The sequence below is a fragment of the Betaproteobacteria bacterium genome (assembly GCA_009377585.1).
GTDB lineage: Bacteria > Pseudomonadota > Gammaproteobacteria > Burkholderiales > WYBJ01 > WYBJ01.
The window spans coordinates 1-57,671 of the sequence record WHTS01000025.1; the positions used below are offsets into that span (position 1 = coordinate 1).

At 65.3% G+C, this 57,671-nt stretch carries 50 protein-coding genes and 1 pseudogene; 30 read left to right on the forward strand and 21 right to left on the reverse strand.

Annotated elements, in window-relative coordinates; all coding sequences use genetic code 11:
* The 3 genes from GEV05_10515 to dndB all read right to left on the reverse strand — a co-directional run.
* A partial coding sequence (locus GEV05_10515) for a helicase (GenBank protein MPZ43819.1) occupies window positions 1-851 on the reverse strand: 851 nt, incomplete at its 3' end.
* A gap of 47 nt (window positions 852-898) precedes the next feature.
* Window positions 899-1,177: a hypothetical protein gene (locus GEV05_10520; GenBank protein ID MPZ43820.1), complete on the reverse strand. Its 279-nt coding sequence runs from the start codon at window positions 1,175-1,177 to the stop codon at window positions 899-901.
* An 11-nt stretch (window positions 1,178-1,188) separates the two neighbouring features.
* Window positions 1,189-2,298, reverse strand: a complete 1,110-nt coding sequence (dndB, locus tag GEV05_10525) for a DNA sulfur modification protein DndB (protein MPZ43821.1) — start codon at window positions 2,296-2,298, stop codon at window positions 1,189-1,191.
* 241 nt (window positions 2,299-2,539) lie between these two features.
* Here dndB and GEV05_10530 point away from each other — a divergent pair, with 241 nt between their 5' ends.
* The 4 genes from GEV05_10530 to GEV05_10545 all read left to right on the forward strand — a co-directional run bounded on the left by GEV05_10530 (window position 2,540) and on the right by GEV05_10545 (window position 5,552).
* Window positions 2,540-3,265: a hypothetical protein gene (locus tag GEV05_10530; protein ID MPZ43822.1), complete on the forward strand. Its 726-nt coding sequence runs from the start codon at window positions 2,540-2,542 to the stop codon at window positions 3,263-3,265.
* Window positions 3,262-4,182, forward strand: a complete 921-nt coding sequence (locus GEV05_10535) for a nucleotidyl transferase AbiEii/AbiGii toxin family protein (protein MPZ43823.1) — start codon at window positions 3,262-3,264, stop codon at window positions 4,180-4,182. The genes GEV05_10530 and GEV05_10535 overlap by 4 nt, the downstream gene beginning before the upstream one ends.
* Window positions 4,183-4,952: 770 nt before the next feature.
* Window positions 4,953-5,249, forward strand: coding sequence for a type II toxin-antitoxin system RelE/ParE family toxin (locus tag GEV05_10540; GenBank protein MPZ43824.1), 297 nt, complete (start codon window positions 4,953-4,955; stop codon window positions 5,247-5,249).
* Window positions 5,250-5,252: 3 nt separating this feature from the next.
* Window positions 5,253-5,552 (forward strand): putative addiction module antidote protein, encoded by a 300-nt coding sequence (locus tag GEV05_10545; GenBank protein ID MPZ43825.1) that lies wholly within the window; start codon window positions 5,253-5,255, stop codon window positions 5,550-5,552.
* Between the two features lie 104 nt (window positions 5,553-5,656).
* Here GEV05_10545 and GEV05_10550 read toward each other — a convergent pair whose 3' ends face one another.
* Window positions 5,657-6,031 (reverse strand): hypothetical protein, encoded by a 375-nt coding sequence (locus GEV05_10550; protein MPZ43826.1) that lies wholly within the window; start codon window positions 6,029-6,031, stop codon window positions 5,657-5,659.
* Window positions 6,032-6,419: 388 nt separating this feature from the next.
* Here GEV05_10550 and GEV05_10555 point away from each other — a divergent pair, with 388 nt between their 5' ends.
* The 6 genes from GEV05_10555 to GEV05_10580 all read left to right on the forward strand — a co-directional run bounded on the left by GEV05_10555 (window position 6,420) and on the right by GEV05_10580 (window position 12,278).
* Entirely contained in the window at window positions 6,420-7,370 is a 951-nt protein-coding gene (locus GEV05_10555; protein ID MPZ43827.1) for an alpha/beta fold hydrolase, read from the forward strand.
* A 240-nt stretch (window positions 7,371-7,610) separates the two neighbouring features.
* Window positions 7,611-8,282 (forward strand): arylsulfatase, encoded by a 672-nt coding sequence (locus GEV05_10560; GenBank protein MPZ43828.1) that lies wholly within the window; start codon window positions 7,611-7,613, stop codon window positions 8,280-8,282.
* 37 nt (window positions 8,283-8,319) lie between these two features.
* Window positions 8,320-9,039 (forward strand): CAAX prenyl protease-related protein, encoded by a 720-nt coding sequence (locus tag GEV05_10565; GenBank protein MPZ43829.1) that lies wholly within the window; start codon window positions 8,320-8,322, stop codon window positions 9,037-9,039.
* A 42-nt stretch (window positions 9,040-9,081) separates the two neighbouring features.
* Window positions 9,082-9,984, forward strand: coding sequence for a trypsin-like serine protease (locus GEV05_10570; GenBank protein MPZ43830.1), 903 nt, complete (start codon window positions 9,082-9,084; stop codon window positions 9,982-9,984).
* A 150-nt stretch (window positions 9,985-10,134) separates the two neighbouring features.
* On the forward strand, window positions 10,135-11,211 hold the full coding sequence (locus tag GEV05_10575; protein ID MPZ43831.1) for a PDZ domain-containing protein: 1,077 nt from the start codon (window positions 10,135-10,137) through the stop codon (window positions 11,209-11,211).
* Window positions 11,212-11,345: 134 nt separating this feature from the next.
* Window positions 11,346-12,278 carry a dihydrodipicolinate synthase family protein gene (locus GEV05_10580; protein ID MPZ43832.1) on the forward strand — a complete coding sequence of 311 codons (933 nt, stop codon included), beginning with the start codon at window positions 11,346-11,348 and terminating at the stop codon, window positions 12,276-12,278.
* Window positions 12,279-12,360: 82 nt separating this feature from the next.
* Here the strand turns inward: GEV05_10580 and GEV05_10585 are convergent, their stop codons facing one another.
* On the reverse strand, window positions 12,361-13,164 hold the full coding sequence (locus GEV05_10585) for an enoyl-CoA hydratase (GenBank protein MPZ43833.1): 804 nt from the start codon (window positions 13,162-13,164) through the stop codon (window positions 12,361-12,363).
* A gap of 96 nt (window positions 13,165-13,260) precedes the next feature.
* Between GEV05_10585 and GEV05_10590 the strand changes: the two genes are divergently transcribed.
* Complete coding sequence (locus GEV05_10590; GenBank protein MPZ43834.1) at window positions 13,261-14,961, forward strand: AMP-binding protein; 1,701 nt, start codon at window positions 13,261-13,263, stop codon at window positions 14,959-14,961.
* A gap of 220 nt (window positions 14,962-15,181) precedes the next feature.
* On the opposite strand, the gene GEV05_10595 is transcribed toward GEV05_10590, so the two are convergent.
* The 5 genes from GEV05_10595 to argE all read right to left on the reverse strand — a co-directional run bounded on the left by GEV05_10595 (window position 15,182) and on the right by argE (window position 27,566).
* On the reverse strand, window positions 15,182-22,186 hold the full coding sequence (locus GEV05_10595) for a filamentous hemagglutinin N-terminal domain-containing protein (GenBank protein ID MPZ43835.1): 7,005 nt from the start codon (window positions 22,184-22,186) through the stop codon (window positions 15,182-15,184).
* 407 nt (window positions 22,187-22,593) lie between these two features.
* The gene (locus GEV05_10600; protein MPZ43836.1) at window positions 22,594-23,652 is read right to left on the reverse strand and encodes a tripartite tricarboxylate transporter substrate binding protein; all 1,059 of its coding nucleotides are present in this window, start codon (window positions 23,650-23,652) and stop codon (window positions 22,594-22,596) included.
* A gap of 14 nt (window positions 23,653-23,666) precedes the next feature.
* Window positions 23,667-24,890, reverse strand: a complete 1,224-nt coding sequence (locus GEV05_10605; GenBank protein ID MPZ43837.1) for a CoA transferase — start codon at window positions 24,888-24,890, stop codon at window positions 23,667-23,669.
* A 123-nt stretch (window positions 24,891-25,013) separates the two neighbouring features.
* The gene (locus GEV05_10610; protein MPZ43838.1) at window positions 25,014-26,333 is read right to left on the reverse strand and encodes a hypothetical protein; all 1,320 of its coding nucleotides are present in this window, start codon (window positions 26,331-26,333) and stop codon (window positions 25,014-25,016) included.
* A 69-nt stretch (window positions 26,334-26,402) separates the two neighbouring features.
* Window positions 26,403-27,566, reverse strand: a complete 1,164-nt coding sequence (gene argE, locus GEV05_10615) for an acetylornithine deacetylase (GenBank protein MPZ43839.1) — start codon at window positions 27,564-27,566, stop codon at window positions 26,403-26,405.
* A 304-nt stretch (window positions 27,567-27,870) separates the two neighbouring features.
* On the opposite strand from argE, the gene GEV05_10620 reads away from it, so the two are divergent.
* From GEV05_10620 to GEV05_10630, 3 genes are all read left to right on the forward strand, one after another.
* The gene (locus GEV05_10620; protein MPZ43840.1) at window positions 27,871-29,436 is read left to right on the forward strand and encodes an ABC transporter substrate-binding protein; all 1,566 of its coding nucleotides are present in this window, start codon (window positions 27,871-27,873) and stop codon (window positions 29,434-29,436) included.
* Between the two features lie 134 nt (window positions 29,437-29,570).
* The gene (locus GEV05_10625; protein MPZ43841.1) at window positions 29,571-30,554 is read left to right on the forward strand and encodes an ABC transporter permease subunit; all 984 of its coding nucleotides are present in this window, start codon (window positions 29,571-29,573) and stop codon (window positions 30,552-30,554) included.
* Entirely contained in the window at window positions 30,535-31,482 is a 948-nt protein-coding gene (locus tag GEV05_10630) for an ABC transporter permease subunit (GenBank protein MPZ43842.1), read from the forward strand. The genes GEV05_10625 and GEV05_10630 overlap by 20 nt, the downstream gene beginning before the upstream one ends.
* A 10-nt stretch (window positions 31,483-31,492) precedes the next feature.
* Here GEV05_10630 and GEV05_10635 read toward each other — a convergent pair whose 3' ends face one another.
* Window positions 31,493-32,497, reverse strand: a complete 1,005-nt coding sequence (locus GEV05_10635; protein ID MPZ43843.1) for a tripartite tricarboxylate transporter substrate binding protein — start codon at window positions 32,495-32,497, stop codon at window positions 31,493-31,495.
* Window positions 32,494-34,179, reverse strand: coding sequence for a thiamine pyrophosphate-binding protein (locus GEV05_10640; protein ID MPZ43844.1), 1,686 nt, complete (start codon window positions 34,177-34,179; stop codon window positions 32,494-32,496). Before GEV05_10640 ends, GEV05_10635 begins: the two co-directional genes overlap by 4 nt.
* A 213-nt stretch (window positions 34,180-34,392) precedes the next feature.
* On the opposite strand from GEV05_10640, the gene GEV05_10645 reads away from it, so the two are divergent.
* The 4 genes from GEV05_10645 to GEV05_10660 are packed head-to-tail and all read left to right on the forward strand — an operon-like array spanning window position 34,393 to window position 37,481.
* Window positions 34,393-35,844 carry an MmgE/PrpD family protein gene (locus tag GEV05_10645; GenBank protein MPZ43845.1) on the forward strand — a complete coding sequence of 484 codons (1,452 nt, stop codon included), beginning with the start codon at window positions 34,393-34,395 and terminating at the stop codon, window positions 35,842-35,844.
* A gap of 23 nt (window positions 35,845-35,867) precedes the next feature.
* Window positions 35,868-36,407: a hypothetical protein gene (locus GEV05_10650; GenBank protein ID MPZ43846.1), complete on the forward strand. Its 540-nt coding sequence runs from the start codon at window positions 35,868-35,870 to the stop codon at window positions 36,405-36,407.
* Window positions 36,408-36,425: 18 nt separating this feature from the next.
* Window positions 36,426-37,037 (forward strand): DUF488 family protein, encoded by a 612-nt coding sequence (locus GEV05_10655; GenBank protein ID MPZ43847.1) that lies wholly within the window; start codon window positions 36,426-36,428, stop codon window positions 37,035-37,037.
* Between the two features lie 60 nt (window positions 37,038-37,097).
* The gene (locus tag GEV05_10660; GenBank protein MPZ43848.1) at window positions 37,098-37,481 is read left to right on the forward strand and encodes a PAS domain S-box protein; all 384 of its coding nucleotides are present in this window, start codon (window positions 37,098-37,100) and stop codon (window positions 37,479-37,481) included.
* Between the two features lie 8 nt (window positions 37,482-37,489).
* Here the strand turns inward: GEV05_10660 and GEV05_10665 are convergent, their stop codons facing one another.
* Both GEV05_10665 and GEV05_10670 read right to left on the reverse strand, forming a co-directional pair.
* Complete coding sequence (locus tag GEV05_10665; protein MPZ43849.1) at window positions 37,490-37,912, reverse strand: nucleoside diphosphate kinase regulator; 423 nt, start codon at window positions 37,910-37,912, stop codon at window positions 37,490-37,492.
* Window positions 37,913-38,407: 495 nt separating this feature from the next.
* A pseudogene (locus GEV05_10670) lies at window positions 38,408-38,859 on the reverse strand (SDR family oxidoreductase).
* Window positions 38,860-39,174: 315 nt separating this feature from the next.
* Here GEV05_10670 and GEV05_10675 point away from each other — a divergent pair.
* The 3 genes from GEV05_10675 to GEV05_10685 are packed head-to-tail and all read left to right on the forward strand — an operon-like array spanning window position 39,175 to window position 41,876.
* Complete coding sequence (locus GEV05_10675) at window positions 39,175-39,528, forward strand: hypothetical protein (protein MPZ43850.1); 354 nt, start codon at window positions 39,175-39,177, stop codon at window positions 39,526-39,528.
* A gap of 18 nt (window positions 39,529-39,546) precedes the next feature.
* Window positions 39,547-40,950: a hypothetical protein gene (locus GEV05_10680; GenBank protein ID MPZ43851.1), complete on the forward strand. Its 1,404-nt coding sequence runs from the start codon at window positions 39,547-39,549 to the stop codon at window positions 40,948-40,950.
* Window positions 40,947-41,876, forward strand: coding sequence for an FAD-dependent oxidoreductase (locus tag GEV05_10685; GenBank protein MPZ43852.1), 930 nt, complete (start codon window positions 40,947-40,949; stop codon window positions 41,874-41,876). Before GEV05_10680 ends, GEV05_10685 begins: the two co-directional genes overlap by 4 nt.
* A gap of 36 nt (window positions 41,877-41,912) precedes the next feature.
* On the opposite strand, the gene GEV05_10690 is transcribed toward GEV05_10685, so the two are convergent.
* Together GEV05_10690 and GEV05_10695 are read right to left on the reverse strand one after the other, a co-directional pair.
* Window positions 41,913-42,710 carry a phosphodiesterase gene (locus GEV05_10690; protein ID MPZ43853.1) on the reverse strand — a complete coding sequence of 266 codons (798 nt, stop codon included), beginning with the start codon at window positions 42,708-42,710 and terminating at the stop codon, window positions 41,913-41,915.
* Window positions 42,711-42,735: 25 nt separating this feature from the next.
* Entirely contained in the window at window positions 42,736-43,353 is a 618-nt protein-coding gene (locus GEV05_10695) for a hypothetical protein (GenBank protein MPZ43854.1), read from the reverse strand.
* Window positions 43,354-43,451: 98 nt separating this feature from the next.
* On the opposite strand from GEV05_10695, the gene GEV05_10700 reads away from it, so the two are divergent.
* The 3 genes from GEV05_10700 to GEV05_10710 all read left to right on the forward strand — a co-directional run bounded on the left by GEV05_10700 (window position 43,452) and on the right by GEV05_10710 (window position 46,660).
* On the forward strand, window positions 43,452-44,654 hold the full coding sequence (locus tag GEV05_10700; protein MPZ43855.1) for a CoA transferase: 1,203 nt from the start codon (window positions 43,452-43,454) through the stop codon (window positions 44,652-44,654).
* A 95-nt stretch (window positions 44,655-44,749) separates the two neighbouring features.
* A complete protein-coding gene (locus GEV05_10705; protein ID MPZ43856.1) occupies window positions 44,750-45,202 on the forward strand; it encodes a CBS domain-containing protein in 453 nt (150 codons plus the stop codon).
* Between the two features lie 186 nt (window positions 45,203-45,388).
* Entirely contained in the window at window positions 45,389-46,660 is a 1,272-nt protein-coding gene (locus GEV05_10710; GenBank protein MPZ43857.1) for an MFS transporter, read from the forward strand.
* Here GEV05_10710 and GEV05_10715 read toward each other — a convergent pair.
* From GEV05_10715 to GEV05_10725, 3 genes are all read right to left on the reverse strand, one after another.
* Complete coding sequence (locus tag GEV05_10715; GenBank protein ID MPZ43858.1) at window positions 46,629-47,294, reverse strand: carboxylesterase; 666 nt, start codon at window positions 47,292-47,294, stop codon at window positions 46,629-46,631. The two genes, GEV05_10710 and GEV05_10715, sit on opposite strands and share 32 nt — an antisense overlap.
* Window positions 47,287-47,895, reverse strand: a complete 609-nt coding sequence (locus tag GEV05_10720) for a molybdopterin adenylyltransferase (protein MPZ43859.1) — start codon at window positions 47,893-47,895, stop codon at window positions 47,287-47,289. The genes GEV05_10715 and GEV05_10720 overlap by 8 nt, the downstream gene beginning before the upstream one ends.
* A gap of 108 nt (window positions 47,896-48,003) precedes the next feature.
* A complete protein-coding gene (locus GEV05_10725; protein MPZ43860.1) occupies window positions 48,004-48,543 on the reverse strand; it encodes a DUF615 domain-containing protein in 540 nt (179 codons plus the stop codon).
* Between the two features lie 64 nt (window positions 48,544-48,607).
* Between GEV05_10725 and pmbA the strand changes: the two genes are divergently transcribed.
* Together pmbA and GEV05_10735 are read left to right on the forward strand one after the other, a co-directional pair.
* Window positions 48,608-49,948, forward strand: a complete 1,341-nt coding sequence (gene pmbA / locus GEV05_10730; GenBank protein MPZ43861.1) for a metalloprotease PmbA — start codon at window positions 48,608-48,610, stop codon at window positions 49,946-49,948.
* A 157-nt stretch (window positions 49,949-50,105) separates the two neighbouring features.
* Window positions 50,106-51,275 (forward strand): ABC transporter substrate-binding protein, encoded by a 1,170-nt coding sequence (locus GEV05_10735; protein MPZ43862.1) that lies wholly within the window; start codon window positions 50,106-50,108, stop codon window positions 51,273-51,275.
* Window positions 51,276-51,558: 283 nt separating this feature from the next.
* Here the strand turns inward: GEV05_10735 and GEV05_10740 are convergent, their stop codons facing one another.
* Window positions 51,559-53,094, reverse strand: a complete 1,536-nt coding sequence (locus tag GEV05_10740) for a TRAP transporter large permease subunit (protein MPZ43863.1) — start codon at window positions 53,092-53,094, stop codon at window positions 51,559-51,561.
* Entirely contained in the window at window positions 53,091-53,630 is a 540-nt protein-coding gene (locus GEV05_10745; protein ID MPZ43864.1) for a TRAP transporter small permease subunit, read from the reverse strand. The genes GEV05_10740 and GEV05_10745 overlap by 4 nt, the downstream gene beginning before the upstream one ends.
* A 176-nt stretch (window positions 53,631-53,806) precedes the next feature.
* Here GEV05_10745 and GEV05_10750 point away from each other — a divergent pair, with 176 nt between their 5' ends.
* The 4 genes from GEV05_10750 (at window position 53,807) to GEV05_10765 (ending at window position 57,425) form a co-directional block, all read left to right on the forward strand.
* On the forward strand, window positions 53,807-55,054 hold the full coding sequence (locus GEV05_10750; GenBank protein MPZ43865.1) for an aminotransferase class I/II-fold pyridoxal phosphate-dependent enzyme: 1,248 nt from the start codon (window positions 53,807-53,809) through the stop codon (window positions 55,052-55,054).
* Between the two features lie 9 nt (window positions 55,055-55,063).
* Window positions 55,064-55,537 (forward strand): transcriptional repressor NrdR, encoded by a 474-nt coding sequence (nrdR, locus tag GEV05_10755; protein MPZ43866.1) that lies wholly within the window; start codon window positions 55,064-55,066, stop codon window positions 55,535-55,537.
* 202 nt (window positions 55,538-55,739) lie between these two features.
* Entirely contained in the window at window positions 55,740-56,807 is a 1,068-nt protein-coding gene (ribD, locus tag GEV05_10760) for a bifunctional diaminohydroxyphosphoribosylaminopyrimidine deaminase/5-amino-6-(5-phosphoribosylamino)uracil reductase RibD (protein MPZ43867.1), read from the forward strand.
* 21 nt (window positions 56,808-56,828) lie between these two features.
* Window positions 56,829-57,425, forward strand: coding sequence for a riboflavin synthase (locus tag GEV05_10765; GenBank protein MPZ43868.1), 597 nt, complete (start codon window positions 56,829-56,831; stop codon window positions 57,423-57,425).
* The last annotated feature ends 246 nt before the right edge of the window (window positions 57,426-57,671 follow it).

Here is a 57,671-nt window from a genome sequence, read left to right on the forward strand (position 1 = left end):
ACCAACCGCTCGATGAGCATCAGCCCGACGAACGTCTTGCCGAGGCCGACGCCGTCGCAGAGGAACGCCCCCCCGTGCTGGCGCGCGATCTTCATGAGCGCCCAGTAGGCTTCCTTTTGATAGCGGTCGATCCGCGGAAACATCTTCGACCGGGTCTCGTCCCACTCGGTCGCCGTGAGCTCGTGGCCACGGAAGAACTCTTGCAGGGCTTTCGCATAGACCTCGAACGGGGTGTAGAGGCGCGTCTGGCGAGCGACGGTGTAAATAATGGCGTCGGTGACATCGATCGCTTCGTTCCAGTGTGCCTCGAACCACTCCTGGAGTTGCGCGACCTCGCGTGCGTTCTGGACCTGGATATTCAGTTCGACATTCTTCGTGAGGCCCGGCTTGGTAAAGTTGCTGGAACCGACCAGGGCCTGGGCACCGACGACCTCAAGCTTTGCGTGCGTGATGTAGGCTTTCGCGTGGAACTTGTCTTTGTCGTACACGCGGCATTCGATCTGTCGGGATCGCAGCGCTTCCAGGACCGCGGGAACGCCCTGCAGGAACGGGTTGGTATCCTTGTCCGCTTCGATACTCGCGTTGAGGACTTCGATCGCTCGGGCCCGGACCGCATCCAACATCGCCCTACGTGTGCGATGGTTCGTTTCCGTGCCCATCAGAATCCGGATCTTGTTGAGCGTCTGCCACTTGCCGTCGAGCGAGAGCAGCGCGCCGATCTCGAAGTACCCGGTTGCGATATCGAATGCCCTGGCGATACCTGCCCATTCTTCGAGGTACCGAAGGCCGGTCCAGCCGGCAACGCTGTTGTCGACGATAAAGAGGTCGCGGGGCTTAGTTTCGAGGGTCATTGGTATTCGCCTTGGCCGAATGCTCGGCGCTCGCGCGTGAGCATTGGTTAGTCCTTGGTGCCCGGGAGCAGCCCATCACCGCGCAGCTTCTCGCCCAACTTGAGAATGGCCTCGGCAAGGTCGCGATATCGGTCCACACCGACCGCGAAGCCTTGCTTGCCCGGCAGCCATTGGCCAGCGTCACCACGATAGTACACGCGGATATTGATGATCTTCCGGCCACGAAAATCATCGACGCTCACGCGTACCTCCTCGCGTGAATTCTTTTCGAACGTTGCGACGACCTCGCCGCGGTCGATTTCAGACACTGCTTGGTCTCCTAAGATTCCAGGTCACGTCAGGCGACATTTTCGACGAGCTTCTGAAGGTCCTTCATGATCGAAGTTGCATCAGTTGCTCCCTTGAGAGAGCGCTCCTCCGAGGGCGTGAGCTTCAATCCGAACTTCAGTTTTAGGAATGATGCGGTATCTGTCCGGCTCTGGCGTCGATTTACTACGTCTGATCCAGACATCGCGATTCCCTGCCATTCCTTGTTGGTGCGCCGCCAGTCGATCGTGCGTAGAGTCTTCAGGCGATCTTTCCAATCCTCGGGATGTGCCGACATCAACGTTTGTCCCATGGCACCGATCGCCCAGAGTACGACCGCGTGCGTATGAATGAACTCCTGGCGCACCTCGACCGGCTTGAGATCATCAGCCTTCACCTTGCGCCATTCAGGAATATTGGCTGCAACCGCTTCCCAAAACTCGATCGCGAGATCCCTCTTCTGATCGAAATCAGGCTCCGAAACCGTGCCGACGATGGCGGACGTGGCGTCGTAGAGGGCGCCTAGGGTGAACAATTTCGGCGACCGCAAGGGAAGTGAGATTCGATCCTTGTCTACCAGCCCTTTGAACTCATCCACTCGCTCGATCAATGCGAGAGTGACCTGACTCATCAGGTCTCGGTGGTTGTACAGAATGTTGAGTGACTTCGAGGTTGTTCTTGCTGTCCGATTGAGGTCGGAGAACATCTGCTGCATCCGGTCGAGGTCTTCCCAGGGAAACAGCACAACCGAGATTGTTTCGTCCCCGAGAGCCGGGTTCGCCTTCAATGCCTCCTCGATCGCAGCTCGTCGGTGCTGTCCGTCGTTGATCACCAAGTCGGCTTCAAAGGGAATCTCCAGAATGCCGAGGTCGCTCAGATCGCCGACGGGCTGGAAATTCGGATCACAGTCAAACGATGCGGTCAGCGAGGAGAAGAGGTAGCCGTCCTCATTCTCCAGAATGTAGTTCGTGATTTCGGGAATGCGGTTTTTCTGGATGACCCGTTGGGCGCGCTGCTCGGGGGGGAGTTCGGCCCAGTCGCGGAACTTGAAGAGCTTTGGCACAAGGTTCAGCTTCACCATCGCTACGAAATAATCGCGCTTGCCCATTCGGCCGCGGGCGGCGGGGAATGAAAGTTTCATGAGCAACTCCTGCAGAAAAGTACGTGCATATATTTCACATTATCGACGTACTATTTGTCAATAGTCATAAACAGTACGCTTGTTTGACTGCAATTGCCTTCGGCCGATCGTCAGGCTGGCGATTAGCGGCGTTTGAAATAGTTGTTTTAATCGTAGCGTGGCTACGGATATTAGAACTTTTCCAATCTTTAGATTCCCTGCGTGTTAGAAAAATGCGTACAATCGTAGTGTGACTACGATAATGGATAACAAACTAAACGCCCTTTACACCCGACTCCCCAGGGGAGCGCCGGTCACCTCTGCGCAACTCGCCAGCATGGGGATCTCCGGCGACTTGGCGGTCCACTACGCCCGGTCAGGCTGGCTCGAACGCCTTGCACGCGGGGTTTACTGCCGGCCGGGCGAAGAACTCTTGCTTCACCCGAGCTTGGTCGTACTCGAAAAGCAAATCGACGGATTGCATGTCGGCGGGAAGACTGCGCTGGAGTGGTATGGCGTCCGCCAGTACGTTGCGCAACAGGCAGTTCTTAGATTGTACGGATGGGCCGCGGCGCGACTTCCGAGTTGGTTCGTTCAGCACTTTCCCGCCGAGTACCACCGCAAGCGGCTGTTCGATGAGAAGCCCGAGCACATGCTCGCGGTGGGGCGTTTCGAAAGCCGTGATAGCGCGCCGCTCGTCTCGATGCCCGAACGAGCGCTGCTAGAACTGCTGGATGAGGTCGGAGTTCGCCAGCCACTGCAAGAGGCAAGAGAAATCGCCGAAGGTACGTACAACCTCCGTGCCGACGTCCTGACGGATCTCCTGAAGCGCTGCACGAGCGTCAAGACCGTGCGACTATCCCTCGCGCTCGGTCGTGAGTTGTCGCTGCCATGGGCCGCCAAGCTCGACGACGTGGAGTTGCCCACAGGCAGCCGCCAGCGGTGGGTATCCAAATCCAAGGATGGATTGTTGGTGCTCAAGCCGTGAACCAGGAATACCTCGATACGGCGCGACTGCTGACGCAGGTGGCGCCCCTCGTATTCGCGGACGACACATTTGCCTTGAAGGGCGGTACCGCGATCAATCTTTTCGTGCGGGATATGCCCAGACTGTCCGTGGACCTCGATCTGGTATTCGTCGATTACCGGTCCGAGAGAGACGCCGCGCTTGCCAGGATCAATGAAGCGATCCGAAGCGCTGCCGATCGGCTCAGGAATCGAGGATTTCAGACGCACGTGGCCAACGTGACCGGCGCCGGAGAGACGAAGCTCTTCGTGCGCCGCGACAAACTCGTAGTGAAGGTCGAGGTGAATTTCGTCCTGCGTGGCACGGTGCATCCGGTTCGCTCGGCGTCGCTCACCGCCAAGGCGACCGACGTTTTGCTTGCGGATCTCGAATTGCCCCTCGTATCCCTGGAAGACCTCTATGGAGGCAAGCTCGTTGCAGCCCTGGATCGCCAACATCCGCGGGACTTGTTCGACGTGTTGCAGCTTTTCCTCCACGAAGGAATCACGGCGGGTATCCGCCGCAGCTTCGTCGTCTACCTCGCGTCGCATAATCGGCCTATCCACGAGGTGCTTGCCCCAACGCCACACGGTATTTCCGCCGAGTTCGACGCCAACTTCCGGGGTATGACCGCGGAACCCGTCGAGTTGGACGCGCTGCTGTCGGTGCGAGAACGTATGATTACCGAATTGCAGTCAGGCCTGGATGCGAACGAGCGAGGCTTCCTACTATCGGTCGCGAGAAACGAGCCGGACTTTTCGTTGCTCGGAATCGAGCAACTCGAACAGTTGCCTGCCATTCGGTGGAAGCTTGCGAATCTCGATCGGCTGGCGAGGACTAATCCGAAGAAGTTCAAGGCACAGGCGGTGGAGCTCGAACGACTTCTCATTCATGGCTAGACTGGCCCCGCCTCTTCCACCAGTCATCGCTCAAGTGTTGGCGCGTTGCGTAGAAAGCGACCTAAGCGCGGAACAGGGCGAGACCCGGTCTGCGTCTGATTGCGGCTTCTCCCTTCCGGGCAGGGCGAAGCGAAACGCTTTACCCAGTGCCGGAATGCAGGACCGGTCACGGGGCAAGACGCTGACAGGGCAGACGGCGGAGCAACAATTCCGGTGTGCCGTATTTGTGCCATGACTTCACGCGCGCGGCGTTGGATTGCCCGCGAATGAGATAGGAAATGAATTGGCAAGCGTTAGCAAGTGACTGAATAACAACGATCAAAAATTGCGTGGTACCATTCGTAATCAGTAGGTCGAGTGTTCGAGTCACTCCAACAGCACCAGAAATCAATGACTGAGGCGCTGTCAGCATGTCGGTAATTTGGGACATTTCCCAAATTCAGCGCTTCGGAAGCCTCCCGGCGCTCGCCTTGATGACGCGCTGATACAACCGCCTGGTGGTCGCTGGGTCGTAGTGCCCGAGCCTGTTGTGCGCCTCCCAATCGGTCGCCAACTTCGGGCGCAGTCACGCATCTGCCAGTTGGCGAGATCATGCGCGGCGCGAGTACCACCGACAGGCTCGTCCAGTCTGCAGCGCCGGCTCGTGTCGTATCTCTGTTTGTTCACCGCGGATCCGTCAGAGTATTTTGTGATGGAAGGGCGTAGCGCGCCCGGCGGGCGAGGTCAATGCGGCGCTTGCTTGTATGTAATCGACCGATTACAATGCGCGCATGTCCTCGATCAAGCGCACCGAGCAGTTTTCCGACTGGCTCGACGGCCTCAAAGATCGGGTGACCAAGCAACGCCTGAACGCGCGACTGCGCAAGGCCACATTGGGCAATCTGGGCGACGTGAAGTCCGTCGGTTCAGGCGTCTCCGAGATGCGCGAGCACTTCGGGCCGGGATGGCGCATGTACTACGTGCAGCGCGGCGCGCTTTTGACCGTGATGCTCGGTGGCGGACCGAAATCCACGCAAGCCGCCGATATCGCAAAGGCCATCGAGTTGGCCGCGACCTTGGAGGATTGAGCGATGAGCCGAAAAATCAAGATTTCTGAGTTGCCCGATTTCGACGCCGCCGAGTACCTCAAGGATGAGAAAGATGTGGCGGCGTACCTGACCGCAATCATCGAGGAGAACGATCCAGCGCTCCTGGCGGCCGCCCTGGGCGACATTGCACGAGCGCGCGGCATGAGCGAGATTGCAAAGGTCTCTGGGCTCACGCGCGAGGCGCTGTACAAGGCACTGCGACCCGATGCGCAACCGCGATTCGAGACCGTTGCCCGCGTGTGCAAGGCGCTTGGCGTGAAGCTCGTCGCGCAGCCGATGTAGTAATACGATGCGCCCCATTTCTGAGCGCCGAACCGGCGCGCCTCGTCCGGTAGAGCTTGCTGCGGTCAATGTCGCGCCCGTCATACAGCGAACGCGGTGTCGACTCAAGCCCCCGCTACCGGAGCGCTGGCATCGCGCCTGCGCTGTTCGACGGCGGCGCGGATGCGCTCCAGTACTTCGTCGTCCGGCAGATGCGATTGGTAGGCCTTGTCGCCGTCCCAGCTCGCTTCCCTGATCGCCACTTCGTCCACCTGGCCGCGTTCCCACTCGGCCCGCACGGCGGCGGCGTACTTACGCCGGTAATCGATGTACTTCCAGACGCCGAACAGAACCGTGATGACCCCGGCGGCGATGAACGCACCGATCAGCTTGGCCCAGAACGGCTCGCAGATCAGTGCGGTCGGGTTATGGTTGAAGCAATAGTCGAAAAAATTCCACCACGACTCGCCGAGGTGTTGAGCGTTCTTGATTCCGTCCACGGTGTTCTCCCTGCAGGAGCCTCCAGACAGAGCAATGTGCGTACCGGCGGCATGGCATGCCCGTGTCGGGCAAGCCATTGTCATCGAGAAGCACGCCTTGTTCAATAGTGCACAGTCCTACCCCGGCTCACCTGTGGCCGGCATTCCGGCCTGTCGAAATTCAGGCAATCGGCCGCCTGCGAACGCAACCCGCCGAGGCTAGCAAGGTCTGGTCTGCGTAGTTACGATCGGGCACCGACGCAGCCGCACTTGCAGTCGCCCTGTAAGTGCGGGTCTGCGAATCGACAGCGCCCGATCTGGTCACACGCAGGCTCACGTCCTTGCCAGCGCACACGAACGAGGAGACACGATGCCAACTGAATCCACAGCCACCGCGGGACTGAACCGAATGGCCGTTGCCACCCCGGCCGACTACACGCGCGACCCGACTCGCTGGGGCAGCGCGGAGATCGCGGCCCACTTTGCGGATTTCGAGCACCTGGACGTTCGCACGCAAGGCGCCATCATCCGCTTGCGCCATGGCGGGTCGGGACCGCCGCTGCTGCTCGTCCACGGCAACCCGCAGAACCATACCTGCTGGTACCGGATCGCCGCGCGCCTCGCACAGCGCTATCACGTGATCCTGCCCGACCTGCGCGGCTACGGCGACAGCTCGCTGCCCGACACCGGCCCGAATCACGTCAATTTCAGCTTCCGGGCGATGGCGCAGGACCTGATCGACATCATGGATCAGTTCGGCTACCGGCAGTTCTACGTGGCCGGCCACGACCGGGGTGCGCGCACGACACACCGCATGTGCCTCGACCATCCCGGGCGCATCCTGAAGGTGTGCCTGATGGACATCGTGCCCAACCACTATGTGTGGACGCATACCAACAAGAACTGGGTGATCGGAACCTGGCACTGGGGATTCATGGCGCAGCCCGAGCCCTTTCCCGAGCGGCTCATCAGCGCGGTACCGGCCGAGTACTTCCTGAAGAGCCGCATGGCCATACGCGGCGGCACGGGTCTGGGCTTCCTGGCCGAATCCGCGCTCGCCGAGTACGTGCGCTGCTACACGCTCAAGACGATAACGGGCTCGTGCCGCGACTATCGGGCGACCGCGACTTGCGACTTCGAGATGGATGCGGTGGACAAGGACACGCAGCTCACTGCGCCTCTGCTATTGCTTTGGGGGGCACGGGGCCATCCGCCGGAGCGGGCGCGCGAGTTCATCGATATCTGGCATCGATACGCCAGCCGCATCGAAGCGTTCGAAGCCATGCCGTGCGGGCATTACATGCAGGAGGAGATGCCTGAGCGGATCTACGAGCACTACGCCAGGTTCTTCGCCAGCTGAGAGGCAACGGGCCGCGGCGCACGACGCGGGCGAAAACAGCGAGAGAATCGGCCGTGCCATGCTCGCCGTCCGGTAATTCGCTTGCTTCATCCAGGCGGTTTTGGCAGAATCGCCCGGCATCACGCGCCGGGCCGCTAGCCCCGAATTCAGTCGGTACCGCGGCCGAACACCCTGTAAATCCCATCGGCAACCCGACGTCCGTTCAAGCCGGGCGTTCGCTGCACGCGCGAGAGACCGACGATGTCAAGCCCCCGCATCGCCCTGATTCACGCCACGGCCGTCGCCATGGCGCCCGTTTGCGAGGCATTCCAGAGCGGCTGGCCGCAAGCCCGCATTACGCATCTGCTCGACGATTCGCTCAGCACCGATCTCGCGGCCGAAGGCTCGCTCGGCCCCCGCATGATCGAGCGGTTCGTCACGCTGGCGCGCTATAGCGCGGGATGCGGGGCCGATGCCATCCTGTTCACCTGCTCGGCTTTCGGCGCGGCGATCGAGGCGGCCCGCGCGGCGGTCGACATTCCGGTGCTGAAGCCCAACGAAGCGATGTTCGACGAGGCCTTGGAGACGGGGCGGCGCATCGGGCTCATCTCCACTTTCGAGCCGAGCATTCCATCCATGGTGCGCGAGCTGGAAGACGCGGCGAAACGCCGCGCGATCGAGCTCGACGTGCGCTCGCGCAGCGTTCCGGATGCGCTGGCGGCATTGCGCCGCGGCGACTCGAATTTGCACGACGAGTTGATTGCGCGGGCTGGTGCTGACTTCAAGGAGTGCGACGTGCTCATGCTCGCGCAGTTTTCGATGGCGCGTGCCGCTTCGCGTTTTGAGCCTTTTCCTGGACGACGCGTTTTGACCAGCCCCGGCTCGGCCGTATCCCGGCTCAAGCGCGATCTGGCCCAGTTCGCCGTCGCCTGAGAACGCGCCAGCAGAAGAAGTCGCCGGCTTGCGCCGCATGCTCCCTGAAGCAACCCAGTCCACGGTGACGGCGTGGCTGGGCTCGGACTCGGCTTCGCGCATCCTGCCCTTCGCACTTTTCATGTTGTTCGTGGCGGCCGGCTCGCTGCTGCCGCCGCCGCTGCCGGTGCCGGTGCCGCCCGGGGAATGGGACTCGCGCTGGATCTATGCGCTGCGTGCCGTCGTTGCCGGCGCCGCCCTGGTGGTGCTGTGGCCGCGCTTCGTCGAGTTGCGCGATTGGCGCCTGCCGTGGTCCGATGGGCTGCTCGCGCTTGGCGCCGGTGTCGGCGTGCTGATCATCTGGATATGGCTCGATGAGGGCTGGTTCGCGTTCGAGCTCGGTGCCGGCTTCGATCCGCGCCGGTACGGCTCCGATGCGTTCGACTGGCCGATCACCTTTTTCCGCCTCCTCGGGCTGGCGGTGGTTGTTCCGCTCGCGGAGGAATTGTTCTGGCGCTCGTTCCTGCTGCGCTGGCTGGAGAAGCAGGATTTTCTGGCCGTGCGGCCCGCAGCCGTGGGCCTGCGCGCGCTGCTGATCACCAGCGTGCTGTTCGCGCTGGAACACAATCAATGGCTGGCTGGGTTCATCGCAGGTCTGGTCTACGGCTGGATCTACATGCACACAGGCCGCCTGTGGGTTCCCGTACTTGCCCACGCAGTGACCAACGGGCTGCTCGGCGCGTATATTCTGATCACGCGCGACTGGCGCTTTTGGTGAAACCGGCGGCGCGCACCCGCATCGTCCATGGGTTGATTAGCCTTGCCGTCTCGACGCCGCATTCTGTTGCTAGCGCTCGGCGCAGCCCTGGCCGAGCCGTGCCGGGCCATCATCGGCGGTAGCGAGGACGGCACACCGCCCGACTCGCCGGCCAACCGTGTCGATCCGAACACGACCCGCTCGCCCTGGGCTGGGGTCGGCAGCCTCAGCGTCGTCATCGGAACGCTGCAGCAGCGAGAAGCTACCTACACGGCCGCGGCGCTCGATGCGCGTCATGTCATCACGGCGGCCCACGTCGTCGCCGGCCGGGATGCGACCGACGTGCGCTTCAATCTGAACTACGGGGCGGACCTCTCGCACCGGATCGACGCGGCGGCCATCATCGTCCATCCCGATTACGCGGGCTACAAGCCCGATGCGAGATCCGGCGTCGTGCACGACGATCTCGCGATCGTGCGCCTTGGCGAGTCGCTGCCGTTCGGCGTGCCTTTCTACACAATTCAGCGCACTCCGGTTCGACCGCGTACGGTGATTACGTTGGTGGGCTACGGCGCCAGCGGCGATGGCGTTCACGGCCGAAGCGTTGCGGCCTCGCCGGCGGTGAAACGCGTCGGCCGCAACGTCATCGATGCGGGGTTCCGGGACAGCGACGGCGGAGATCTGCCGGAAGTGTACCTGTTCGACTTCGACGGGCCGGATGCTTCCGCCAATCGGCTCGGCGGCGGCTCGCTCGGCAATCACATCGAAGCGACCGTCGCGGGCGGCGATTCGGGATCGCCCGCGCTGGTGCCTGCAGCGCGGGGACGTTGGCAGCTGGTCGGCGTCAATACCTTCGTCGCACCTCGGTCAGCGCTCAACCAGCGCTTCGGTGGCTTCGGCGGCGGCGTACTGCTTTACCCGTATGTCGGCTGGGTGAATTCGGTGCTGGCCGGTACGGCTGGCTGAGCTCATTCGTTCGGCATGCGAGACGGATCGCATTGCGGAACATCGGCAAGCAGGCTACAGTCCGCATGCGGACTACACACCAAGCTGAGCGCTGCGCGCATGGCACGTCGATTGCGGCATTGAGGTAATCCCTGCGCCGGGAGGTGTTGGATGTGCGCTTCCGTTTCCTTTCTCTCGCGTGCTCTCTTGACGATGGGCACGGCAATGCGGCGCGCGGGATATGGCGTGCGTCTCATAGTACTCGCCACCTTTGTATCGGTTGCTCCGCCCCCGCTTCATGCCGCAGAAGGCGCGCCGCTGGAAGAAGCCAAGCCGGACCGGCAGATTCGCAACATGGACGCGCTCTCGGTCGTGCTGCTGCGCGCGACTGCGCCCAAGGATGCGCGCAGCGCAGCCACGCTCGGCGTGCAGCGGCAAGGCAGCGGGATCGTCATCGACAACAGCGGCCTCATCCTGACGATCGGCTACCTCATCCTGGAAGCCGATGGGATCGAAGTCATTCCCGCCGACGGCAAGGCGGTGCCTGCGACCATGGTGGGATACGACCATGCAACCGGATTCGGCCTGGTGCGTGCTTCGGCGCCGCTGACGATCAAGCCGATCGAGCTGGGCGATTCGGCCACCTTGCCCGAGCGTGAGCCCGTTTTGATCGCCGGTTTCGACGGCGTGGCGCCGGCCTATGTGGTTTCCAAGCGTCAGTTCGCCGGCTTCTGGGAGTATCTGCTCGACAGCGCGATCTTTACTGCGCCGGCCACGGTGAACTGGAGCGGGGCGGCGCTCATCGGCCGCGACGGCAAGCTCTATGGCGTGGGCTCGCTGGTCGTAACCGATGCGGTCAAGCCGCAAACCTACTCGCCCGGCAACATGTTCGTGCCGATCGATCTGCTGAAACCGATCCTGGGCGATTTGATCGATACCGGCCGAGTCAGCGGTCCGGCACGTCCCTGGATCGGCGTCAACACGCAGGAGATGCAGGGTCACCTGGTCGTCACGCGCGTCACCCGGGACGGTCCGGCCGAGAAAGGCGGTTTGAAGGTGGGCGACATCATTCTGCGCATCGGCGGCCAGCAGATCGCCGGTCAGGTCGATTTCTATCGCAAGCTATGGTCGAAAGGGCCGGCCGGCACCGAAATTCCGCTGTCGGTCCTGCAGGGCGCACAGATGAAGGACTTCGTGATCCAATCGATGGATCGCGCCAAGCACGTGCGCACGCGGACAACGTATTAGCCCGTGTGAGTCAGTGAGAGGCTTCCCGGGCCGCGACTCGGCGGCGTGCGAGTCCGACGCTATCGGCCACTGCTTCCTGCACGCCTTCCTGCTATCATTTTCCGCTTGACTCAGCCGCTACAGGAGCCGTTTTGATGGCCCAGGATCGAATCAGGGGCGTGCTCTCGCCCGTCGTCACGCCGTTCAACGAAGATCTTTCCCCCGATGCCGAGCGCTTCATCCGGCATTGCAAATGGCTGGTATCCCAGCGCGTCGGTCTTGCCGTCTTCGGCACCAACAGCGAAGCGAACTCGCTGTCCGCCAACGAACGCATGGCGCTGCTCGAGGCGCTGGTGAACGCCGGCGTCGATCCCAAGCGCATGATGCCCGGCACGGGGTGCTGCGCGTTGTCCGATTCGGTGCGCCTCACCGAGCATGCGGTCAAGCTGGGCGTGGCCGGGGCGCTGATGCTCCCGCCCTTCTACTACAAGGGCGTGAGTGACGAAGGCCTGTATCGCAACTTTTCGGAAGTCATTCAGCGCGTGGGCGATTCGCGCCTTCGCATCTATCTCTACCACATCCCGCCCGTCTCGCAGGTCCCCATCACGTTGAACCTGATCGAGCGGCTGCTCAAGGCTTATCCCGGCACCATCGCAGGGCTGAAGGACAGCTCGGGCGACTGGAACAACACCAAGGCGGTGTTGGATCGATTCGGAAAGTCGGGCTTCGACGTGTTCGCCGGCAGCGAATCGTTCCTGCTGCAGAACATGCGCAACGGCGGCGCCGGCTGCATCACCGCCGGGGCGAACGTGAATCCGGCGCAGATCACTTCGCTCTACGATGCCTGGCAGGGCGCCGGCGCCGATTCGATGCAGAAGGCGATCGACGACGTTCGCAATGTCCTGCAAAGCGTGCCGATGATTCCGGCGCTGAAGCGCACCATCTCGCACTACTCGGGCGATAAGGAATGGAATCGGCTGCGTCCACCGCTCACGGAGCTCACCGCGCAGCAGGAGCAGCAGCTGCTGCAGGGGCTGGAGAAGCTGGACTTCGGCATGCCGGGCGTGCGCGAAGCGGCGCTCGCCTGACGCGCACTCGGCTGGCGGTGGCTGCAAGCGCCCCTGCCGTTCCAACTCGCCGACCCGAGGCGAGCCACGCCTCGGCGCAAATCTAACGGCCGCGGAATACGGGACGGCGCTTTTCCATGAAGGCGCTGCGGCCTTCCTCGTAATCGGCGCTTGCGAAGCAGGCGTCGACCATGTCCTGGCAGCGCTCGAGATCGCGGACACTGGAGTCCTTGTGCCGCTCCAGGACGCAGCGCTTGACCGCCGCCAGCGTGAGCGGCGCATTGTCGGCGATCATCTCCGCGTAGCCGCGCGTGTACGATTCGAGCTCGCCGACCGGCACCAGCCGATTGATGAGCCCCATCGTCACGGCTTCCTGCGCATTGAACTTGCGCGCAGTGAAGAAGATCTCGGCAGCGAACGACGGGCCGACCAGGTCGATCAAGCGCCGGATTCCGTCGTAGCGATAGCCCAGGCCCAGCCGGCCGGCCGGAATCGCGTAGATCGAATCGTCGGCAGCGATGCGGATGTCGCAATCGATGGCCACCGCGCAGCCGCCGCCGATGCAGTAACCGCGGACCATCGCGATGGTCGGCTTGGAAAATTCCTGCAGTGCTTTGTGCGCGGCCTCGCCGGCCGCGTTGTACGCTTCGGCCGCCTGCGTGCTCGCGCGCTTTTCCTTGAACTCGGAGATGTCGGCCCCGGAGATGAACGCCTTTTCGCCGGCGCCCTTCAGGATGACCACGCGGACGTCCGGGTCCTTCTCGAACGACGCCAGGGCGCGCGGCACCGATTCCCACATCGACATGGAGACGGCATTGTGGCGTGCCGGATTGTTGAACGTGATCCAGCCGATCGCGCCTTCCTTGTGCGCCAGCAGTTTTTCGGTCGTGGTCTCCACTGTGTCCATGGCAATCCTCGAGAGTCGACGGGCGGAAGCGCCCGATTATAATCGGATGCGGATCTGGCGGGACGAAACCGATACGAAACAATGCGGAGACCATCGATGCAAGAGCCTCAGTTCCCGGCGCACGGGCAAGCGGACGCCGTGGCGGGAAAGCTTTCTCCGCTCGACGTGCTGCGGCTGTATCCGCTGCACGATGGCACCCTCCTGGGCGCACTCGAAAGCCGCATCCAGGCCGACCCGGAACGGCCGTTTCTGCGCTACCGCGGCCGGACCTGGTCGCGACGTGCGTTCCATGCGGCGGCTCTCGATCTGGCGCGCGCGCTCACCGCACGCGGCATCAAGAGCGGGGACCGCGTCGGCATCGTGGCGCGCAATCACGAAGGGCACGTGCTGCTGTTGTTCGCCTTGGCACGGATCGGCGCCATCCTGGTTCCAACCAATCCGGAGTTCGGTGTCACCGAAACCCGCTACCTGCTCGGCAAGGCCGAAGTGAGCGCGGTTGCCGCCTCGCCCGAGTGTCTTGCGAACGTTCGTGAGACGGTTGCCGAGCTCGCCGTGGCGCCGTGGTTGATCGTGCTCGACGGGATAGCCGACGGCGCGGTCCCTCTCGCCGAGCTGCTCGGAGACGCGGCGGAAGGCGCAGTGTCCTTCTCGGAGCTGCCCGGCGGCGCGCCGGCGCGCCTGTCGCCCAATCTGCCGCCCAATCCGCCGGCCGACACGAGCTGCCTCATCATCTTCACCTCCGGCTCGACCGGGTTCCCGAAAGGCGCGCTGCACAGTCAGCGCAACTTCGTGACCGCGGGCGAGGCGAACGTGGCGCGGCTATGGCTGCAGCCGGACGACCGGCTGATGACCGTGCTGCCGATGTTCCATGTCAACGCGCTGTTCTACTCGCTCGCCGGCGCACTGGCGGCAGGTGCCTGCTGCGTGCTGATCGAGCGCTTCTCGGCCTCCGCGTTCTGGGACACAGCGGTCGAAACCGGCGCGACCACGCTCAATATCATCGAAGCGATCGGCCGTATTCTCGTTGCTCGCCCGCTCGCCGAGTTTCGCCCCGGGCATCGCATCCGCAGCGTCTACGGCGCGCGAGCGGACGTGCGCGAGCATTTCCGCAAGGCCTTTCACATTCCGCATCTGCTGACCGGCTTCGGCATGACCGAGATTCCGGGTGTGTGCTGCGCGCCGTTCGACGGGCCGGACATGCCGGGCGCGATGGGCCCGGCGGGCCGCCACCCGGATCCCGAACGGCCGTGGGCGCAACTGCGCGTGGTGGACGAAGAAGGCCGCGACGTGCCCGACGGCATCGAAGGCGAGCTCTGGGTGAAGCACCCGATCGTCATGCAGGGCTATTTCCGCGACGACGAGCAAACGCGGGCCTCCTTTCACGAAGGCTGGTTCAAGACCGGAGACCTGGTGCGGCGCGACTCCGACGGCTGCTTCTGGTTCGTCACGCGCAAGAAGGACATCATCCGTCGCCGCGGCGAGAACATCGCCGGAGCCGAGCTCGATCGCGTCATTTGCGAGCACCCGAGCGTGGTGGAAGCGGCTGCGATTCCGGTGCCCTCGGAATTGGGCGAAGACGAGATTCTCGTCTGCGTGGTGCCGCGCCCGGGAGCAGCGCTCAGCGCCGAAGAGATCGCCGGCTGGTGCCGGGCTCGGCTCGCGCCGATGAAGGTGCCGCGCTTCGTGCTCCTGACCTCGGATCTCCCGCACACGCCGACGCACAAGGTCAACAAGCAGGTGCTGAAGAGCGATCCGACGCTGAAAGCGCGCGCCGTGGATCTCTCCGCGGCGCGCTAACCGATCGTAAGACTGAAGCACTCCGAGCGCGCCGTAAATCCTGGCCGGAGTCGCGCTAGCCCAACCTGGCGGAAGCTGGGCCAGCTCAAACTGTGAAGTCGCTAGTGCTCTGAGTCAGAAGTTCGTCACCCCCGCGAACGCGGGGGTCCAGGTGGCGTCTCGTTCTGGATTCCCGCTTGCGCGGGAATGACGAATTACGACGAAATTACGATTCACCACACTAGCTGCAGCTCTGCGTGCCGCGCTTCCTCTGTTCTTCCCGATCGCGCTCTTCCGCTTCGTCCTTGCGGTCTTCGGCGGACTTCTTCAGGTCCTCTCCGGGGTTGCCGGCCTTCTCCAGTCCGACCAGCACCGCGTTGCTGGGATCGAGCAGACCGATGGACGAGCCCGAGGGCGGCGCCGGCGACGGCTGCGCGGTTCTGACCAGGACCTTGCCGCTGGCGAATATGCCGGACACATTCTGCAGGCGCAGCGGCGTGATGTTGTTGAAGACGAAGTTGTTGTCCGTGCCCGATGCGCTGCCCGAGATCGACACCGCGATGTCGTTCGCTTCCGGCAGGTTTATCGTTCCGCCCGCGGACACGGTCAGCGAGCCCGTGACGTTGCTGGGGTCGTTCGGATCGACGTTGCGCACGGTGATGGTGGCGCCGGGCGCCTGAGAAACATCCCCGCCCGAACGCAGCACGAGCGAGCTGAAGGAGAAGGGCCCGATCGGGGCATTCACCATCAGATCACCAGCGTTGTTGCTGCCGACCGTAAGCTGACCGGCGTCGATCAGCGCGAGCTCCGCGGTGTCGACGCTGAAAGCGCCGACGGATTCGGCGCCGAGGCTCACCGCCGTGCCGTTGCTGCGTGGCTGCAACGTGACCGCGAAGCCGCTCTCGAGCGGCGCATTGAGCGCCAGGCTGTCGGTCGTGATAGTGATCGAGCTGCCGGCCGTGATCGCGCCGTTGACCGTTGCCGAGCTGCCGCTCGCGCCCGTGGGCGCGGAAAGGTTGACCGACGAGAGCTGTGACGTGATGGGCGCGTTCACCGCGATCGTTCTGGCGGTGACATTGATGCTGCTCCTGGCGTTGATCGCGCCGCCGACGTTCACCGAGCCGTTCGTTCCGACATTGCTCAGGAAGACGCCGCCGAAATCGGACGTGATGGGCTGGCTGGTGTTGATCGCGTCCGCGGTGACGGCTACGTTGCTGGACGATACGACGGGGGCGGCGATCGCGACGCTTCCTCCCGCGCCCGCATTCATCGAGATGGCACCGGTGCTGGCAGAGCCGAGCGCGGCGTTGACTGCGATGCTGCTGCCGGGTGCGGTGAACAGATTGAGGCTGCCGGAGCTGCGATCCACCGGCGCGCTGACGGTAATCGGGCCGCTCGGGTTGGTCGTGTTGCTGCCGATGTTCAGGGTGAAGGCGAACACCTTGTCCAGCTCGGCGTCCGTCAGGCCGAAGCCGACATCGGAGCCGAGGTCGATCGCCGTCCCGGCGAGCCGCGGCGCCAGCGTGACCGTACTTGCCGTGATGGGATCGACGATGTTAAGCCCGTCGGCGCGCAACGTCACCGTGCCCGAGCTCGCCGTCACGCCGACCAGACTATCCACCGTACCGATCGTGAGCGGGGCCGCATTGGTGAAGCTGAAGGTGTTGAACGAGCCCGCGAGCCCCGCTAGCGTCGTGACGGCGTTGTTCTCCGTCAGCGTCACCGAGCCGGAATTGCTTTGCACGCCAAGCTTCGATGCGGTGATGATGGAGCCCGCGGTCTGGCTGATGTTGCCGCTCGCGGTGAGCAGCAAGCCGGCCCATCCGGCGCCTGCGCTCAGCGGCTGCGCGATGGTCAGCGCGGCGGTGTTGCTGTCGCCCAACTCGACGAAGCCTGAAGTCGAAAGCTGAGCGAGCGTGGTGCTGTTGAGGAGTCCGCCCGCACCGAACGTCATCGGGCCCGACCGCGGCGCAACCTCGATGTCGCCGCCGCCGCTACTGGATGCGGTTTTCCCGGCTGCGATGTTCAATGCCGCGTCGGAACGTAGCGCCAGATCGCCTGTGACCGCGAGCGATTCGTTGATATTGATCGTGCCCGCGCTCAAGCTCAGATCGTTCGCGGGAATGACAAGACCCGCTGTGCTCACCGTGATGGTGCTGGCTCCCGGCGCCGAGAACGACAGCGTGTCGGTGATCATAAGCTTCGCCAGCGTGGCCACGTCCAGGCCCATGAACGTACCGACCCCCGAGGTTCCGAGATCGATCGTTCGTCCTGACGTGACGGTGCTGACGGCGAGGTTGGCCGCGGTGAGGCTCACCCCGGCGCTCGGGATCGTGAAGTCGTCGGCGATCAGTTGCACCGAGCGCGTGGTCGAGACCGGCGCCGTGACGTCCACCCGAGGCGTGGGACCGAACACGACGGTCGGTGCCATCAGATTGATCATTTCGGCCGCAGTGATGCCGAGGACGCCCGCACCATCGGCGCCGCCGAGGTCGATTCTCACCGCGCCCGTCAGCGGGCGCACGGTGATGCTGTTGAAGGCGTTCGCCGCGGCGCCCAGGGTGAGCGCGTCGGTAACCAGGGTGACGTTACCGCCGGTACCGGTAAGCGCTGCCGACGTGGTGAGCGATGACGCGGTGATGGAAAGATTGCCCGGAACCGTGATCATCGAAGCCACGTTTGCCGTGTTCCCCGATACCAACGTCAGGTCGTTGAAGGTCGTTACGTTGATCGGCGCAGTGATGGTGATGTCGTCCGAAGCCGCTTCGCCGATGGTCACCGAGGCTGCGATGATGCGGTCGAAATCCGCCTGCGCGAAGCCGAAGCCCGAACGGGTGCCAACATCGATCGAGGTACCCGCAGTTGGCAGCAAAGTCACGCTGCTGCCGCGGATCGTCTGGTCGATGTCGATCTGATCCGCGCGCAGCGAGACCGGCATCGGCGAGGCGAACGATCCCGAGCCGGCAAATATGCCGGTCAGCCCATCGACGCTGCCGACCACGAGCGGTGCGCCCGGCGCGCGCGTGAACGCGACGGAGGAGAAATCGCTGTGCAGCGCCACCGTGCCGACCTGGTTCAGCTCGTTGAGCGCGATCGCGCCCGTGGCCTTCGCAGCGAGGCTCGCTGCGGTCAGGATTGCGCCGGCAGTTTGCGAAATGCTGCCCGAACCGGTCTTCAGACTCAACGTCCGCCCCGGCAACGAGACTGCGCTCGACAGGAAGATATTGCTCGTGAATCCGAGGGTCTCGCCGATCCGCAGCACGCCCGTGGGCGTCATGGTCGCCAGTTCCGAGTTGTCCAATCCGATCGCGCTGCCCGAACCGGCGCCGCCCAGATCGATCGAGCGGAAATCGCGCGGCATGACGTTGATGTCGCCGCCCGCCGTGATCGTGGTGCCGGACGGATTGATCGTGAGCGTGTTGCCCGTGAGCGTCAGGCTGCCCGTGCCGCCTGCGCTCATCGAGGTCATGCCCTGAATGTCGATGATCGGTGCGCGCACCGAAAGCGCTCCGCCCGACGAAAGCGCTCCGGCAGAGAGCAGGGTGAAGGTGCCACCGGCATCCAGCGCGAGAGCCATGACGTTGGGGAAGGAGACCGTTCCGGTCACGTCGATGTTGCCGCTCGAGGTGCTGAAGAAAATCGTTCCGGCCGGCGCGCTGAGCAGGCCGATCTCGATGGTGGTGAGGCCCAGGCTCGTGCCCGGATCCGTGCCCAGATCGATCGTGCGCGTCGGGGTGTGGGTCGCGATCTCGATGCTGCCGTTCGAGGAGCTCACGGCCGACTGCAAATCCACGCTATCGGCCGTGATGCCGATGCTGTTCGTGGCGCTCAACGGCGTGCTCGATCCGACCGTCACGCTGCTGGTTGTGGCTGGATTGCTGCCGCCGCTGTGCAGGACGAGCTTGTTGATCGTGTTCGGTACCGCAGTCGTCGACTGGACGCTGACCGGGCCCGCATTCGCACCGCCCAGGACGACGGTCGCGCCGGTCAGGTTGTTCAATTCCGCGGGCAGCAATTCGAGTGCGCTGCCGCCCTTCGCGCCGACGATCGCGACGGCGCGGTCGGCCGTCACCGGTCCCAGCGTCGTGGTCGTGGCGGGAAACGTCACGGCGGCCGCGATGTCCATCAGGTCGCCGGCGATCGCCACATCGGTGCCTTGTACCAGCAGCAGCTCCGGCCCGGTCAATCCCAGCGTGCCCGCGACATCCGCGCCCAGCGTCACCGTCCTTGCTGGCGTCATCGGCAACAGCTTCACGCTGCCGGTGTTGGTGAGAACCGCTTGTGCGATGTTGAGATCGTCGGCCTGCAGCTTGATGTTGCCGGTGCCGAAGAAATTGTTCACCCGCACGCCGCTGAGGCCGTCGACCGTGCCGATGTTGACCAGCTTGCCCGCCGCCGCGACGAAGTTGATGTCCCCGCCCGAGCAGCAGACGATCTGCGCCGCCAGGTTGTCGACATTGTTGCCCTGCTGCAGATCGATCAGACCAAAAGCAGAGACGGCGAGGTTCGGCACCGTGATTGCGGCACCCAGCGCCTGGGTCACATTATTGCTCGACGAGGAAAGGCTCAAGGTGCTGGCGAGCGCGGGCGAGATGGGGCCGGCGATCGTGATCGGCCCGGCGCCGCTGAAGCGCAATCGAGTCGGCGTGCTCAACAGGTCGAGCTGCCCATCGGTCAATTCGAGCGCGGTTCCGGTAGCCGCCGCGATGCCAAGCTGAATCGGCTGGCTGAAGGTGCGCGTGGCGATGTCGAGGTTGCCGCCGCTGGTCACGGCGCTGCCGACGCTCAGGCTGTCGGTGGTGAAGGTAATGCCCGAAGTCCCTGCCGTGAGCGGCGCGCCGATCGTCATCGCCGGCGCATTGATCGAGAGCCCACCGCTGAGCGTTACGCCCGCGTTCTGGGTGTAGGAAGCTCCACTGGTAACGGTGACGAACGACGGCGAGATGATGCTCACCATGCCGTTCACCGTGATAGCTCCGCTCGCGGTGTTGCCGAGGGAGAATGTACCGGTGGTGAGCAGGCGGTCGAGCTCGAGCTGGGTCAGCGACAAGGCGCTCCCGATCTCGGTTCCGAGATTGATCGCGCGGCCGGAGTTGTTTTGCCGCACCGTAATCGTGCCGTTGCCGGCGTTGACGACACCCTGGATGTCCATGTTGTCCGCGGTGAGCGTCGCGCCGCGCGACGTGACCGAGGCGCCCGCACCGACGGACACCGCCGCGCCCGGGTCGGTCGCGGTGGCCGAGAAACTGCCGAAGGTGCCGGTGGCGATCGAGGCTCCCGCGGCGACATTGACCCCGGCGCTGCCCGACAGCGAAACGCTGCTGGTGCTGGTGATGGCGCTGGCTACGGTGACCGCACCGTTCTGAGCGAAGGCCGAAAAGAAGCCGCCGGCAACGGGCGCGGCGATGTTCACGCCCCCATCGATCGAATTGAACTGCACCGAGCCGCCGAAGGTTCCGGCCGGGTTCATGGTGTTGATCGAAGCGTTCGCCGCGATCGCATCGGCGCCCGATGCGGTGAACGATCCGCCGCGGGTGATGATCGCGCCCCCGATCGTGATACCGCCGCCGCCCGTCGCATCCGAGTTCGCCTGCAGGACGACGTTGAGCGGATCACCCGTGGAAGTGATCGACGCGCCTGGCATGATGACGATGTTGTTGTGCGCCTGCATCGTCAGGCTGGTGGTGCCGATGAACACGTCGTCGCTCGACGAGGCCGATTTGAGGATCGGGGCATGGATCGTGATGTTGCCCTGCTGCGTGCCCTCGGTCGGGCCGACGCTGGTGGTGGTCAGTATGACGTTGCTGCCGAAGTCGAGCTGGGCGTTGAGCAGGTCGACACCGACCATCGAGCTATCGGTCAGCGGAGCGAAGAACGGCGCGCCGGTGTTGGTGGTCGGGTCCAGCCCCGCTCCGGCCACGACATCGAGATCATTGGGATCCAGCAGCCAGGTGCCGGATTTGCCCGCCGGCGCCCGCAGATCGGGACCGCGGCGCACGTCGAGACCGAGCTTGCCGGAGGTCTCGACGAACCCGCCGTTGCCCGCATTCTTTCCGCCGCGCGCGCTGATGCTGCCGTAGCTGCGCGTGGTGTCGTCGGCCCACACGATCACCTTGCCGCCGTCACCGCTCGCGCCGGCGTCTGCCTTGATGCTGGCGCCCTCGCCGACATAAGTCATCTGCGCGTTGCGAACCGCCGCATTGGCGCCTTGCAGGTCACCCCCGACCAGTGCCGCGCCGCCGCCGCGCTCGCCGGATACGTCGACGGCTGCCTCCCCGACCAGCCCGACGCGCTCGCCGAGCAGTCGAACTTCACCGCCGCTGCCTGCGTTCCCGGTCGCCGTCACGCTGCCGGCCACCAGGGTCGTTCCTTGTCCGGCGTCGACTTCCACGCTGCCGCCGCTCGCACCGCTGGCGCTCGTGATGCTGCCGGCCTCGAGGTTGGCTGCGTGCGTGGCTTTGAAGACGATCTTGCCGTTCTCGCCGACCACCGCAGTATCGGCGCTGACCACGCCGCGATTGGCGACGACCGCGCCGTAGATGCCGACCCGGCCGGACTCGGCAACGATCTTGCCGAGATTGAGTGCTCTTGCCTCGGGTGCGGAGATCTCGATCCGGACCTCGGAGTTGGCCGAGTCGGTCAGCTCCACCGATTTGCCGGCGGCCAGGATGACTTCGCCCTTGGGGGAGTGGATGATGCCGGTGTTTTCCACGCCTTCCGGCGAAATCAGCAATACGCGTCCGCCCATGGGCGTGCGGATCTCGCCGGCGTTGCTGAGCGGACCGGCGCCCGGCGTGTTGCCGAAGCGCATCCGGCCCATCAGGAAATCGGCGTCCATGATGTCGAGCGTTGACGCGACCAGGCCGGCGGTATTGATCTGGGCGCCGGCGCCGAACAGGATGCCGTTGGGATTGATGAGAAATACGCGGCCGTTCGATTGCAGCGCACCGAATATCGCCGAAGGGTCGCGCCCGACCACGCGGTTCAATACGGCGCTGGCGGTGCTCTGCTGGACGAAGCGGGTGGTTTCGCCCGCACCGATGGAAAAGCCCTTCCAGTTGATGATCGTTCCCGGCGAATTGGTAATCGTCAGGGACTTGCCCTGGGCGTTGAAGCTCGCCTGGCCGTGCGTGACGGCCGGGCCTACGGGATTGGCCCAGGCGAGGGCGGGAGCGAAGCAGCAGGCGACGGCGCTGGCGAGTACGCTGCGACGGATGTTCCGTGGATGCAGACGCGTGCAGTTCATGGCTCACTCCCTGAGTCTCGATACGTCCTTAAGCTTTCGGACGCAATTGCCTGATCATCTTATCAGTTTAGTGATCGGGCACTGCCTGTCCAGGGGTCGAAGCAACGTTCGAACCAGGGGCGAGACGTTGCTTGTTGGCAACGGTCGCAATGCCGGCGGAATGGCCCAGTCCGGACTCGGGCCGCCGCGGAGGATGCCGGTGCTATCGAATCAAGGTCTTATGGCGCTTGCCAAAAGCTTGTCGAACACGTTGCACTCGAAGCCGTCCTCTACCCAGGAACCTGCCCGCCCCAGCGGGCACTGGATGCTCCCTTCTCCCTCCGGGAGAAGGGTTGGGGATGAGGGAAGAGACGCCCGCTTCCAGGGCGCAAGTCGGGCGCGCATCGTGGCGTCTCTCCCGCAGGCGCCTAGTCGATTCGAGTACCGGTTGCCCGGATGATCTTGCCATACCTGGCGAACTCCTCCTTGACGTAGGCGCCGAAGGCGTCCGGCGCGATGCCGCCGGGCGTGGATACCAGCTGCCGCAGTCGCTCGCGGATATCCGCGGTGGCGAGAACGGCGACGATGTCGCGCTGGATCTTCGTCACCACGGCTGCGGGCGTGCCGGCTGGCGCGTGCAAGGAATACCACGAATCGACGTTGTACTGCGGCAGCCCCGATTCGGCGAAGGTCGGCACGTCGGGCAGGTCCGGATAGCGCTTGGGCAGACCGATCGCCAGCGCGCGCATCTTGCCGGCGCGCACGTGCGGGCTCGCCGAGGCCGCCGTATCGAACATCACCTGCACCCGTCCGGCCATGAGGTCGATATGCGCCGGCCCGCCGCCCTTGTACGGCACGTGCGTCATCTGCACGCCGGTCACCGACTTGAACACTTCGCCCGCGATGTGGGGCGTGGTGCCGTTGCCGCCCGAGGCGAAGCGGATGTCCTCGGGCTTCGCTTTCGCTGCGGCGATCAGCTCCTTGATCGTTTTGGGCGGGAAGCTCGGCGCGGCAACGCATAGCGTCGGCGCGACCGCCAGGGTCGTGATCGGGGTGAAGTCCTTGATCGGATCGTAGCCCGGCTTGCTATAGAGCGCGGGTGCGAGCGCATGCGTCGCGATCGAGCTCAAGAGCAACGTGTAGCCGTCGGCGGCCGCGCGAGCGACCAGTTGCGCGCCGATGGTGGTGCCAGCGCCGGGACGGTTGTCGATCACGAGCTGCTGGTTCCAGCGCTCGGTCAGTTTGTGCCCGAACAGGCGCGCGAGCGTGTCGTTGCCGCCCCCGGGCGGGTAGGGCACGACCAGGCGCACCGGCCGGTTGGGATAATCGGCCGTTGCGGCGAGCACGCCGGCCGGCGCCAGCAGCGTGAGCAACGCGCCCGTGATCCAGGTCATTCGCATTCGATCCTCCTCCAGCCTGCTCCCCTCTCCCTCCGGGAGAGGGAAGACAAGCATACAAGCGGTTGAGTGAATGGACGAGCTCGCCATTTGCCGCAATCCTGCTAAATGGCTCCGCAATTTCTCAAAGCCGCCAGTTCGCCTTCGCTCTTTTCCAACAGGTTGCGCAAGACTTCGTCGGTGTGCTGCCCCAGCAACGGGGGTGGGTCCTGATACTGGATCGGCGTGCGCGAATACTTGATCGGATTGGCGACCAGCGGGAGCCGGCCGGCGAGCGGGTGCGGCATCTCGATTCGCAAGCCGCGATGCACCACTTGCGGATCGGCAAACACCTGGTCGAGGCGGTTGATCGGCCCGCATGGCACGCCGAGCGGTTCCAGCAATTCGATCCACTGAACCGTGGTGCGCCCTCGCATCGCGGGCTCGAGCAAGGCTTTCAGCTCGGTGCGATGGGCGACCCGCGAAGGGTTGTCCTTGAAGCGGGCATCGGCGATCAGCTCGGCTGCCCCGGCCGCCTCGCAGAAGCGGGCGTACTGGGCGTCATTGCCGATCGCGATGATGATGTCGCCGTCGCGGGTCTTGAACGCATCGTAGGGCGTGACGTTGGGATGCGCGTTGCCGAGCCGCTGGGGAGGCTCGCCCGAGATGAGGTAGTTCAGGTTCTGGTTCGCGAGCCAGCCGACCTGCGTGTCCAGCAGCGCCATATCGATGTGCTGGCCTTCACCGCTGGCGTTCCTTTCCCACAACGCGCCCAGGATCGCGACCGTCGAGTACATGCCGGTCATGAGATCCACGATGGCGACCCCGACTTTCTGCGGCCCGCCGCCGGGCAGATCGTCGCGCTCGCCGGTGACGCTCATGAGCCCGCCCATCGCCTGGATCATGAAATCGTAACCGGCCCGGTCGCGGTAGGGCCCGGTCTGGCCGAACCCGGTGATCGAACAGTAAATGATGCGCGGATTGATCGCCCGGATATCGTCGTAGCCCAGGCCGTAGCGGGCCAGATCGCCCACCTTGAAGTTCTCCAGTAGCACGTCGCAGCGCGCTGCCAGCTCGCGCACCAGCGCCTGGCCCTCGGGCTTGGCGATGTCGATCGTCACCGACTTCTTGCCGCGATTCGCGCACTGGAAGTAAGCCGCGTCGGGCGCATCGCGTCCGCTCGCATCGCGGATGAAGGGCGGCCCCCAGCCGCGCGTGTCGTCGCCCTTGCCGGGGCGTTCGATCTTGATGACTTCGGCGCCCAGGTCGGCAAGGATCTGCGAGCACCAGGGGCCGGCGAGGATGCGCGATAAATCGAGGATGCGAACGTTGGCCAGCGGTTGAGACATGTCGATCGCCGAGGGAAAACCGCGGCGATCGTGCCGGCAATCCCCGGCAGTGTCAAATTGCGCGGCAGGACGCTCTTGCGACCGCGCAGAGCGCGCCCGGCTGCGGCCCGGCTGCGAAAACGGTCAGCTGCATTGTCCTCTGCGACGACGCGCGGCCCAGCCGACCACGGCGAGTCCCGCGAGGCTGAGGAGCCAGGTGTGCGGTTCGGGGATGAGGGCGATGCGATAGACCGTATCGGCGCCAAGGGCGGTGAGGTAGATCGCGCCGTCCGGCCCGGTCTGGATGTCGGTGATGACGCTGAATCCCGTGCCGAATGGTGTGAAGGCGTCGCCCGGATCGAGAACGCCGTCGGCGAGGTCGCCGCTCAGCACGAATCCGTCGCGGTTCGCGTTCAACCGCAGCAGCCACAGGTTGGGACTGTTCGCTTCGCCGTAGATCAGCGCGTCGGCGTAGCCCGCGCCGAGCGCGGACCCGTGCAGGAAGCCCAGTGCGGCGATGCCGATCGGGTCCTGGATGGAGAATTTCGGATCCTGGTAGCTCGCGCCCTGAAGCATGACCAGATCGCCCGGCGCGTTCTGCGGATCGCGCGCGTCCGGACCCATGATTTGCTCCCAGCCGCTGTTCATGCCAGCCGGGACCATGTTGATCTCGTCGTACGCGTTGGGACCGTTCTCGGTGATCCAGATGCCGCCTCCCAAGGTGGGGTGCGGATCGACCGTGACGCCGAACGAATTGCGCACGCCATAGGCATGCCAGCGCCGCACATCCGGATTGCTGTTGCTCTGGAATGGATTGTCGGCCGGAATGCTGCCGTCGGCATTCAGCCGGTAGACGCCACCAGTCAGCGCGCTGGTCGTGGCCGACTGGTTCTGCTCGATGCCGTTGCGGTTGAGGTCGCCCGTCACGCCATAGAGCTTGCCGTCCCGGCCGAACACGAGCGGCCCACCGTTGTGATTCGGGCCATTGCCCGGGATGGTGTCGGTTGCGGCGCCGAACGTGCCGAGCGGCGTCGGGTTGATCAGAGTGCTGCCGTTCCAAGTGTAACGCGTCAGCCGATTGTCGACCCATGCGCCGGTGGCAGTTCCGGCCGAGTGGTACAGATATACGGAGCCGTTGGAGGAGAAGCTGGGATCGATCGCGATCCCGAGCAAGCCGCGTTCGAAGCCGTCGGTGGCGACCGGCAGATTCAACGCCGTGGATGTTGTTGCATTGCCCACGAAGCGCTTGACGGCGCCCCCCTTCTCGATCAGGAATCCTTCGCCGGGCCCGGTGAAGCGAATGCCGGTGGGATCGTTGGCCGACAGGAACGGCGTGACGGTGAGCGTTGAATCGGACAACGCCGGAGCCGCAAGGGCGCCGGGCGTTATCGTGGTTGCGATCAATGCGGCAGCGGCGACCAGGCGCATGACTCTCTCCTTTGAAGGACTCTCTTTGGGGTCCATTGGAGAAAAGTATGCGCTCGGACCAGTGCCAGCAGCGTGCGCGAGTTCACATGCGCCGTGCGATAGTGCTCAGCCGCAGACGCGATGCATCAACCGGTGCAGAAACGCTTCGCACTGGGCGAGCTGGTCGAGGCTCACGTATTCGTTGGGCTTGTGCGCCTGCTCGATGCTGCCGGGGCCGCAGACGATTGCCGGCATTCCGGCCTGCTGGAAAAGCGAAGCCTCGGTGCCATACGAGACCTTGCCGATATCGCGAAAGTCGGTAAGGCCCAGCGCCAGGCGCGCCGGGTTCGAGTCGCTAGCAACGTCCAGGCCCGGCATGACGGCAAGCACTTCCCATTCGAACCCGCTGACCGGATCGACGCGCTTCATCTCCGGCAGCAGCGTTTGCTCGGCGAAGGTCTTCACTTCCTCGAACAGCGCCGCCGGATCGTCGCCGGGCAGATGGCGGAACTCGAAATCGAAGCTGCATTCCTTGGGCACGATATTGAGCGCGGTGCCGCCGCGGATGACGCCCGTGTGTACGGTGGTGTGGGTGACGTCGAACAGGGCGTCGTGCGGCCCGCGGTCGCGAAAACGGCGCGCCATGCCCTTCAGGTAAGCGATGATTTCCGCGGCCGCTTCGACCGCATTCACGCCCTGCGGTGCGTAGGCCGAGTGGCACGACAAGCCGCGCACGGTGCAGCGGTAGCCGTGTTTGCCCTTGTGACCAATCACCACCCGCATGCTGGTCGGTTCGCCGACGATGACCGAATCAGGTTTGATCCCGGCGTGCGCCAGGTCGGCGATCAGGTCGCGCACGCCGATGCAGCCGATCTCTTCATCGTACGAAAACGCGAAGTGCAGCGGCTGGCGCAATCCGTTCGCGACGAATTCCGGCGCGAGCGCGAGCGCCGTGCCGACGAAGCCTTTCATGTCGGCGGCGCCCCGCCCATACAGGCAATCCTGTGCAACCTCGGCGCGGAACGGATCGGTGTCCCAGGCTTGTCCGTCCACCGGCACGACGTCGGTATGGCCCGAGAGCGCCACGCCGCCATCCTGCTCCGGACCGAGGCTCGCGAACAGGTTGGCCTTGCGCCGCTCGCTGTCGTAGGTGAGCCGGCACCGTGCGCCGAGCCCCTCGAGGTGCGCGCGCGCCCATTCGATGAGAGCGAGATTCGAATCCCGGCTCACCGTGGTGAAGCCGATGGTGCGGGCAATGGTGTCGACGACGTGTTCGGATGGGGCCGGCATGATGGGTTGAGACAGCTTGCTCGCGTCGGATGCAAGACGACGCATCGAGGATAGGTCGGTCACTTCGATCGTGTCAAACGCATTCGCGCCAGGTGTGGGAGAGATTCCTGCAGCTTTCCCCTCCTCTCATGAGGAGGGGTGGCGCGCAGCGCCGGGGTGGTGTGGTTCTCGATCGCACGAGACCACCCCGTCCGCGACAATGTCGCGTCCCGCCCCTCCTTGGTAAGGAGCGGAATCGCGCAGGTCTCGGTTCGACGCTATGGTAGGCTTGCCGCCAGCCGTTCGTGCATTCAGAGGGAGCGCCATGGCGTCGCGATTTCTCATTGCCGTTCTCGTACTTGGTTTTGCCGTCTGCAGTCACGCGCAGCAGATCGCCATCGGCCTCGGCGGCGATGTCACCTCGATCGATCCGCACTATCACAATCTCACACCCAACAACAACATCGCCGACCACATCTTCGGCACCCTGGTGCAGAAGGACGAGCGCCAGCGACCCAAGCCCGGACTGGCCGAATCCTGGCGGCCCATCGACGATCTGACGTGGGAATTCAAGTTGCGCAAGGGCGTGAAGTTTCACGACGGCTCGGATTTCACCGCCGAAGACGTCGCCTTCTCGATCGAGCGCACCGGCAAGGTGCCCTCCAGCCCCGCGCCGTTCACCATCTATACCAAGCAGGTGACCGAAACGGTCATCGTCGATCCGTGGACGATACGGCTCAAGTCTGCCGCTCCGTATCCGAATATGGCGATCGACATATCGACGGTGCAGATCGTGTCGAAGAAGGCCGCGGCCAATGCGAGCACCGACGATTTCAATTCCGGCAAGGCGGCGATCGGCGCGGGCCCGTACAAGCTCGTGCGTTACGTCCGCGGCGATCGGATCGAGCTCGCACGCGACGACGCATACTGGGGGCCGAAGCCGCACTGGGAGCGGGTGACCTTTCGTCTTTTGACGAGCGATCCGTCGCGCGTCGCAGCCTTGCTCGCCGGCGATGTGCAGGCGATCGAGAACATCCCGACCGCCGACATGGCGCGCTTGGCGAAGGACCCGAGCTTCGGAATCTATCGCACGGTATCGAACCGGGTGATCTACTTGCACATCGATTCCAACCGTGACAAGTCGCCGTTCGTCACCGACAGGGCCGGCAAGCCCATGGAGCGTAACCCGCTCAAGGACGTGCGCGTGCGCCGCGCGATGTCGAAAGCGATCAACCGGCAGGCCATCGTCGATCGCGTCATGGAGGGCCTGGCGATACCCGCCGGCCAGCTTCTGCCCGACGGGATGTTCGGCACCAGCCCCGCGATCAAGCCCGAGGCTTACGATCCCGACGGGGCGAAGAAGCTGCTCGCCGAAGCGGGGTATCCCGACGGCTTCGGACTCACCATCCACTCGCCCAACAATCGTTATGTCAACGACGAGCAGATCGCCCAGGCGGTGGCCCAGATGCTCGCCCGCGTGGGCATTCAGACCAAGGTCGAGGCGATGCCCGCGAACATCTTCTTCTCGCGCGGCAGCAAGCTCGACTTCAGTTTCATGCTGGTGGGCTGGGGCGCCGATACGGGCGAAGTGTCGTCGCCGCTCAAGTCGCTGCTCGCGACCTACAGCAAGGAGAAGGGCATGGGCGCGGCCAATCGCGGCCGCTACTCCAATCCGAAGATGGACGCGGTGCTGGCGCAGGCGCTCGCGACCGTGGACGACGGCAAGCGCGAGAAGCTGCTGCAGCAGGCGGTCGAGATCGCCATGAGCGACGTGGGCGTGATCACGACGCACTTCCAGGTCAACACCTGGGCCGCGCGCAAAGGTATTGCCTACACTCCGCGCACGGACGAGCGCACCCACGCGTTCGCGTTCGTGCCCGGGAAGCAGTGAAGAGTGGGTGAAGAGTGAAGAGTGAAGTGAGCGCAGGTGCCTGGATCGCCGGCCGAGCGCGCAAGATCGGCAACCGTCCTTTCACCTTTCACCTTTCACCCTTCACTCATGATCCGCGTTAGCGGAGCGCGCGAATGGTCGCCTATATTCTGCGCCGCCTGGCGGCGAGCGCGATCCTGCTGCTGGTGATGTCGCTGCTGGTCTTCGTCGGCGTCTATGCCATCGGCAATCCGGTCGACCTGCTGATCAGCCCGGAGGCCGACCAGCAGGAAATGGAGCGTGTGATCGCGGCACTCGGGCTGGACAAGCCGCTGTGGCAGCAATACCTGATCTTCCTCGAGCGGGCGCTTTCCGGAGATCTCGGTAGATCGTTCGCTTTCAATACGCCGGCGATCGAGCTGATCCTCAATCGCATGCCGGCCACGCTCGAGCTCGCGCTCGCGGCGATGCTGATCGCCATCGCGCTCGGCATTCCGCTCGGGCTCTATGCGGGATTGAAGCCCGATTCGCTCCTCGCCAAGTCGATCATGGCGGGCTCAATCCTCGGCTTCTCGCTGCCGACCTTCTGGGTCGGGCTCATTCTCATCATGTTCTTCTCCGTCCATCTGGGCTGGCTGCCGTCGACTGGTCGCGGCGAGACGGTGGAGCTCTTCGGCGTGCAATGGAGCGTGCTCACCTGGGACGGGTTGCGTCATCTCGCGATGCCTGCCTTCAATCTCGCCCTTTTCAAGCTCTCGCTGCTGATCCGGCTCACGCGCGCCAGCACCCGCGAAGCGCTGCTGCAGGACTACGTCAAGTTCGCGCGCGCGAAGGGGCTGCGCATGCGCCGCGTGGTCGGCGTGCACGTGCTCAAGAACATCATGATTCCGATCGTGACGGTGATCGGGCTGGAGTTCGGCTCGGTGCTCGCGTTCTCGATCGTCACCGAGACCATCTTCGCCTGGCCGGGCATGGGGAAGCTCCTGATCGATTCCATTCAGGTGCTCGATCGGCCGGTGGTGGTCGCCTATCTGCTGGTGATCGTGTTCATGTTCGTCTTCATCAATCTGCTGGTGGACCTGGTGTACTCGGCGCTCGATCCGCGCGTGCGACTGGCGCATGAGCATGCTGCGGGCTGAGCACCCGGGCGCGCACGCGGTCGGCGAACCGGTCGGCGAGTCGGGACCGAGCCGCGCCGAAACGCCGCTCAAGCGCTTCGTTTCGCTCTACGCCGAAAGCCGCCTCGCCCTGGTCGCGCTCGCCGTACTCCTGCTGATCGTGATCGCCGCCCTTGCCGCGCCCTGGCTCGCGCCGCAGAACCCATACGACCTGGAACAGCTCGATATTCTGGACGCGCGGCTGCCGCCAGGCGAGAAAAGCGGCGCCGGCATGACCTTCTGGCTCGGAGCCGATGCACAGGGCAGGGACATGCTGTCCGCCATCCTGTACGGGCTGAGGATCAGCATCAGCGTGGGCGCGATTGCGACCATCGCGGCCTTGGCGATCGGGCTTTCGCTGGGCCTGATCGCTGCCTATGCCGGCGGGCGCACCGAATCGCTCATCATGCGCGTCGTCGACCTGCAGCTCTCCTTCCCGTCCATTCTGATCGCGCTGGTGCTGCTCGCGGTGGTCGGTCAGGGCGTGGACAAGATCATCATCGCGCTCGTCACCGTGCAGTGGGCCTACTACGCGCGCACGGTGCGCTCGTCCGCGCTGGTCGAGCGCAACAAGGAATACGTCGAGGCGGCGCGCTGCCTGCGCCTTTCGCCCGCGCGCATCCTGTTTCGTCACATCATGCCCAACTGCCTGCCGCCGCTCATCGTGGTGGCCACCGTGCAGATTGCCCATGCCATCGCGCTCGAAGCGACCTTGTCGTTTCTCGGGCTGGGGCTGCCGATCACGCAGCCCTCGCTCGGGCTGCTCATCTCCAACGGCTTCTCCTACATGCTGAGCGGCAAGTACTGGATCAGCTTCTATCCGGGCGTGGCGCTGCTCGTGACGATCATGGCGATCAACCTGGTCGCCGATCAGCTGCGCGACGTGCTCAATCCGCGCCTGGCGCGATGAGGGGTGCGTTTCAGCGCGGGCTCAAGCCGAGGCTCTTCCAGAGCTGATTGTGCTTCGCGAACTCGGTCTTGATGAACGCGGTGCACTCCTCGGGTGAGTTGCTCGCAGTGAGCTCCACGCCCTGCGCCAGGAACTGATTGCGCAGCTCCGGGATCCGCACCGCTCTTACGATCTCGCCGTGCAGGCGAGTGCGGATTTCGGGCGGCGTTCCGGCCGGCGCCAGCATGACGTTCCAGATGACCGCCTCGTAGCCCGGCACGCCGGCCTCGGCGATGGTCGGCACGTCCGGAAACGCGGGCGAGCGTTCGCGGCTGGTGAGCCCAAGCGCGCGGATGCGTCCGGACTTGATGTGAGGAAGTGCGGTGCTTACGGTCGCGAACATGAGCGAGACTTGACCGCCGACCAGATCGATCATCGCCGGGCCGCCGCCCTTGTACGGGACGTGCAGGAAGCGCGCTCCGGTTTTCTGCGTGAAGAGCTCGGCGGCGATGCGTCCGGTCGAGGCTTCGCCCTGGGTCGCATGCACGAGCGCTTCGGGACGTGCCCGCGCCAGGGCGATCAGCTCCTTCACCGAGCGCGCCGGCACCGACGGATGGACCACGAGCGCCTGCGGCAGCGTTGCGATCAGGCTCACGCCGGCGAAATCCTTTACCGGGTCGAACGGCACCTTGGCAACCAGCCCGTGCAGCGCAACCAGGCTGTTGGCCGCGGTGAGCAGCGTATAACCATCGGGTGCCGAGCGGGCGACGATCTCGGCGCCGATCACGCCGTTGCCGCCGGGGCGGTTGTCGACGATGAGCTGGTGGCCGAGCGCTTCGCTCAGCTTGTGCGCGAGCGCACGCGTTACGATGGTGACGTTGCCGCCGGGCGATAGCGGCACGACAATGCGTACGGTACGCGTCGGATAGGTCTGCGCTTGCGCCGCACCCACCACCGTCACCGTCACCGCGGCGAGCGCGAGCATCGGAAGAAACAGCAAACGCATCCCCTCACCCTCGATCCCTCTCCTGTTCATGCCTTCCCTTTCAGCGCTTGGGTCCGTATTCCCGACAAGGTCGCGCGCGGCGTGATCGCTTCCGGGTCGATTCGGATCTCGATCACCGCGGGCTTGCCGGAAGCAAGCGTGCGCTCCAGCGCCGGCTCGAAATCCGCCGTCGCCGTCACCAGTTCGCCGTGCGCGCCGTAGGCGCGGGCCAGCGCCGGGAAGTCCGGATTGCGCAACCCCGTGCCCGAGACGCGGCCGGGGTATTCGCGCTCCTGGTGCATGCGGATCGTGCCGTACATGCCGTTGTTGACGACAAGGACCACGATCGGCAGATCGTACTGCACGGCGGTGGCGAGCTCCTGGCCGGTCATCATGAAGCCGCCGTCGCCGCAGAAGGCGAGCACCGGCCGGTCGGGGTGCACCAGCTTCGCGGCCACCGCGGACGGAACGCCGTAGCCCATCGCGCCCGAAGTCGGCGCGAGCTGGGTGCGAAAGCCGGTATAGCGGTAGAAGCGGTGGACCCAGATCGCAAAGTTGCCCGCATCGTTGGTCACGATCGTCTCGGGCGGCATACGCCGGTTCAGGATCGCCATGATCTCGGCCAGATTGACCGCGCCCGGCATGGGCGTGGGTTCCTGCCAGCGCTCGAAATCGGCACGCGCCTGTGAGGTCCACCCTGCCCATGCCTTCGAATCGACCGGTGTGAGCGCCCTGGCGGCGGCCGCGAACTCCGGCATGCCGGCATTGATCGGAAGCTCGGCCTGGTACACGCGCCCGAGCTCTTCGGCGCCGGCGTGCACGTGGATAAGCTTCTGCGCCGGACACGGCACGTCGAGCAGCGTGTAGCCGTTGGTGGTGAATTCGCCCATGCGTGCGCCGACCACCAGCAACAGGTCGCAGTCGCACACGCGCACCTGCAGCGCCGGATTCATCCCGACGGCGACATCGCCGGCGTAATGGGCATCGCGGTTGTCCAGCAGATCCTGGCGGCGGAAGGCCGCCGCGGCCGGCAGATTGTTGGCGACGATGAACGCCTTGATATCCTCGCACGCTTCGCGCGACCAGCCGTTGCCGCCGAGCACGAGCAGCGGTTTTTTCGCCTGGGCGAGCAGCGCGCGCAGCCGCTGCATGTCCTCGGCACCGGCGTGCGCGGCCACACGCTTGTACGGCGCGGTATCGGCTACCGTCGCGGTATCGGTCAGCATGTCCTCGGGAAGCGCAAGCACGACCGGACCGGGCCGCCCCGCGACGGCGGTGTGAAACGCCCGGCTCACGAATTCCGGCACACGATCCGCGCGATCGATCGATGCGACCCACTTCGACAGCGGGCCGAACATGCGGCGAAAGTCGACTTCCTGGAACGCTTCGCGCTCGACCGCTCCAGAGCCGACCTGGCCGATGAAGAGGATCATCGGCGTCGAGTCCTGCTTGCCGGTATGAATGCCGACGCTGGCATTGGTCGCGCCCGGCCCGCGCGTTACGAAGCAGATGCCTGGGCGCCCGGTGAGCTTGCCGTACGCTTCGGCCATGTTCGCGACACCGCCTTCCTGGCGGCACACGATCAGGCGAATGTCGCGGTGATCGTGGAATGCGTCCAGGGCAGCGAGATAGCTCTCGCCCGGGACGCAGAACACGGTGTCCGCGCCGTGCACCTTGAGCGCGTCCACCAGCAATTTGCCGCCGCTGCGCGCGGCATGAGCACGATCGTTCACGCGCTTTTCCTCCGATTGAGCTCTCGCAAAGCCGAAGACATCCACGAGGCGCCGTACGCTCCCCTCTCCCTCCGGGAGAGGGGCTGGGGGTGAGGGATCAAGAGGCGCACGGGAAAACTCGGTAGGCTCGTCCGGCGCCGGCCTGCGAAATCACGGGTGTATGATAACAGTCGGTCGTCGCCGATCCGGCTCCCGGATCTGCACGAGCAATCCGTGTATCTGGCGGCATTTGCCATTCCGCTCATCGAGGAGGTCACCATGCTCACTCAGCGCCTGGCCGAGTTCGCGCTCGAAACCAAGCCGTCCGCTATTCCAAGCGATGTCATGGATGCGGCGCGCGACGCCCTGATCGACACGCTCGGCGTCGGTATCGTCGGCTCGACCGAGGAAGTGGGCGAGATCGCGCTGCGTTACGTGGCGGGCATGGAAGCGCGCCGCGAGGCTTCGGTGTGGGGCACGCACGTCGGGACCACGATGACCGAGGCGGCATTCGTCAACGGTATTCTCGGCCATGCGCTCGATTTCGACGACGTGCATGCGAGCGTGCATGGGCATCCCAGCACCACGATGATTCCGGCCGCGCTCGCGGTCGGCGAGGCGGCCGGCGCGTCGGGTGAGGCACTGCTCGCCGCTTATGCCGTCGGGCTCGATGTCGCGGGCAAGCTCGGCACCGCGTTCGGTAACGGTCACTACCAGCGTGGCTGGCACAGCACCGCGACGGCGGGGATATTCGGTTCCACCACCGTTGCGGCGCGGCTGCTCGGGCTCGACGTGACGCAGCTGCGCCATGCCCTGGGGCTGGCCGCCTCGCAGGCTTCGGGACTGCTGAAGAACTTCGGCACCATGACCAAGCCGTTCCACGCCGGTCATGCCGCACGTTGCGCGGTCCAGTCGGCGCTGCTGGCCCGCGCCGGTTTCAGCGCCGATACCTCGATCTTCGACGGCGCCGACAGCTTCCTCAAGACCTATGGCGAGAAGGACTCGCAGCCGCTCGAGCCCTTGATCGACCGGCTGGGCAAGCCGTGGGAAGCGCTCGATCCGGGGATCAGCTTCAAGCGCTGGCCGTGCTGCTACTGCAATCACCGCTCGATCGGCGTGCTGCTGGAGATGATCAAGCAGCACGGCATTCGCGGGCGCGACGTACAAGCGGTCGAGATCGGCTTCCCGCCGGGCAGCGACACGGCGCTCATCCATACCAATCCGCAGACGGGTCTCGAAGGCAAGTTCAGCATCGAGTACGTCGCCGCGGCCTGCCTGCTCGACGGCAAGGTGGGGATCGACACGTTCACCGACGTGATGGTGAATCGCCCCGAGGTGCGCGCGCTCATGAAGAACATCAAGCGCTATCGCATCCAGGACAGCAAGATGTACTCGGGGGCGGTCGGCTACAACGACGTCATGGTGCGCACCAGCCAGGGCGAGCATCGCGTGCGCGAGGACCGCGCCCCGGGTTCGCCCGCATGGCCGATGAGCGCCGCCGAGCGCGACGAGAAGTTCCTCGATTGCGCCGGGCGCGTGCTGGGCGATGTCGGCGCGCGGCGGGTTCTGGATCTCGCGATCGGAATCCGCGGGCTCGACGACGTGGCCAAGCTTGCGCGCGCGATGGTGCCGGCCGAATCCGTCGCGCGCGCGGACCGGGGCGCAAGCGCCGTGTTGGCGAAGTAGGTCTCTCGCGCCAGACACGCGCAATGCCGGACGAGAAGTCCTACGAGCGCATCACGCGCAACGATCTGAAGCGCTTGCTCTCGATCGCGCGCCAGGAGCGCGAGGACTTCTTCTCCCGGCACAAGGAGTACGCGATCCTCTATGGCAAGCGCATGCTGTGCGCGGCGCTATGCGACGGCGCGGCGTTGCATTTCACCAATGGCCAGACGGGTGTGCGCACTTTCGACGTCTTTACGTTCTACGCCGAGCATCCGGAGGCGTCTTTTCCCCACTGGCACGAAGAGCGTTACGACTTCGGGCCGGGCCGCAAATTCGGCCGCTTGCCCGACGCGCCGGAGTCCTTCCGCGGGCGACCGGTGAATCTCGCCGGCCGCTCGATCGATGCTTCGCCGGCCGACGACCCGATCGAGGCGCTGCAATACTACCTGCGCCGCGGGGCTTCGCCGGTTGCGCGGCGGCTGGCCGAGCAGGCCGTCGTGCTGCTCGAACCGGAGAAGCTCATGGGCTACGTGGCATGGCCGACGCTGGTGCCGGCGCGCCCGGCGCCGATCGGCGCGCAGTGAGTCGACCCGAGAGTCGAGATGGAACCGCTCGTTTTCACCCTCGGCCATTCCACGCGCTCGCTGGACGATTTCATCGCCTTGTTGACGGCGCACGGCGTTGAGCGCCTGGTGGACGTGCGCACGGTACCGCGCTCGCGCCACAACCCGCAATTCAACCGCGACACCTTGCCGCAGGCCTTGCAGGCCGCGGGCATCGGCTATGTGCACATGGCGGGGCTCGGCGGGCTGCGAAAGCCGCGAGCCGATTCGGTGAACGCGGGATGGCGCAATCTGTCGTTTCGCGGCTACGCCGATCACATGCAGAGCGCCGAGTTCGCCCAGAGTCTCGCCGAGCTGATGGCCTCGGCGCGCAAGCAGCAGCTCGCGCTCATGTGCGCGGAGGCCGTGCCGTGGCGCTGCCACCGTTCGCTGATCGGCGACGCTTTGCTGGTGCACGGCGTGCCGGTGGAAGAGATCGTGGATGCGAAGCGGCGCGAGCCGCACCGATTGACGCCGTTCGCCGTGGTCGACGCAACGACGATCACGTATCCGTCCGCGGACGCCGCGGAGCCGCACCAGACCGAGCTGTTCCCGCCGCCGCCTGGTAGCGCGCCGACGCAGCGCAGACTAGCCCGACTTCGGAAGTCGTGATTGGCCCGTGTTGCCCGAGTATCTCGCACCGTAGTATCCGTAGTGAAAGAGGGCCTGAAAATGAATCCTGCCGACACGACGCAGCCAGAGTTGTTTCGCGCGCTGGTGGAGCAATCGCCGGACGCGCTCATCTTCGCCGATCCCGAGGGCAACGTTCGCGTCTGGAATGTCCAGGCGCAGGCGATGTTCGGCTACACGGCGGCCGAGGCGATCGGCCAGAACCTCGACTTCATCATCCCCGAGCACCTGCGGGCCAGGCACTGGGAAGGCTACGCGCGCGCAATCGCGGCCGGGCGAACCCGGCCGGATGCGAGGCCGATGCTGACGCGCGCGACGCACAAGGACGGAAGCAAGCTCTACGCGGAGTTCGCGTTCGGGATCGTGACCGACGGGCAGTGCGTGCTCGGTGCGCTCGCTACGGCGCGGCCCGCCTCGAAGCCTTGAGGCAGGCGTCAAAGCTCGAAATCGCCCTCGGCCTCCGGCTGGTAGAGCACGTCGACGATGCGGATGCGGCGAGTCTGGCCATGCGGAACCGGCAGCTCGACCTCCGCGCCCTGGGCCTCGCCGATCAGGGCGGCGCCCACCGGCGACAGGATCGATATGCGGCGCGTCGACACGTCCGCCTCCGCCGGATAAGCGATCGTGACGGTGCCTTTCTCGCCGCTGCGCACGTCCTCGAACAGCACGCGCGAATTCATCGTGACGGTGTTCGCGGGCACCTTCTCGGGTCGCACGACGTGGGCGAGATCCAGGATTTCCTCGAGCGTCTCGAGCCCGGTCTGCGAGCCTTCGGCCTGGCGGGAGAGGTCGGCCAGCAAATGCTTCAGCCGGCTGTAATCGTTTTCGGTGAGTACGATGGATTCGTGGGTCAACATGTTCGAGCCTCATGATCGTTGAACAACGACGGCAAGGCGTGCAACGCCATCGCAGTCGGCTTGATGGATCCGGACCTTATCGTTCGCGCAAAATGCGAGAAACCGACTCACACAGACGGGCCGGGAATGCGGTTACGGTTCGAGGCCCGGTAACCCGCGCCTGAATTCGGAATGATCGAGGAGGCGAAGACTACCGGGCTAAGGCGACGAAGGCGTCAGGTCCTTCATCGCGCCGCGCGACACGTTTACTACTGACGCCAGGACGAGACGCAGCAGCGGCTTCAGGAGAAGCCGCGACACGAGCGTCGCGCCTGCATTCGAGATGGGAGAAAAAATGCATCATCAGCGTCAGTGTCGCGAGAGTATTGCCGTATGAATGGTAGAGGCAGTATAGCCTATCGATGATTCGGAACATGGCTGCCAGGCCGCCTTCCGCCCATGCCGATGCGGCCACTGCTAGTGAGGAGGCGGGGGTCGGCAATTTGGTGAAGCTCGTTAGTACGACCCGTCTTTCGCCGCAAGGTTCTTCACCCGCAATCCGGCGATGCTGAATCCGCCGTCCACCGCGATCGTCTGGCCGGTGATGTATGTTGCGTCGTCGGAGGCGAGAAACAAGGCCGCAGCGGCCATCTCGGCCGGCTCACCGTAGCGGGCCAGCGGGAGCCGATGCCGGCATTGTTGATGAGAATGTGCGCCGGGCCGAAGCGATCGCGCGCGCAGGCGACCATCGCTTCGACCAATTCGGGGTTGCAGATGTCGACCTTGCAGGCAGCCGCTTTGCCGCCCGCGGCGACGATCTTCTCGCACACCGCCTTGGCCGCTGCCTCTTCCTTGTCGGCCAGGACCACGCTCGCGCCTTCGGCCGCGAGGCGGGTGGCGATGGCGGTGCCGATTCCGTTGCCGGCTCCGGTGACGATGGCGACCTTGTTGGCGAATCGCTGGGACATGGGTAATCTCGCAGGTGGATGAAATGGCGTACGCCGCGGCAGCCGAGTGTCCTGAGTCCGAAATTCGCCGCGCAAAAGATGCCGAGAATCGACGCCATACATTGTCGCGAATCCTCGCCAGGTGTCCAACCTGGCTGTGGTATCGCTTCGCGTCTGGCGCCGATTTCGACACTTTTGCCCGCTTGGCCTCAGGGCAGATGCTCGATTTCTGCGACGAATCTCGGACTCAGGACACTAGCACGCGGGCCGATGACGCGCGAGTAGCGTGGCAGGCATGTGGGCAAGCAGAGGCGACGCCGGCAAGAGGAGAAGGCAGTGGCGGAGAAGGCAGTGGCGGAGAAGGCAGTGGCGGAGAAGGCAGTGGCGGTTCGATACGAAGCATTGTGGCCGCGCAGTCCGCGGCAAGTGGGCGTGAAGCCGTTGGCGCGGCGACTCGATACGCTCGAAGGCAAGACGGTCGCGCAATTGTGGGACTACGTGTTTCGCGGCGATGAAGTGTTTCCGTTGCTCGAAGAAGGGCTCAAGCAGCGCTTCCCCGGCGTGCGGTTCGTGAGCTGGAAGGAGTTCGGCAGCACGCACGGCAGCGACGAGCGTGAGGTGCTGGCCTCGCTGCCGCGCAAGATCAAGGCGCTCGGGGTCGACGCCGTCATCTCCGGAATGGGTTGTTGAGGGAGCTGCACGCCCGCCGTGTTGCGGGCATCGGCCGTCGGCGAAGAAGCCGGCATTCCCTCCTCGACGCTCGTGTGCGAGGGATTTCTCGGACTGGCTGCGGCCTCGTCGGTCGGGCTGGGCATGCCCAACCTGCCGGTTGCGCTGGTTCCCGGGCATACCGGTGTACAGAGCGACGAGGTGCTCCGGCGCAATATCCTCGGCGTCACGCTCGATCGCGTGGTCGAGAACCTCATGCGTCCGCCTTCCGAGCCGCTCATCGACGACGAGCCGGGCGCGCGCGATGTCGTCTGCCGCGGCAGCTTCGAGGAGATCAACGAGTATTTCGAAGCCAACGACCTGAGCGACGGCCTGCCGATCGTGCCGCCGACGCGCGACAAGGTCGAGGCGTTCCTGCGCTGCACCGATCGCGATCCCGACGAAGTCCTCGGCATTCTCTTGCCCGACAACCGCGCCGCCACGGTATGGAGCGTCGCGGTGAACGGCGTCATGGCCGGCTGCCGTCCCGAGTACATGCCGGTGCTGATTGCGCTGATCGAGGCGATGGCCGACCCGTACTACGGGGTGGAACATAGCGGCAACACGCCGGGAGGGGAGACGCTCATCATCCTGAACGGCCCGATCATCAAGGAGCTCGGCTTCAACTACACGCAAGGCGTCATGCGCGACGGCTTTCGCGCCAACACCTCGGTCGGACGCTTCTGGCGGCTGTACCTGCGCAACGTCGCGGGCTTCCTGCCGCACAAGAACGACAAGGCAACCTTCGGCAACACCTGGCGCGTGGTGGTGGCGGAAAACGAGGACGTGCTGGCGAAGATCGGCTGGGAGCCGAACAGCGCCGAGTTCGGCTATCCGGCCGGCTCGAACACCGTCACGATCGCGCGCTACACCGGCGGCAATCACATCTCGTCGGTGTCGGGCAGCACGCCCGAGCGGCTGATGCCCTACATCGACGATGCGATGGTGCGGCAATACTCGTGGCAGCTCATGTTCACCGTCGGCCAGGGCATGGGCACGCTGCGCCCGCTGGTGCTGCTCTCGCCCATCATCGCCGAGACCATCGCCTCGTGGGGATGGAGCAAGCGCGATCTCAAGCAGCACCTGTACGACCACGCGCGTTTGAGCGCCGACCAGTTCTCGCGCATCCTGCGCGATTGGACGCTCAAGCCCACCTGGGACTTGCAGCAGGAGCACATGCTGGGGCGTATCCCCAAGGTGTTCCACGAGTCCGATGATCCGAACCGGCTGGTGCCGCTGGTGTGGGAGCCCGACGACTACATGATCGCGGTCACCGGCGATCTCATGCGCAACAGCATCTACATCTTCGCCCACAACGGCGTGCTGGGTTATCCGACCGGCAAGGAGATCCGCCTGCCGAAGAACTGGAACGCGCTGCTCGACAAAGCGAGGCGCAAGGCATGACTTCGCGGCGACGGCGCGATGTGTGGGACCTGGTCGTGATCGGCGGCGGCATCGCGGGCCTCACCGCAGCCTGGCACGGCATGCGGCGCGGTCTTGCGACGGCACTGTTCGAGCCGGGGCCGGGCTACGGCGGGCAGGTGGCGACCGTGAACGCGCTCGACGACTGGCCGGCGACCGGACCGGTCTCGGGTGTGGAGCTCGCGGCTACGCTCGCCAACGCGCTGGACGGGGAAGTGGTCGAAGCGATGCACGAATCCGTCGCGGCGGTCCGGGTCGAAGGCGAGCACCTGCGGGTGGAATCGGCCACGCACAGCGTGCGCAGCCGCCGCGTCATCGCCGCCAGCGGCGCGGCGCTCAAGTCGCTCGGCGTTACCGGCGAGGGAGCGCTGCGCGGCAAGGGCGTCTCACAATGCGCGCATTGCGACGGCGGCTTCTTCCGCAACCAGGATGTGGTCGTGGTCGGCGGCGGCGATGCGGCGCTGCAGGAGGCGCTGGTGCTCGCCGGGGTGTGCCGCTCGGTCACCATCGTCGCGCGCTCGCGGCTCAAGGCACGTGCCGCGTACACCGAGCGTGCGGCGAGCAAGACCAATGTCGTGTTCGTGTGGGAGAGCGAGGTCACTGCAGTGCTCGGCGAAGCCGGCGTGACCGGCGTGCGCCTGCGCAACGTGAAGACGGGCGCGCAGACCGATTATCCGTGCAGCGGGGTGTTTCCGTTCATCGGCGTGGCAGCCGAGACCTCGTATCTGCCCTTGCAGGTGAAGCGGAATGCAGCCGGCCTCGTCGTCACGGATGGCGAGATGCGTTCTTCATTGCCGGGTCTGTACGCGATCGGTGCGCTGCGAGCAGGTTATGGCGGCGACCTGGTGAGCGCCGCGGGGGAGGCGGCGCTCGCCGTCGCGAACGTTACGCGCGAGCTTTCGCTGTGAGCGCCGCGAGGCAAGTGGTCTTGCCAGACTGAAACGTCAGTAGAAGAACGGCCCGGCGAAATCGCCGATCGGCACGTTGTGGCTGACGAGCCCCTGCCCGGGCGCCCAGTAGTGGAGCTGCAGTCCCGGCGGCTCCTGCAGGGTTGCGAGCGGTGCATCGGCGGCGAACGTCAGCTGCACCTGTTCCACCGTGCTCGACGGCACCGAGACCACGGTTCCCCGCCAGCGCACGTGCATCGCGCGATGCAGGTGCCCGCATAGCACGCGCTCGATGTTGGGATGGCGCGAGACGATCTCGCCGAAGCGATCGCAATCGATGAGCTTCATCGAATCCATGATCGCGATGCCGCTGTCGACCGGCGGGTGGTGCAGCATGACGATGACCGGTCGCGGCGCGGCCGCCACCAGTCGCTCTTCCAGCCAACCCAGTTGCGCCTCGCCCAGCATGCCGTGATCTTCGCCCTCGACCAGCGTATCGAGCGCGATCAAGACGAGCTCGCCCAGGCGAACCTCGTAGCACAACGGCGCACCGATCTTCGAGGGCATCCAGGCGCAATCGCCAAACGCCTGCCGCATGGCTTCGCGCCGATCGTGATTGCCGGGGATGGCATACACCGGCATCGGCAGTGCGGCGAGCGTGCTGCGCAGCACGGCGTAGGCTTCCGTTTCGCCGCGATCGGTGAGATCGCCGGTTGCGAGAACGCAATCCGGCGCGACGTCCAGCGCCTGGATCGTGCGAACGGCGCACGCCAGCTGCGCTGCGCTGTCGATCCGACCCGCAAGGCGCTGGCCGGGCGGCGTGAGATGGGTATCGCTGATGTGCGCGATCAACATAGGCCGGCAGCGTCTCTTTCGGCGTTCATGTCGCCGCCCGCTCGGCGCTCGCCCGCCGCAGCGCCGAGCGCGCGCCGCGCGTGCGTCCCACCAGATCGGCCAGGGCGAAGCCTTCGACAAATGTCACGTCGGCTTCTCCGGCCCGCTTGCGCGCGCTCTCGGTCACGGTTCCGGCGGTGATGTAAACGCCGTGATCGGCCTTGCGCGCGCGCATCGCGGAGCGCAGCTCGTCGATCGCCGCCGGCCCCGTGCTTTGCGCCCGCCAGCGCCGAAAGCGCACCAGCGTCAGGTAGCCGTTTCGCTGCAGCTCCAGGTCCCCGCTGGCGCCGTCTGCAATCTCGTAGCGCGCGCGATCGTACGCTTCGGCCAGCATCGCGCGCATGTCGTCGGGCGAGGCACTGCGCAACGCCTTGAGCAGCGATGGCGCGTCGAGGCTCGGACCGCGCCGGATGCGCAACCACCCGGTGTAGACGCCGACGCCGAGGAAGGGCAGGGCAGCGGCCGCGCCGAGCACGTGCGGATTCGCGTCGCCCGGGAACAGCCGCGAAAGCAGCGCGCCGACGGCGTACGTCGGCACGGCGGCGAGCAGGCTCACCCACCAGGGCGACTCGATCAGGGTTCTGAACAGGGAACGTTGGGCCACGATTCGGCTCGGCAGAATGAGGCTTTATGCCAAGCCGCCGGCAGTCGGTCAAGGGCGGACGTATACTTTGCGCGCACAGCCTGGAGGAGTTGGAAGCCATGGAGGAGAACGCCGCACAGCCGCTCGCCGGCGTGAAAGTGCTGGAGCTGGGCAACATGATCGCGGCACCGTTCTGCACCCGCATCCTGGCCGAGTTCGGCGCCGACGTGGTCAAGATCGAGGATCCGAAGGGCGGGGATCAGCTGCGGCAGTGGCGCAAGATGTACCAGGGCACGTCGCTGTGGTGGCTGGCGCAGGCCCGCAACAAGAAATCGGTGAGCGTGAACATGCGCGCGGCCGAGGGCCAGGAGATCGTGCGCCAGCTGGCTGGCCGCTGCGACATCGTGGTGGAAAACTTCCGGCCTGGCACGCTGGAGCGCTGGGGCCTGGGCTGGGAAGCGTTGCACGCGCTGCACCCGGGGCTCGTGATGGTGCGCCTGTCGGGCTACGGCCAGACCGGCCCGTACAAGGACCGGCCCGGCTTCGGCGTGATCGGCGAGGCGATGGGCGGCATGCGCTACATCACCGGCTACCCCGAGCTGCCGCCGGTGCGCATGGGCATCTCCATCGGCGACTCGATCGCCGCCCTGTACGGCGCGATCGGCGCCCTGGTCGCGCTGCATCATCGCAAGGTCAACGGCGGCAGCGGACAGATGGTCGATCTCGCGCTCTACGAAGCGGTCTTCAGCGTGATGGAAAGCCTGGTGCCGGAGTTCGACGTGCTCGGATTCGTGCGCGAGCGCGCCGGCAATGCGCTGCCCGGGATCGTGCCCTCGAATACTTATCCCACGCGCGACGGCAAGTACGTCATCATCGGTGCGAACGGCGACAGCATCTTCAAGCGCCTGATGAGCGCGATCGGCCGCCAAGACCTGGCGAACGATCCGGGGCTGGCGAGCAACGAAGGCCGCGTCGCTCGCACCGAGGAGCTCGATGCCGTCATCGGCGGCTGGACGCAATCGCACGAGCTCGCCGCGGTATTGCGCGTGCTGCACGAGGCCGACGTGCCGTCCAGCAAGGTGTACGACGTGCGCGACATCATGGCCGATCCGCATTACGCCGCACGCGGCATGATCGAGCAGTTCCGTCTTGCCGACGGCCAGGGCCTGAAGCTGCCGGCCATCGTGCCGAAGCTTTCGGCCACACCCGGGCGCACGCGCTGGCTCGGGCCGAAGCTGGGCGCGCATACCGACGAGGTGCTGGGCGAGATCGGCTACGACGAGCAGCGCCGCAACGCCCTGCGTGCGGCCGGGGTGATTTGACGCAGAACGAAACCGGGCCGCTGTGACCGCGGTGCGAGTGCGTGGCCCGTGCGGCCGGATTGGGCTAAGATGGGCCGACGCTGCAGGAGAAGCCGATGCAGATCCGCGACATTCTCGGGATGAAAGGGAGCACGATATTCAGCATCGAGCCCGAGGGCCGTCTCGCCGCTGCCGTCGACCTGATGGTGTCGAACGACATCGGCTCGCTGGTGGTGATGCGCGACGGCGAAATGACCGGGATGCTGACCTTTCGCGAAGTGCTGCAGGAGCTGAAGGCGCGTGCCGGCAATCTCGGCGATGCGCGCGCGGGCGATGTCATGAACACCGCGCCGATCACCGGAACGCCGTCCGACACCGTCGACCAGGTGCGCGAGACCATGACGGCCAATCACGTGCGCTACCTGCCTATCCTCGATCAAGGGCGCCTGCTCGGCGTCATCTCGTTTCACGACATTGCCAAGGCGGTCATCAAGCAGGCCGACTTCGAGAACCGGCTGCTCAAGCGCTACATCAAGCACTGGCCGGAGGAGCAGGACAAGGCGCTCTGAGCCACGATCTGAGCCCTTTGTCCCGAGCTGCCCGACCCCGACCCGCTCGTCCCCAGCTGCCCGACCGCGACCCGCTCGTCCCGAGCGCCGGCGCGACGATGCGTTTTCGGCTCACGCATGAGCTCCGGGACTGAAGACCGGGTGCTCGCACCCGGCGTTCGCCCGCGCGAGGCATGGGCCTGGGCGATGTTCGATTTCGCCAACTCGGGCTACACCACGGTCGTCATCACCGCGATCTACAACGCGTATTTCGTCGCCGTCATCGCCGGCAACAGCCACTGGGCGACGCTCGCGTGGTCCGGCGCGCTCGCTGTGTCGTATCTGCTCATCATGCTGACGGCTCCGGCGATTGGCGCGCTCGCGGACGCCTATGCGTGCAAGAAGAAGCTCCTGGCCGCGACCACCGTGGGGTGCGCGCTCTTTACCGCCGCGCTGGCGGGCGCCGGTCCCGGCGAGCTTGCGGCTGCGCTGCTTTTTCTGGTCTTGAGCAATTTCTTCTTCGGCAGCGGCGAGAACCTGATTGCGGCCTTCCTGCCGGAAATCGCCGACGGCAGACATCTCGGCCGGGTTTCCGGCTGGGGCTGGGGCTTGGGCTACCTGGGCGGGATGCTGACGCTCGGGCTGTGTCTCGCCTACGTCACGAGCGTGCAGACCGCGGGCGGCGGCGCCGAGGCGTTCGTCCCCGGGACGCTATGGATCACGGCCGCGATGTTCCTGCTCGCTTCGCTGCCCACGTTCCTCTTCTTACGCGAACGGGCGCGACCGCAACCACATGTGCTAGGCGCCGGCGCGCTCACCGAATCGATGGCGCGGCTTGCGCGCACATGGCGGGAGAGCCGGCGCTATCGCGACCTCGCGCGCTTCCTGCCTTGCCTCGTGTGCTACCAGGCAGGGGTCCAGGCCGTGGTTGCGCTCGCTGCGATCTATGCGCAGCAGGTCATGAAGTTCGACACGGGGCAGACCATCGTGCTCATCCTGGTGGTGAACGTGGCGGCGGCGATCGGCGCGGCTGCGTTCGGGTATGTGCAGGACCGGCTCGGCCACAAGCGCGCAATCGCGCTCACCTTGGCCGGTTGGCTCGCGACGGTCGTTCTCGCCTCGGTGGCGGAATCGAACGTCACCTTCTGGCTGGCAGCCCACCTGGCGGGACTGTGCCTCGGCTCCAGCCAGTCGGCCGGCCGCGCCCTGGTCGGCTATCTGAGCCCGCCGGAGCGCCAGGGCGAGTTCTTCGGCCTGTGGGGCCTGGGCGTGAAGCTCTCGTCGATCCTGGGGCCCATCACCTACGGCGCGATCGTCGCCATCACCCAGGGCGAGCATCGCATCGCCTTCCTCGTCACGGGCATCTATTTTCTTGCGGGCCTCGCGCTGCTCGCGGGCGTGGACGTGCGCCGGGGGAGGGAGGCGGCGCTGGTCGCCCCGCTGCCCGCTACTGCAGAACCTGCTGCAGCCAGCGGCTGATGTCCTCGATCTCCTCCAGGCAGACCGAGTGCGGCATCGGATATTCGTGCCATTCCACCGGGTAACCTCGTTCGGCCAGCAGGGCGCGCGAGCGTTGACCGAGCTCGATGTCGATGACCGGATCGTCCGTGCCGTGCGCCATGAAGATCGGCGTTGCGGCGTTCGCCTGGGCCGCTTCGGCAGCGAGGGTTTCCGGCAGCGGCAGGTAGCTCGAAAGCACCATCAGTCCGGCCAGCCTCTGCGCATGGCGCAGCCCGGCTTGCAGCGTGATCGCGCCGCCTTGCGAAAACCCGGCCAGCACGATGCGCTCGGATGCAATCCCGCGCGCCTGCTCGCGCGCAGCCAGGGCCTCGATGGCGGCCTGCGAGGCGACGATGCCGCGCGCGTCCGGACGCCGGTCCAGTCCATCGAAGGTGACGTCGTACCACGCGCGCATGACGTAGCCGTTGTTGATGGTGACCGGCATCATGGGCGCGTGCGGGAACACGAAGCGGACGCGCAGCTGCGGTGGCAAGCGCAGCTCCTTCACGATCGGAACGAAATCGTTGCCGTCGGCGCCGAGCCCGTGCAGCCAGACCACGGCTGCGGCGGGGCTAGGGCCGGTCTCTATCTCGATGGTCTCCAGTTCATTCATTGCGCGTTGTGGGCCGGGGGCGAAGGGCGGACTTGGGACGGAACGCCTTGCATACCTCGTCGCGGGTCTCGATGTAGGGGCCGCCGATCAAATCGACGCAGTACGGCACAGCAGCGAATATACCCGGCACCAGCGTCTCGCCCTGCGGCCCTTTCAGGCCCTCGAGCGTTTCGCGGATCGATTTTGGCTGTCCGGGAAGGTTGATGATGAGGCAGCCCTTGCGGATGACGGCAACCTGCCGCGACAGGATCGCGGTGGGCACGAAGCGAAGGCTGATCTGGCGCATCTGCTCGCCGAATCCCGGCATCACGCGATCGGCCACCGCAGCCGTCGCTTCCGGCGTGACGTCGCGCGGGGCGGGGCCGGTGCCGCCGGTGGTGAGCACGAGGTGACAACCCTCGCGGTCGGCCAGGTCCTTCAGATTCGCCTCGATCACCGGCTGTTCGTCGGGAACGAGGCGCGTGACCGTGCGCCAGGGGCTCGCGAGCGCGACCCGGAACCATTGCTCCAGCGCGGGGATGCCCTCGTCGCGATAGACGCCTTGCGAGGCGCGGTCGCTGATCGAAACCAGGCCGATGACGAGCGTGTCGGGCGCGTCCATGGCGGCAGAGTATAGCGCTGCCGCTCGCCGCCCGGACGCCTCGCGCAAACCACACCACCCCGTCGGCTCTGCCGACACCCCTCCTCGAGAGAGGAGGGGAATACGAGGCTAGCCGATGTCGGCGCCGCCGGATTCGCCTGCGGGAGGGTCGCCCAGGCAATCGCGCAAAGCCCGAAACAAGGCACGATTGGCTTTCGGCGGGTCGCCGCGGGCGAGCTCGCGGCGCGCATTGCGTACCAGCGTATGCAGATGCTGCGTGTCGAGCCCCGGATGGGTGGCGGCAAGCTCGGTGAGCGCAGAATCCTCGGCCAACAGGCGCTCGCGCCAGCGCTCCGCTTCGTGATGGCGGGTGTTGTCGCGCCGGCGCTCGTTGCGCATGAGCGACAGGCGCTGCGCGATCGGTTCGGCATCCACCTCGCGCATCAACCGGCCGATGTATTGCATCTGCCGCCGGCGCGCTTCGAAGGTCGGTATCCGCCTTGCCTGGGCGATCGCATCGGCGAGCCGCTCCGGCAGATCGAGGCCCGCAAGCTGCGCGGACGGCAGCGCGACCAGTGCTTCGCCGAGCGCCTGGAGCGCGTGCATGTCCTTTTTGCGGCGGGTTTTGCTGACCGGCTGGGGGTCGTCGTTGCCGGGCGGTTCGGTCACGGGATGCGGGCAGTTGCGGTCGGTCGAGCTGCTATGATAGCCCTCTTTGCGACGCGAGCCTTCAATGCCGGACACGCGTTTCAGTTTTACCCCCGACCGCTTCCAGGAAATCGTCGGCGACGTGCTCGCCAAAGCGCGTGCGCGGGGCGCCACCGCCGCCGAGACCGAGGTGTCCGAGAGCCTCGGTCAAAGCGTGACGGTGCGCCAGGGTGAAGTCGAGACCATCGAGTACACCCGCGACAAGGGGCTTGCGCTCACGGTCTATATCGGCCAGCAGCGTGGCCACGCGAGCAGCACCGATCTGTCGCCGCAGGCGATCAGCGATACCATCGACAAGGCCCTGACCATCGCGCGCTTCACCGCCGCCGACGATTGCGCCGGCCTCGCGGACGAAGACCTGCTCGCGCGCGACATTCCGGATCTCGATCTGTATCGGCCCTGGGGCATCAGCGTCGAACGCTCGATCGAGCTCGCGCAAGCTTGCGAGGCGGCGGCTTTCGCGGTGGACAAACGCATCACCAACTCCGAAGGCGCTTCGGTGGGAACGCACGACGCGCACTTCGTCTATGGCAACTCGGCTGGGTTCATGGCCGGCTACCCGAGCTCGCGCCATCATATTTCCTGCGCCGTCATCGCTGGCAAGGACGACGCGATGCAGCGCGACGACTGGTACACCTCGGCGCGCGATCCGGAAACGCTCGATCCGGCCGATCGCGTCGGTACCATCGCCGGCGAGCGCACGCTCAAGCGGCTGGGCGCGCGCAAGATCGATACGACCCAAGCCCCGGTGCTGTTCGAGGCGCCGCTCGCGAGCGGCCTGCTCGGGCATTTCGTTTCGGCGGCGAGCGGGGGAAATCTCTACCGCAAGTCATCCTTCCTGGTCGATGCGCTGGGGAAGCCGATTTTTTCTCCCTGCGTGACGATTGCCGAGCGGCCGCATCTGCCGCGTGGGCTCGCGAGCACCGCGTTCGACGAGGAGGGCGTGGCAACCCACGCACGCAACGTGGTCGAGGCGGGCGTTCTGCAGGGCTACTTCCTCGGCACCTATTCGGGGCGCAAGCTCGGCATGCGCTCGACCGGAAACGCGGGCGGCAACCACAATCTCGTGCTCGAGCCGGGCGAGCTCGACCTCGCCGGGATGCTCAAGCGCATGGGGCGCGGGTTGCTCGTGACCGAGCTGCTCGGCATGGGCGTGAGCATGGTGAGCGGCGATTATTCGCGCGGTGCCGCCGGATTCTGGGTCGAGAACGGGACGATTGCTTTCCCCGTGCAGGAGGTGACCATCGCCTCGAACCTGAAGGACATGTTCCTCGGCATCGACGCGGTAGGCAACGACGTCATGGTGCGCGGCTCGCGCGTCAGCGGCTCGGTGCTGATCGGCCAGATGACGATCGCCGGCGATTGAGACGCTTGGCCGCGTCCCCGTATCGATCGTTTCGTGCTGGAGGCAGGCGATACGGACACGACGCTCCGCCTCTCCCTTGAGAGAGGGTCGGACGTGAGCGTCGAACAGTGTCGTGAAACACGAAACAGTTCGATAGGTTCGAGATGGGAGGAGATCGATGACACGATCGCATCGCCGCCGTGCTGCGCCGGCCGTGCATGCCAATGCTGAAGCCGCTCGCCGGCAACGGCGCAAGTTCCTTACGCTCGCCGCCGCCGGACTCGCAGGTACCGCCGCAGCGGCGCCAGCGATCGCGCAGGCGCAGCCGAGCGTCCAATGGCGGCTCGCTTCCAGCTTCCCGAAAAGCCTGGACACCGTCTTCTATCCCGCCGAGCTGATCACCCGGCGTATCGCCGAGATCACCGACAACAAGTTCCAGATTCGCGTTTTCGCCGCCGGTGAGGTCGTGCCCGCGCTGCAAGTGCTCGACGCCGTTCAGAGCGGGACGGTGGAGGCCGGACACACTGCGCCGTACTACTACGTCGGCAAGGACCCGGCGTTCGCGTTCGGCACCAACGTGCCGTTCGGCCTGAACGCGCGCCAGCAGAACGCCTGGTGGTACGAAGGCGGCGGGCGCGAAGTGATGGCCGAGCTGTACAAGGATTACGGCGTGGTCGAGTTCAACGCCGGCAACACCGGCGCCCAGATGGGCGGCTGGTATCGCAAGGAAATTCGCACGGTCGCGGACTTGAAGGGCCTGAAGATGCGCATCGCGGGCATTGCCGGACAGGTGCTGGTGAAGCTCGGCGTGGTGCCGCAGCAGATCGCGGGGGGCGAAATCTACCAGGCGCTCGAGCGCGGCACGATCGACGCGGCCGAGTGGGTCGGCCCCTACGACGACGAGAAGCTCGGCTTCCACAAGGTCGCCCGCTATTACTATTACCCGGCCTGGTGGGAGGGCGGTCCGCAGCTCTCGCTCATGGTGAACGCGAAGAAGTTCGCCGAGCTGCCGAAGAGCTACCAGGCGGCCATCGCGGCGGTGGCGGCCGAGTCGAACGTCCATATGCTCGCGCGCTACGATGTACGCAACCCCGATGCGCTGCGCAAGCTCGTGGCGGGCGGGGCGCGGTTGCGCCCGTTCCCACGCGCGGTCATGGAAGCGTGCGAGAAGGCGGCCTTCGAGCTCTACGGCGAGCTGGCGCAGAAGAGCAAGCACTGGGCGCGCATCTATCCGCAGTGGAAGAAGTTCCGCGACGACCAGTATCTGTGGTTCCGTGTCGCCGAGTTCGCCTTCGACAATTTCGCCTATACGCGCCCGGTACAGAGACCGGCGGCCGCGAAGAAGTGATACCGCGTAGTGCGTCTGCATAGCGCCTGGCGTCTCGAGACCACCCCGTCCGCGCCATTGTCGCGTCCAGCCCCTCTTGGCAGGAGGGGAATGCTTTGGATCTCCGCTCCTCTCAGAACCACCCCATCCGCGACATTGTCGCGTCCAGCCTCTCCTTGGCAGGAGGGGAATGCTTTTGAATCTCCCCTCCTCTCAGGAGGAGGGGTGGCGCGAAGCGCCGGGTGGTGTGGTTTTCCGGCGAGGCGCGATGCCAGTCGCATCGCGTCGCCGCGAAGCAGACCTTCTACTGCTTCGCAGGCTCCCGCAACAGATCCCGCTCGAGGGCCTTGGCCGCGTCCTGGTCCTCGCCGTGGGACGATTCGGTGGGGCCGGCGCCAGGCTCGCGGGGCGTGGATTCGGACTTTCCGGGCGGCAGGAACTGATTCGGATCGGGCGGCACGAACTCCGGCATCGGAATCTCGATCTTCACCTTGTCGAGGTCGATCTTGTCTTCCGTGTCCAGCCACATCGTGACCAGGCCCGGCCACAGGATCACGATGGCCACCATCACGAGCTGCAGCCCGACCCACGGAATCGCGCCCCAGTAGATGTCGCTGGTCTTGACCTCCTTCGGCGCAATCCCGCGCAGGTAGAACAGCGCGAAGCCGAACGGCGGGTGCATGAACGAGGTCTGCAGCGTCACGCACAACAGCACGCCGAACCAGATGAGATCGATGCCCATCTTGTCCGCCACGGGCGCCAGCAGCGGAATGATGATGAAGGCAATCTCGAAGAAGTCGAGAAAGAACGCGAGAAAAAAGACGAACAGGTTGACGAAGAGCAGAAACCCGACCGTGCCGCCGGGCAGGTTCGAGAGATGATGTTCGATCCAGAGCGAGCCGTCGACCCCCTGGAACACCAGGCTGAATACCGTCGAGCCGATCAGGATGAAGATCACCATGGCGGTGATGCGCATGGTGATCTCCATGCCTTCGCGCACGAGCCGCCAGGTGAGTCGGCGATGCAATGCCGCCAGCGCGATTGCACCCACGGCGCCGAGCGCACCGGCTTCGGTCGCCGTGGCGATCCCCATGAAGATCGTCCCCAGCACGAGGAAGATGAGCACGATCGAAGGCACCATGCCCCACAGGACGCGATTGACCAGCGCCCAGCCGTGCAACGTGCGCGCTTCCTTCGGCAGCGGCGGCACCCAGTGCGGGCGGAAGAACGCAACGACGGCGATGAAGGCGAGGAAGATCAGCGTCTGCACGATCGAGGGCCCGAGTGCGCCCTTGTACATGTCGCCCACCGAACGCCCGATCTGATCGGCCAGCACCACCAGCACGAGCGAGGGCGGAATGAGCTGCGTGATCGTGCCCGATGCGGCGATCGTGCCGGTGGCGATGCGCCTGTCGTAGCGGTAGCGCAGCATGATCGGCAGCGAGATGACGCCCATTGCGATCACCGATGCCGCCACCGTGCCGGTGATCGCGCCGAGGATCGCGCCCACCACGATGACGGCATAGGCGAGCCCTCCCGGCAGCGGCCCGAACAACTGCCCGCAGCCTTCGAGCAGATCTTCGGCCAGCCCGCAACGCTCCAGGATCGCGCCCATGAAGGTGAAGAACGGGATCGCCAGCAGCAGCTCGTTCGACATGATGCCGAAGATGCGAAACGGCAGGTTGTACAGATACTCGGGCGGGAAGAAGCCGAGGTGGATGCTGGCGAGGCCGAAGGCGAGCCCGAGCGCCGCGAGCGAGAATGCTACCGGAAAGCCGATCAGCATGATCACGATCAAGCCACCGAACATGAGCGGCGGCATCAGCTCGCGCGTGATCATTGCAGGGGCATTTCGTACTGCGCGTTCATTTCGATCAGCCCGAGCAGGAAGCCGATGCGCTTGATCACTTCGGCGATCCCTTGCAAGACCATCAGTGCGAATCCGACCGGGATGACGAGCTTCACCGGCCAGCGCAGCAGCCCGCCGGCGTTGCCGGAAACTTCGTTGTCGAGGTACGACTCGACGAAGAACGGCCACGACATCACCATCAGGGCGATCATCACCGGCAACAGGAACAGAGCCAGGCCGGCCAGGTCGATCCAGGCGCGGGTACGCGGCGAAGCCTGACCGTAGAGAATATCCACGCGCACGTGGCCGTTCACTTTGAGCACGAACGGAGCGCCCAGCATCACCATGCCGGCGAACATGTACCACTGCAGTTCCAGCCAGGCATTGGAGGACAGATCGAAGGCATAACGCGATACGGCGTTGCCCGCGCTGACCGCGCAGGCGAGCAGCACGAGCCATACCGCAATGCGCCCGAACGCGGCGTTCGCCGCGTCGATTCCGCGTGCAACCTTCAGTAGAGCTCGCATCCGCTTGCCCGATGGCTTCGGTGTACCGATTGTCCAACAGGATGGGGAGCGGCCGCAAAGCCGCGCAACCGCTCGCGCAATGTTGATTGCTTTGCAGCGGACTTCAGCCGATCCAGCATGCGGCCGGCCCGAAGCCGGGCTAGAATGACGCGTTTGCCAGCACCGGGTGGAGTCGCATGGATCGCCGTAAGATCACGGATCGCGCGCTCGCGCGCGCGCTCGACAAGGAGGCGCAGCGCCAGGAGGATCATATCGAGCTGATCGCCTCGGAAAACTACGCGAGTCCGCAGGTGATGGAGATCCAGGGCTCGGTGCTGACCAACAAATACGCCGAGGGTTATCCCGGGCGGCGCTACTACGGCGGCTGCGAGTTCGTCGACATCGCCGAGCAGCTCGCGATCGATCGGGCCAAGAAGCTGTTCGGAGCGCAGTTCGCCAACGTTCAACCCCATTCCGGCGCGCAGGCGAACCAGGCGATCTATGCGGCCATCATCAAGCCGGGCGATACCATCCTCGGCATGTCGCTCGCGCACGGCGGTCACCTCACCCACGGTTCGCCTGTCAACTTCAGCGGCAAGCTCTACAAGGTGGTCGCCTACGGTCTCGATCCCGAAACCGAGCGCATCGACTATGCGCAGGTCGAGCGACTGGCCGAGGCGCACAAGCCGCAGGTGATCGTTGCAGGCGCCTCGGCCTACGCGCCCGTGATCGACTGGGCGCGATTCCGCAAGGTCGCCGACGCCATCGGCGCCAAGCTCTTCGTCGACATGGCACACTATGCCGGTCTCATCGCCGCTGGCCTGTACCCGAGCCCGGTCGATGTCGCGCACGTGATCGGCAGCACCACGCACAAGACGTTGCGCGGGCCGCGCGGGGGCTTCATCCTCGCCGATGCCGAGCTCGCGCAGCCGATCAACTCGGCGGTATTCCCGGGCGCGCAGGGCGGCCCGCTCATGCACGTGATCGCCGCCAAGGCAGCGGCGTTCCACGAAGCGATGACCCCGGCGTTCAAGCGCTATCAGAAGCAGGTGCTGGCGAACGCCAAGGCGCTGGCCGAAGTGCTGGTCGCGCGCGGATGCCGGGTCGTATCGGGCGGCACCGATTGCCACATGTTCCTGCTGGACCTGCAGCCGAAGCGGCTTACCGGCAAAGAGGTCGAGGCGCTGCTCGGCAAGGTCGGCATCACGGTGAACAAGAACGCGATCCCGAACGATCCCGAGAAACCGGCGGTCACCAGCGGCATCCGGCTCGGCTCTCCCGCGATGACCACCCGCGGCTTCGGGCTCACGGAAGCGCGCAAGGTCGGGGAACTGATCGCGGACGTGCTCGATGCGCCGGGCAACCGGCGCAAGATCGGACAGGTGGCGGCGGAAGTGCGCAAGCTCTGCCGGCGCTTCCCCGTGTACACGCGGCGCGGGCGTTGAGATGCCATCGTGAAGTGCCCCTTCTGCAACGCGCCCGACACCCAGGTGGTCGATTCGCGCGTGAACGAGGAGGGCACGAGCGTGCGCCGGCGCCGGCGCTGCCCCAAGTGCAGCAAGCGCTTCACCACCTACGAGACGATCGAGCTGCGCCTGCCGCAGGTGATCAAGCAGGACGGGCGGCGCACCGAGTTCAGCCGCGACAAGCTCGTGACCGGCTTTCGGCGCGCGCTGCACAAGCGCACGGTGCCGACGGAGAAAGTCGACGCGGCGGTTGAGCGCATCGTCCAGAATCTGCTGGCGCTGGGCGTGCGCGAGGTGCCCGCACGCCAGATCGGCGACATGGTGATGGAGGAGCTCTATCAGCTCGACCAGGTCGCCTACATCCGGTTCGCGTCGGTCTATCGCTCGTTTCAGGATATCGAGGACTTCCGTAACGTGATCCAGGAAGTGCAGAAGCCGAACAGCCGGCGCAAGGCGAGTTGATGTCGTCATTCCCGTGTAAACGGGAATCCAGGATAGCCCTGGCGATATGCAGGACGCGATTTTGGTGTCCTGGACTCCCGCCTGCGCGGGAGGTCACTTCCGCTAGAGCGGGAGTGACAGCAAGAGCCGAATGAATCGTTCGTTTCCAGGATTTTTTCCCGATCGCACAGCAGTCGTGTCCATACCCGCCGACCAGGAATTCATGGCTCGTGCGCTCCGGCTTGCCGAGCGCGGCCTCAACACGACCATGCCGAATCCGCGTGTGGGATGCGTGCTGGTGCGCGCAGGTGCGGTCGTCGGCGAGGGTTGGCATGAGCGCGCCGGCGAGGCGCACGCCGAGATCGCGGCGCTGCGCGCGGCGGGCGAAGCGGCGCGAGGCGCGGTCGCCTATGTGACGCTGGAGCCGTGCTGCCACCACGGCCGCACGCCGCCGTGCGCCGACGCGCTGATCGATGCCGGTGTCGCGCGCGTGGTCGCGGCCATGAAGGATCCGAATCCGCTCGTGTCCGGGGCTGGGTTGGCGAAGCTGCAAGCCGCCGGGATCGTGGCCGAGGCGGGCGTGCTGGAGGAAAAGGCGCGCGAGCTCAATATCGGGTTCGTAAGCCGCATGCAACGCGGCCGGCCCTGGGTGCGACTCAAGATCGCCACGACGCTGGACGGAAAGACCGCGCTTTCGAACGGCGCGAGCCAATGGATCACCGGCCCCGAGGCGCGTGCGGACGGTCACGCGTGGCGGGCCCGCGCCTGCGCGATACTCACCGGTATCGGCACGGTGCGCGCGGACGATCCTCGCCTGACCGTGCGCGATGTGACCGCATCGCGCCAGCCCTTGCGGATCGTCGTCGACTCGCGCATGACCATCGGGCCGCAGGCGAACGTCCTGGCGGGCGGCGGAGCGCTGGTGGTTGCGGCCCATCAGGACACGGCAAAGGCGGCGACGTTGCGTGCGGCCGGCAGCGAAACGCTGGTCATTCCCGGGGCGGACGGTCAGGTCGATCTGGCGGCGCTCATGGCCGAGCTGGGCACGCGCGCGATAAACGAAATCCATGTCGAAGCGGGGCCCATCTTGAATGGTGCGTTGCTGCGCGAGAGGCTGGCCGACGAAATACTGCTCTACTTTGCGCCGAGCCTGCTCGGGGATCGTGCGCGTGGCATGTTCGACCTGCCGGAACTGAATTCACTTGGCGAGCGCCATGCGCTGGACCTGCGCGACGTGCGCCGCATCGGAGCGGACTTGCGTATCCTCGCCCGTATGCTGGATTCGCGATGAATCGCTAGAAGGAGTTGCGCTGTGTTCACTGGAATCGTTGCCGCCGTGGGCCGCATCCGCAGTCTCGATCCGGCCGGGCAGGGCGCCTGCTTGGCGATCGAGGCCGGTAACCTGCCGCTGGACGACGTTGCGATCGGCGACAGCATCGCGGTCGACGGCGCCTGCCTGACGGTGACCCGCATGCAGCCGGGCGCATTCGAAGCCGACGTGTCGGCCGAGACGGCTGCGTGCACAGCAGGCTTTGCGGCCGGCGCTGCGGTCAACCTGGAAAAGGCGTTGCGGCTATCCGATCGCCTGGGCGGTCACCTGGTGAGCGGTCATGTCGACGGCACCGGAGAGGTGGTCCGCTTCGAGCCCATCGGTGATGACCGGTTGCTTGGCGTGCGCGTCGCCGCTGACCTCGTGCGTTATGTCGCGCGCAAGGGCTCGGTGACGGTGAACGGCGTGAGCCTCACCGTGAACGAGATCGGGGACGACACGTTTTCGGTCAATCTCATTCCCCATACGCTCGCTGCCACCAATCTCGGTGCGCTCGCGCCCGGCAGGCGGGTGAACATCGAGGTCGACATACTGGCTCGCTATATCGAGCGGTTTTTAATCGTTTCGAAGGGCGTCTGACCACGATCCAAAGGCTTCCTCAATGGTTCCAATACCTATAACGGCCCAACGGCCGTGTCCAACGCAGCTGACGCTCTAATTTCTGCCTTGAAGCCAACATCGTGGCGGTTTTCCGGGATACGCGGTTATGGCTACGGTGCGGACATTTATAGGTTCGTCGTCACGGACTATCACTATGACGCAAGGTTTGGCACGAGTACCGTGTTGAATCTGCAAGATATCTTTAATATCTCTTGGCCGAGCCTG

Bases quoted from the DNA above. Each gene is read 5' to 3' on its own strand.
- GEV05_10575 (MPZ43831.1), top strand. From the start codon at position 10,135: ATGTGCGCTTCCGTTTCCTTTCTCTCGCGTGCTCTCTTGACGATGGGC.
- GEV05_10650 (MPZ43846.1), top strand. From the start codon at position 35,868: ATGCCGGACGAGAAGTCCTACGAGCGCATCACGCGCAACGATCTGAAG.
- GEV05_10620 (MPZ43840.1), top strand. From the start codon at position 27,871: ATGGCGTCGCGATTTCTCATTGCCGTTCTCGTACTTGGTTTTGCCGTC.
- GEV05_10605 (MPZ43837.1), bottom strand. From the start codon at position 24,890: ATGTCTCAACCGCTGGCCAACGTTCGCATCCTCGATTTATCGCGCATC.
- GEV05_10745 (MPZ43864.1), bottom strand. From the start codon at position 53,630: ATGCGAGCTCTACTGAAGGTTGCACGCGGAATCGACGCGGCGAACGCC.
- GEV05_10540 (MPZ43824.1), top strand. From the start codon at position 4,953: ATGTCCTCGATCAAGCGCACCGAGCAGTTTTCCGACTGGCTCGACGGC.
- GEV05_10735 (MPZ43862.1), top strand. From the start codon at position 50,106: ATGACACGATCGCATCGCCGCCGTGCTGCGCCGGCCGTGCATGCCAAT.
- GEV05_10555 (MPZ43827.1), top strand. From the start codon at position 6,420: ATGGCCGTTGCCACCCCGGCCGACTACACGCGCGACCCGACTCGCTGG.
- GEV05_10665 (MPZ43849.1), bottom strand. From the start codon at position 37,912: ATGTTGACCCACGAATCCATCGTACTCACCGAAAACGATTACAGCCGG.
- GEV05_10610 (MPZ43838.1), bottom strand. From the start codon at position 26,333: ATGGACCCCAAAGAGAGTCCTTCAAAGGAGAGAGTCATGCGCCTGGTC.
- argE (MPZ43839.1), bottom strand. From the start codon at position 27,566: ATGCCGGCCCCATCCGAACACGTCGTCGACACCATTGCCCGCACCATC.
- GEV05_10655 (MPZ43847.1), top strand. From the start codon at position 36,426: ATGGAACCGCTCGTTTTCACCCTCGGCCATTCCACGCGCTCGCTGGAC.
- GEV05_10585 (MPZ43833.1), bottom strand. From the start codon at position 13,164: ATGGACACAGTGGAGACCACGACCGAAAAACTGCTGGCGCACAAGGAA.
- dndB (MPZ43821.1), bottom strand. From the start codon at position 2,298: ATGAAACTTTCATTCCCCGCCGCCCGCGGCCGAATGGGCAAGCGCGAT.
- GEV05_10565 (MPZ43829.1), top strand. From the start codon at position 8,320: ATGCTCCCTGAAGCAACCCAGTCCACGGTGACGGCGTGGCTGGGCTCG.
- GEV05_10685 (MPZ43852.1), top strand. From the start codon at position 40,947: ATGACTTCGCGGCGACGGCGCGATGTGTGGGACCTGGTCGTGATCGGC.
- GEV05_10715 (MPZ43858.1), bottom strand. From the start codon at position 47,294: ATGAATGAACTGGAGACCATCGAGATAGAGACCGGCCCTAGCCCCGCC.
- GEV05_10705 (MPZ43856.1), top strand. From the start codon at position 44,750: ATGCAGATCCGCGACATTCTCGGGATGAAAGGGAGCACGATATTCAGC.
- GEV05_10625 (MPZ43841.1), top strand. From the start codon at position 29,571: ATGGTCGCCTATATTCTGCGCCGCCTGGCGGCGAGCGCGATCCTGCTG.
- GEV05_10545 (MPZ43825.1), top strand. From the start codon at position 5,253: ATGAGCCGAAAAATCAAGATTTCTGAGTTGCCCGATTTCGACGCCGCC.
- GEV05_10590 (MPZ43834.1), top strand. From the start codon at position 13,261: ATGCAAGAGCCTCAGTTCCCGGCGCACGGGCAAGCGGACGCCGTGGCG.
- GEV05_10630 (MPZ43842.1), top strand. From the start codon at position 30,535: ATGAGCATGCTGCGGGCTGAGCACCCGGGCGCGCACGCGGTCGGCGAA.
- GEV05_10750 (MPZ43865.1), top strand. From the start codon at position 53,807: ATGGATCGCCGTAAGATCACGGATCGCGCGCTCGCGCGCGCGCTCGAC.
- GEV05_10660 (MPZ43848.1), top strand. From the start codon at position 37,098: ATGAATCCTGCCGACACGACGCAGCCAGAGTTGTTTCGCGCGCTGGTG.
- GEV05_10595 (MPZ43835.1), bottom strand. From the start codon at position 22,186: ATGAACTGCACGCGTCTGCATCCACGGAACATCCGTCGCAGCGTACTC.
- GEV05_10700 (MPZ43855.1), top strand. From the start codon at position 43,452: ATGGAGGAGAACGCCGCACAGCCGCTCGCCGGCGTGAAAGTGCTGGAG.
- GEV05_10580 (MPZ43832.1), top strand. From the start codon at position 11,346: ATGGCCCAGGATCGAATCAGGGGCGTGCTCTCGCCCGTCGTCACGCCG.
- GEV05_10560 (MPZ43828.1), top strand. From the start codon at position 7,611: ATGTCAAGCCCCCGCATCGCCCTGATTCACGCCACGGCCGTCGCCATG.
- GEV05_10740 (MPZ43863.1), bottom strand. From the start codon at position 53,094: ATGATCACGCGCGAGCTGATGCCGCCGCTCATGTTCGGTGGCTTGATC.
- pmbA (MPZ43861.1), top strand. From the start codon at position 48,608: ATGCCGGACACGCGTTTCAGTTTTACCCCCGACCGCTTCCAGGAAATC.
- GEV05_10710 (MPZ43857.1), top strand. From the start codon at position 45,389: ATGTTCGATTTCGCCAACTCGGGCTACACCACGGTCGTCATCACCGCG.
- GEV05_10635 (MPZ43843.1), bottom strand. From the start codon at position 32,497: ATGAACAGGAGAGGGATCGAGGGTGAGGGGATGCGTTTGCTGTTTCTT.
- GEV05_10600 (MPZ43836.1), bottom strand. From the start codon at position 23,652: ATGGCGAGCTCGTCCATTCACTCAACCGCTTGTATGCTTGTCTTCCCT.
- ribD (MPZ43867.1), top strand. From the start codon at position 55,740: ATGGCTCGTGCGCTCCGGCTTGCCGAGCGCGGCCTCAACACGACCATG.
- GEV05_10690 (MPZ43853.1), bottom strand. From the start codon at position 42,710: ATGTTGATCGCGCACATCAGCGATACCCATCTCACGCCGCCCGGCCAG.
- GEV05_10530 (MPZ43822.1), top strand. From the start codon at position 2,540: ATGGATAACAAACTAAACGCCCTTTACACCCGACTCCCCAGGGGAGCG.
- GEV05_10720 (MPZ43859.1), bottom strand. From the start codon at position 47,895: ATGGACGCGCCCGACACGCTCGTCATCGGCCTGGTTTCGATCAGCGAC.